Raw genomic sequence first — 57671 nt, 5'->3', positions numbered from 1 at the left:
TGAGGCACTGGAGAAGCTGCAGCTCAACGACGCTGCGCTCACCTGGGAACCGGAGACGTCGGTCGCCCTCGGCTTCGGGTTCCGATGCGGCTTCCTCGGACTGCTCCACATGGAGATCACCCGCGAGCGTCTGCAGCGCGAGTTCGGTCTCGACCTGATCTCCACCGCCCCCAACGTCGTCTACCGGCTCGTCGGCGAGGACGGACGCGAACAGATCGTCACCAACCCGTCGGACTGGCCGGACGGCAAGGCGCAGGCCATCTTCGAGCCCATCGTGAAGACGACGGTCATCGCGCCGAGCGAGTTCGTCGGCACCATCATGGAGCTGTGTCAGTCGCGCCGCGGGGAACTCGGCGGGATGGACTACCTGTCGGAGACGCGTGTCGAACTGCGCTACACGATGCCGATGGCCGAGATCATCTTCGACTTCTTCGACTCCTTGAAGTCGCGGACGCGCGGCTACGCCAGCCTCGACTACGAGGAGGCGGGCGAGCAGGAGGCCGCGCTGGTGAAGGTGGACATCCTGCTGCAGGGCGAGGCCGTGGACGCCTTCAGCGCGATCGTGCACAAGGACTCGGCGTTCGCCTACGGCAACAAGATGACCACCAAGCTCAAGGAACTCATCCCGCGCCAGCAGTTCGAGGTGCCGGTGCAGGCCGCTGTCGGATCGAAGATCATCGCGCGCGAGAACATCCGGGCCATCCGCAAGGACGTGCTCGCGAAGTGTTACGGCGGTGACATCAGCCGCAAGCGGAAGCTGCTGGAGAAGCAGAAGGAGGGCAAGAAGCGGATGAAGACGATCGGTCGCGTCGACGTCCCGCAGGAGGCGTTCGTCGCAGCGTTGTCTGCCGACGCGCCGGCGGACAAGGCGAAGGGCAAGTAGCCGTGGCGAACCCGGCGCTGACACCCACTGCGCTCCCGCACGGTCTGCCGGACTTCGCATCCGTGTCGGACTCGGACTTCCTGCCCGCCTTCACCGAGGCGATGGCGTCGCACCTGGCGGAGATCGAGTTCATCGCCAAGGATCCCGCGGCGCCGACGTTCGCCAACACCGTCGAGGCGGTGGAGCGATCGGGTCGGGACCTCGCCCGGGTGGCCGGCATCTTCTTCACCCTCGTCGGCGCCGACAGCACGCCCGAGCGCAACCGCATCGCCACCGAGCTCGCGCCGATGCTGTCCGACCACGGCACCACCATCGCCCTCGACCCGAGGCTCTTCGCCAAGATCGCGGAGCTGCATGCACGTCGCGACGAGCTCGGCCTCGACGAGCCGTCACTGCGACTGCTGGACACGAGGTTCCGTGAGTCGGTCCGCGCGGGCGCCGGACTCGACGAGGACGGGCAGCAACAGATGCGGGAGATCGCGTCACGCCTGTCCGTGCTGACGACCACCTTCTCCCAGTACGTGCTCGACGAGAGCAACGACGCCGCGGTGCATGTCGTCGACGAGGCCGCACTCGACGGCTTGTCCCCGGCGTCGATCGCCGCCGCCGCCGACGCGGCCCGCGAGGCCGGGCACGACGACGGCTATCTGCTGACGATCGAGCTCCCGACGAGCCAGTCGGCGCTCACGTCGTTGACCGACCCCGCCACGCGCGCCTCGGTGTTCTACGCCGCGACCACGCGCGGTGCGCGCGGCGGTGAGCACGACACCCGCGACCTCGTGACCGAGATCGCCACCCTGCGTGCGCGACGCGCCCGACTGCTCGGGTACCGCGACCACGCGGAGTTCGAGATCGCCGAACAGACCGCTCCGGACGCCGAGGCGGTCGAGGCCGTGTTGCGCGATCTCGTCTCCGCGGCGATGCGCGCGGGCGGACGGGAACTGACCCGTCTGCGGGCACTCGCCGGTGAGGAGGTGGGGCCGGCGGACCTGACGTTCTGGCTCTCCCAGGAGCGGCGTCGGACGTCCGCTGTGTCGCTGGACGACTTCTCCGACTTCTGTTCCCTCGACACGGTTCTCACCGATGGCGTGTTCTACGCGGCCGGTCAGCTCTACGGTCTGCGTTTCGTCGAGCGCGGTGACCTCGCGGGCTACCACCCCGACGTCCGGGTGTGGGAGGTGTTCGACGCCACGGGGTCGTCGATCGGCCTCTACCTCGGTGACTTCTTCGCCCGCCGCAGCAAACGCGGTGGCGCGTGGATGAACAACGTCGTCGACCAGTCCCAGCTGCTCGGTGACCAGCCGATCGTCGTGAACGTCTGCAACTTCACCAAGCCCCGGGCCGGCGAGCCGTGTCTGCTCGACTTCGACCAGTTGACGACGCTGTTCCACGAGTTCGGGCACGCGCTGCACGGGCTGCTGTCCGCCGTGCGATACCCGTCGCAGTCGGGGACAGCGGTGCCGCGCGACTTCGTCGAGTTCCCGTCGCAGGTCAACGAGATGTGGGCACTGCACCCGGATGTGTTGTCGCACTACGCGCGTCATCACCGCACCGGTGAGCCGATCCCGGCCGAACTCGCCGACGCGGCCCGCGCGGCCACCGCGACCGAGAGTGCCCACAGCACCATCGAGTACCTGGCCGCGGCAGTGCTCGACCTCGCGTGGCACCGCGTCACCGTCTCCGACGTCGAGGCCGGGGTCATCGACGACGTCGAGGCGTTCGAGGCCCGGGCACTCGCGCAGGCCGGCGTGGGATCGGAGCTCATCCCGCCGCGCTACCGCAGCACCTACTTCAACCACATCTTCGGCGGCGGCTACGCGGCCGGGTACTACAGCTACATCTGGTCGGAGATCCTCGACGCCGAGACCGAGCTCTGGTTCCTCGAGCGGGGCGGACTGAGCCGCGCCGCGGGACGGGCGTTCGCGGAGGCGACCCTGTCCCGGGGTGACAGCGTCGACCCGATCGCCGCGCACCAGGAGTTGCTCGGCCGACCGGCGCGCATCGAGCCACTGTTGACGCGTCGTGGCCTGGCGGACAGCGCTGCGTGAGACGCTGACGCGGTGACGTCCTCCACGCAGACCAGGGTCGACCTGTCGCGTTTCGCGCTGCTGAGCCTCGCAGTGTCTCTCGTCGTCATCTCGCTCAAGGTCGTCGCGTGGCAGGTCTCGGGGTCGGTGGGTCTCCTGTCCGATGCCGCCGAGTCCCTCGTGAACGTCGTCGCCGCGGTCGCGGCGTTCGTGGCGCTCCGTGTGGCGGCTCGCCCCGCCGACGACGATCACAACTTCGGACACACCAAGGCCGAGTACTTCTCGGCGGTGTTCGAGGGCGTGATGATCGTCGTCGCCGCGGGGCTCATCATCGTCGCCGCGGTCGACCGGTTGCTGTCGCCCGCCGAACTCGAGTCGGTCGGCCTCGGTCTCGTGATCTCCGTCGTCGCGACGGTGATCAACGGGGTGGCCGGTCTGTATCTGATCCGCGTGGGCCGCAGACACCGGTCGCTGTCGCTGGAGGCCGACGGCAAACATCTGCTGACCGATGTGTGGACCACCGCGGGTGTCGTCGTCGGCGTTCTGCTCGTCGCGCTCACCGGATGGCTGCCGCTCGACCCGCTGATCGCCATCGCGGTGGCGGTGAACATCCTCGTCGTCGGCGGCCGACTGGTCTGGCAGTCCGGTGCGGGGTTGATGGACACCGCCCTGCCCGACGAGGAACGCACCCAGCTCGACGCCGTCCTCGACCGGTGGCGCGCCGAGGACGTCGACTTCCACGACGTCCGCACCCGCGAGGCCGGACACGAGCGATTCCTGCAGCTGCACATGCTCGTTCCCGGCGAGTGGTCGGTCCAGCGGGGTCACGATCTCGTCGAACGGGTGGAACGTGAGCTCGCCGCGACCCTCGACCACCTGAACGTCACCATCCACCTCGAGCCGATCGGCGACCCCCGCGCCTACGAGTCCTGGCGCCTCGACTGACCCCACCCATCTGCTGGGCACCCGGAACCACTCGTTGGGCACCCGGAACCACTCGTTGGGCGGCGGGGACCGTTCGTTGGGCACCCGGAACCGTTCGTTGGGCGGCAGGGACGGGCGTCGTCGGGAGAGCTCGTCCGTCGTCGTGCGCGGTGGAACCGATCGCCGTGCGGCTGCGTCCCATCGACATGGGCTATCCCGAACTCTCACGACCCGACGTCCCCGACCACCTCGTCCGGACGGACCGCGGATCCCGCGAGCTCCGCCGCGACATGATCAGGCTCCATCGAGGGGTGTTCGCCGATCCAGGGGTGACGTTGAGCGCCACCGACCGCATTCGGGCCGCGTATCTCAGCGCCGGGCCGGGATCCGTGATCGCCGGACGCAGCGCGCAATTCCTTCACGGTGTCGCCTATCCCGACGTGGACGGCGACGTCGAGATCATCCGCGACCTTCGAGGGCAAGGCCGACGGCGTTCCGGCATCCACGTCATCCGGACAGACCAGCTGAGTCCCGACGACATCGTCGAGATCGACGGCATGCCCACCACGAGCCTGGTCCGCACCGCGTTCGACCTCGGTCGTCGCCGCCCGGACTGGTTGGCGCTGGGACATCTCGACGACATGGCTCGGACCACCGCGCTGGACACACGTGCACTGTGGGCCTACACGCGCGACCATGCCCACACCAGCGGGATCCGGCAGTTGCGCGAGCTCGTCGGTCTGATCGACGCGGGAGCCGAGTCTCCCGGTGAGAGCTGGACCCGCCTGATCATGCATCGCCATGAGTTGCCACGGCCGGAGACCCAGATCGAGGTGTTCGACGAGTTCGGTGTCCTCATCGGACGTTTTGATCTCGGCTACCGGCGGTACAAGGTCGGCATCGACTACGACGGTGTCGAGTTCCATTCCAGCGACGAGCAGCGCGCGCACGATGCTCACCGCGACGGCGGCGTTCGCCGACGAGGGTGGATCCCGTTACGAACGGGCGCCGCGGCGATCACGGAGAACCAGTTCGCCGAGCTCGCGAAGATCGAACGGGCTCTGGCGTCGCGCGGTTGGCGACGATGAGGTCGCCTGCTGCCCGACGAGCGGTTCCTGCCGCCCAACGAACGGTTCCGGCTGCCCAACGAACGGTTCCGGCCGCCCAACGAGTGGTCGGGGTGCCCGACAGAATGATCAGGTGTTGGCGGGGATGAAACCACCACCGTGCACGTGGGCCTCCTCGGCGCGGATGACGTGCATGACCGCGTTGATGAGCGCGAGGTGGGTGAACGCCTGCGGGAAGTTGCCCAGGTGCCGACCGGTTCGGTGGTCGATCTCCTCCGCGTACAGCTTCAGCGGGCTCGAGTAGTTCAGCAGCCGCTCGCACAGGTGCTTCGCCCGGGTGAGTTCCCCGATCTCGACGAGCGCGGACACGAGCCAGAACGAGCAGATCGTGAAGGTGCCCTCCTCACCGGACAACCCGTCGTCGGTCTCCTCGACGCGGTAGCGCAGCACGAGACCGTTCTCCGTCAGCTCGTCGGCGATCGCCAGCACGGTGTTGCGCACGCGTTCGTCGTCGGGCGGCAGGAACCGGAGCAGCGGCACCAACAACAGCGACGCGTCGAGGGCGTCGCTGCCGTAGCGCTGGGTGAAGATCCCGCGGTCGTTGACGCCGTGGGTGAGGATGTCGTCCTTGATCTCGTCGGCCTTCTCCGCCCACGTCTTCGCGTACGACTTCTCGCCGTGCATCGTCGCCAGCCGCGCACCGCGGTCGAGGGCGATCCAGCACATGACCTTCGACGAGGTGAAGTGCTGAGGCTCCCCGCGGACCTCCCAGATCCCGCGATCGGGCTTGTGCCAGTGCTTGATCGCCTCCTCCACCTGTGCCTTGAGAACCGGCCACAGCGTCTCCGAGATGGTGTCGGTCGACTTGGTGTTGAGGTACACCGAGTCGAGCATGGTGCCCCAGATGTCGTGCTGCGACTGGTTGTAGGCGCCGTTGCCGATCCGGACGGGCCGCGCGCCGTCGTAGCCGGAGAGGTGCAGCAACTCCTCCTCGACGAGTTCGCGCTCACCGCCGACGCCGTACATCACCTGCAGCGGATGGTGTTCGCCGTTGGTCACCCCGGACACGTCGGCGATGAACGAGAAGAAGTCGTCGGCTTCACGATCGAGTCCCAGGGTGTAGAGACCCCAGAGGGCGAAAGTCGAGTCCCGCACCCACGCATAGCGGTAGTCCCAGTTGCGTTCTCCGCCCGGCGTCTCGGGCAACGACGTGGTCGCGGCCGCGAGCAGGGCGCCGGTCGGGGAGTACGTCAGGCCCTTGAGGGTCAGCGCGCTGCGCTGCAGATGGCTGCGCCACGGGTGGTCGGGGAAGGCCCCGATGTTGATCCACTGACGCCACGACTCGGCGGTCGCCCACATCTTCTGGGCGGCCTCGTCCCACGTCTGCGGCGCCGGGTAGGACGACCAGCTGAGCGCGATGAAACGGTCGTCACCCTCGGTGAGGCGACTGCGGGCGCGGGCCTCGCGTCCCTCGAGGCCGAGCTTGAAGTTGGTGGTGAGCTTGAGAGTCGGCGCGGGATGCGTCGTGCCCGACGCCGTCGCGATCGCCTCCGAGTACGCCGGACCCGAGTACTCCCAGGTCGTCGTGCCGCGGTGGTAGTCGAACGCCGGCTCGCAGCTGACCGCGACCTCGACGGTGCCGCTGACGCACCGGACCGTACGCAGCAGGATGTGCTCGGCGTCCCAGTCGGTGGGGGTGCGCTTGTGGGTGCGAGAACGACGATCGTTGTCGTGCCAGGGGCCCATGACGAGCGCGTCCCGCACGATGATCCAGCCGGTGTCGGTCTGCCACGTCGTCTCCACCATGAGACTGCCCGGCAGGTAGCGGCGGTCGACGGGGACGTTGACGCCGTACGGGGCGAGCTTGAAATGCCCTGCGCTGCGGTCGAGTACGGCACCGAAGATGCTCGGCGAGTCCGGCCTCGGCACGCACATCCACTCGACCGAGCCGTTGCGGGCGATGAGGCAGTTGGTCTCGCAGTCGGAGAGGAACGCGTAGTCGTCGATGGGCGGGAAGACGTTGCGCGTCGCCGTCGCCGGGGTGAACGAGCTCGCGTCGGCCATGGCACCCGAGGCACCGTGCAGCGCGGCACTCTCCTCGGCCAACGCGACGGCGGGCGGGGAGGGGACGGGGATCCCGGCGGGGGTGTCCGGCGATCCGGCGTGACCGGAGGCGGTTGTCATCGGTCCATCATGGCGAGCGGTGTGGAGGTTCGCACGCGAACCGCCCGCCCCGGGCGGGTCGTGCGACGGCTTTACGCGCAGGGTGATTTTTAGTCCGCGCGCTAGGGTTGCCGGGTGAACGGGATCAGGACGTGGTGGGACGGCGTGGAGGCCTGGTTGACCGGGTTGTCCTTCCTCCCGCAGCTGCTCGTCACGCTCGCCGTCCTCATCCCGGCGGCCATCGCCGCGGCTCTGGTGATCAACCTGCTGGTCAGCGTCGTCCTCGGTCTCGTCGGCCGTGGTAGCGACGTCGTCGACCCCACCGGCGGGGAGCGCTGAGGTGGTCCGCTCCCGGGTCACGATCGCGTTGATCGCCCTCATCGTGCTGGTCGTCGTGGCCTGGCTGATCACCCTGTGACACCTGCCGCGGCCGTCGTCGCGGCTGTTCAGGGCGACGATCGCTGCTGATAACCTCCGCGTTGTGACCGTTTCGGTGTGTCCGCGCAGTTCGCTGGCCCTCGCGCTCTTCGCGGTGGATCAGCACTGCGTCTCCGACGTGCACTGTCGCTGACCCCCTGGCCGCCGCGATCTGCCCGCGCGCACGCCGCCACCTGGTCCGTCCGTTCGTCTCGCCCGAGAGGTCCTGCGTGTCCCCGTCCCGTCGTCTCTCCGCGCCGCCCCGCCCGCGTGGCGTCGCGGCGATCATGGTCGCCGTGGTCGTCGCACTGGTGACGGCGGCGTGTGGTGGCGGGTCGACCGACGTCCCCGGCGGACGGGACATCTCGAGCGGTTCGCATCATCTGAACCTGGTCGCCTACGCCACCCCCAAGCCCGGTTTCGACGCGATCATCCCCGCCTTCCGCGACACACCCGTGGGCGGTGACATCGGCTTCTCGCAGTCCTACGGCGCCTCCGGCGACCAGTCGCGCAAGGTCGCCCGTCGTGTGCCCGCCGACGTCGTGAACTTCTCCGTCGAGCCCGACATCACCCGGCTCGTCACCGCCGGGGTGGTGGACAAGGACTGGAAGACGCAGTACCCGAACAACAGCACGCCGTTCGGGTCGGTCGTGGCGCTCGTGGTGCGGCAGGGCAACCCGAAGAAGATCCGCGACTGGGACGACCTGCTACGTCCGGGCATCGAGGTCGTCACACCCAACCCGGGCAGTTCCGGGTCGGCGAAATGGAACCTGTTGGCGCCGTTCGCGGCGAAGAGCAACGGCGGGGTCGACGAGAAGGCCGGCCTGGACTATGTCCGACAGCTCGTCTCGGGCCACATCCGTGTGAACCCGAAGTCCGGTCGTGAGGCGACGACGAGCTTCGAGCAGGGGCAGGGTGACGTCCTGATCAGCTACGAGAACGAGGCGATCATGTTGGGGCGCAAGAACGCCAGCCTGCCGCCCTCACAGCGCACCGACTATGTCATCCCTCCTCAGACGTTCAAGATCGAGAACCCGGTCGCGATCGTGTCGACCAGCACGGAGAAGGACTCGGCACGTGCGTTCCTCGACTTCCTGTTCAGCGACGAGGGTCAGCGGATCTGGGCCCGCCAGGGATTCCGACCGGTGACGCCCTCGGTGATCGCGGCGACGGCGGGTGACTTCCCCGGGCGCATCGACAGGCTCTGGACGATCTCCGATCTGGGGAAGGTCCTCGGGCCGCGCGTCGCGGAGAGGAAGGGCGGCAAGGCACCCACGGGGTGGAAGGCCGTCGACTCGGAGCTCTTCGGCACCTCCGGTGCCATCAGCAAGATCTACGACGCGGGAGGCAAGTCGTGACCGCGATCGAGGTGGACGCACCTGCGGGACCCACCCGCCGCGCCCGCCGACGCATCGGCGCCACCCCGCTGGGCGTCGGCGTGGCCGGACTGTGGCTCAGCGTCATCGTCCTGCTGCCGCTCGCGGCGATCACGGCGAAGTCGTTCGACGACGGGTGGAGCGGTTTCGTCGACGCCATCACGGCGGAGGCGGCGGTCGGCGCGATCCGCGTGACCGTGCTCGTCTCGATCGTCGTGGCGATCGTCAACGTCGTCATGGGCACCGTCATCGCCTGGGTGCTCGTCCGGGACGAATTCCCCGGCAAGGGGATCGTCAACGCACTGATCGATCTGCCCTTCGCGCTGCCGACCATCGTCGCGAGCCTGGTGTTGCTGTCGCTGTACGGGCCGAACAGCCCGATCGACATCCAGATCAACGCGACGAAGCCTGCGCTCGTCGTGGCTCTCGCGTTCGTGACCCTGCCGTTCGTCGTGCGCCAGGTGCAGCCCGTGCTCATCGAGGTCGACCGCGAGGTCGAGGAGGCCGCGGCCTCGCTCGGCGCGTCCAACTGGACCATCTGGTGGCGGATCATCGTGCCGTCGCTCGCGCCCGCGATCCTCACCGGCGCCGGACTCGCCTTCACCCGCGCGATCGGGGAGTTCGGCTCGGTCGTGCTCATCGGCGGCAACGTGCCGAACGACACCCAGGTCGCCTCGCAGTACATCCAGCAGCAACTGGAGGTCGACGCCCCGGTCGACGCCTCCGCGGTGTCGGTGGTGCTGCTGCTCATCGCGTTCGTCGTGCTGCTGGTGCTGCGCGTCGTCGGCCGTCGCGCCGCCCGTCGTGAGGGGGACGACTCGTGAAGACCTCCCCGGCAGCGCGATACGGACTGCGTACCGTCGCGCTGCTGTACCTGTTCGTCCTGTTGGTCGTGCCCGTTGCGCTGATCTTCTGGCGCTCCTTCGAGCACGGCATCGTCCAGTTCTGGGACTGGGTCACCACCCCCGCAGCGATCTCCGCATTGCAGCTGAGCCTGCTCATCGTGGTGATCGTGGTGCCGCTCAACGTGATCTTCGGGATCGCGACCGCGATCGCGCTGGTGCGCGGGCGGTTCCCCGGGCGCGGCATCGTCCAGGCGATCATCGATCTGCCGTTCGCGGTCTCGCCGGTCGTCGTGGGTGTGTCCCTTGTGCTGCTGTGGGGCTACGGCGGGTGGTTCGGCGGCATCGAGTCGCTCGGCTTCCGCGTCATCTTCGGCCTGCCCGGGATGGTGCTGGCGACGGTGTTCGTCACACTGCCGTTCGTCGTCCGCGAGGTGGAACCGGTCCTGCGCGAGATCGGCACCGAGCAGGAGGAGGCGGCGGCCACGCTCGGTGCCGGCGGGTGGGCGACGTTCCGCCGCATCACCCTGCCCGCGATCCGCTGGGGTCTCACCTACGGCATCGTGCTCACCGTCGCGCGCAGCCTCGGCGAGTACGGCGCGGTGATCATCGTGTCGTCGGGCTACCCCGGCATCTCCCAGACGCTGACGTTGCTGGTGTCCTCGCGCTACACCGACGACTACAACGAGTACGGCGCGTACGCCGCGGCCACCCTGCTGATGCTGATCGCGATCGTCGTCCTCGTCGCGATGACCCTCGTCGAACGGCGCGGTGCCACGGGCCGTCTCGCCCGGGCCTCGCGCCGGACCTCGACCGACGAACCGGCCGCCGACGCCGGTACCCCACCCCTGCCCGATCCGGCCGGCCGATCCCTCGGCGACAAGGAGTACGCACGATGACCATCTCTGTGGCCCACGCACACAAGCGTTACGGCGACTTCGCCGCGCTCGACGACGTCTCGCTCGACATCCCCAGGGGTTCGCTCACCGCGCTGCTCGGACCGTCGGGGTCGGGCAAGTCGACTCTGCTGCGCGCGATCGCCGGACTCGACGCACTCGACTCGGGCACCGTGATCATCAACGGCGAGGACGTGACCCGGCTGTCGCCGCAGCGCCGCGACATCGGCTTCGTGTTCCAGCACTACGCCGCGTTCAAGCACATGACGGTCCGCGAGAACGTCGCGTTCGGACTCAAGATCCGCAAGCGGCCCAAGGCCGAGGTGGCGGCGAAGGTGGACGAACTGCTCGATGTCGTCGGCCTCGCCGGATTCCAGACGCGGTATCCCGCGCAGCTCTCTGGCGGGCAGCGACAGCGCATGGCGCTGGCGCGGGCGCTCGCCGTCGACCCGGAGGTGCTGCTGCTCGACGAGCCGTTCGGTGCCCTCGACGCCAAGGTCCGCGAGGACCTGCGCCGGTGGCTGCGTCGTCTCCACGACGAGGTGCACGTCACGACGGTGCTCGTCACCCACGACCAGCAGGAGGCGCTCGACGTCGCCGACCGCATCGCGGTGCTGAACAAGGGGCGGATCGAGCAGGTCGGTAGCCCCGACGACCTCTACGACCGCCCTTCCAACGCGTTCGTGATGTCGTTCCTCGGGTCGGTCGCCCGGCTGAACGGGAACCTGGTGCGCCCGCACGACATCCGGCTCGGCCGGACGCCGGACCTCGCGCTGCACGGCGCCGAGTCCGCCGGGGACGACCACGGCGTGTTCAAGGCCAGGGTGGTCCGGGTGGTGCATCTCGGTTTCGAGGTGCGGGTGGAGCTGACGAACGCCGCGACCGGCGACGAGTTCCACGCACAGATCACACGCGGCGACGCCGCCGCCCTCGCACTGTCGGAGGGTGACGACGTCTTCGTCCGTGCGACGAGAATTCCGGCGATCGCGGGCTGAGAGCCTGCTCAGCCGAAGGGGAGTCCGCCGAAGGGGGAGTCCCCTCCGAAGGGGGTTCCGCCGCCGAACGGGGACTGCTGCTCCTGCTGTTGCTGCTGCTCTCGGGCGGGGACCGTCGTGCGGGCGGTGTCCTTCGCCGTGCCGAGCGCGACGGTGACGGTCTTGCTGCTGCCGCCGGACTGAACTGTGAGCGGGATGGACTGTCCCGGCTGCTGCTTGAGGATCTGCGCCATCAGGTCGGCGTAGTTGCCGATGGGGACGCCGTTCACCTTGGTGATGACATCGCCGCGGACGATGCCGGCCTTGGCCGCAGCGCCGCCCTCGGTGACACCGGTGACCTGGGCCCCGGTGACCGTCGACGAGCTGTCGGAACCGGAGAGCGAGCCCGAGACGCCGAGGATCGGCTTGGTTGCCGACCCGTCCTGCATGAGCTGGTCGGCGACACGACGGGCGGTGTCGACGGGGATGGCGAAGCCGAGGCCGAACGCCTGCACCCCACCCTGGGACGCCTGGCCGGTGTCGACGGCGGAGTTGACCCCGACGACCTGCCCCTGCAGGTTCACCAGCGGGCCACCGGAGTTGCCCGGGTTGATCGGGGTGTCGGTCTGCAGGCCGTTGTAGACGGCCACCGACTGCCCGCTGTCGTCGGAGGCGGTGACGGTGCGGCTGAGGTTCGACACGATGCCGGATGTCACGGTGTTGGAGAGGTTCTCGGGGCTGCCGACGGCGACGACCTGCTGGCCGACCTGCACGGCGGAGGACTGTCCGAGCACCGCCGGGGTCAGGTTCGACACACCGTCGACCTTGACCACGGCCAGATCGTAGGACGGGGCGACGCCGCGGACGGTCGCCGCGTGGGTCGACCCGTCGGGCAGCGTCACCTGGATGCGTCCGCCGTCGCCGGCGCCGGACACGACGTGGTTGTTGGTGAGGACGTATCCGTCGCGGGTCAGGATGATCCCGCTGCCGACCGCCTCGCCGGACTGTCCGGTCACGGTGAGATCTGCCGTCGACTTCGACGCGACCTGCGCGGCATAGGGGATCGACCCGGGCGACGCCGAGGTGACGGTCGCCGACGCGGGCTGAGCTGTCAGCGCCGTCGGCGACGACGAGGAGTCGTGGTCGAGGAGGGCGACTCCGCCCGCGCCGAGTCCGCCACCGAGCAGGCCGGCCGCGACGACGGCCACCACGATCGGCGCGGTCCGCCGACGCAGCGGCGCGGGCGCCGCGCTCTGGCCGGGGTAGGGGGTGTACCCCGCGTCATGACCGTACGGCGGTGCCGCGTGATGACTGCCGTAGTGTCCCAGCGGCTCGTGGGAGCCGTGTCCCGCGTCGCGGTACGCACCGAAACCTGTGGTGGGTGCGGTGTCCCGATCTCGCGCAACGGAGGGGTCGTCGTTCTGTCCATGCGGTGTCTGGTCCATGAGGCCACCTTCGGCCGCGGACCTGAGAAGTCGCGGAGAATCTCCCCCCGATCCGCTGAGGCTTATCGGTGAGTTGACCCCGAGTCGGACATCACGCCGGCCGTCGCCGCGGCGATGCGGGCGCGGACCACGTCGACGACGGCCGGGTGGGCACCGAGGGGGCCCGCCATCCGCCAGGGGCGGCCGGTGCCGTCGAGGAGTCGCTCCACGCGGTCGGTGAGCGTGCCGGCGGAGAGGAACCAGGGTGCGACGAGGACCCGCGTCGCCCCGGCCGCACGCAGCCGGCCGTCCGCTGCGAGGACCGAGTCGGATCGGGTCGCGAACGCGACGTCCACGGCGACGTCGAGACCGCGCCGGGCCAGGGTGTCGGCGAGGTCTGCGCCGCGACGGACCGTCGCGGAATCGGCCGCGGCGTCGCTCGAGCCGACCGCGCACATCAGCACACCGTCACCCGTCTCGAGACCGGCGTCGAGCGCTCGGTCGGCGAGGGCGTCGGTGAGTCGGGGGTCGGCGAGGACCGGCGCATGCGCCGTGCGCAGCCCCGGTCGTGCCGATTCCGCGAGCAGCGCAGGCAGATCCACCCGGTTGTGGAACGCGTCGCCCAACAGCAGTGGTACGACGGCGACGTCGCCGTCGAGCCGGGCGAGGGCGTCGGGTACCGACGGCTCGTCGAGATCGAGGTAGGCCACCTCGACGCGGATCGCCGGGTCGTCCCGCTCGACCGCGTCCCGCACCTGCCGCGCCGTCGCGGCGAACCGCGGGTCGCGGCTGCCGTGGGCGACGAGGAGCGCGGTGGCGGACATCGACGGTGTCAGACCAGGGCGGACCGGCGCAGGCGGGCCAGCGCGTCACCGACGAGTCCCGCGGCCAGGGTGTTGCCGCCCTGTGGGTCGATGAGCAGGAAGCTGCCCGTCTCCCGGTTCACCTGGTAGTCGTCCGCGGCGACGGGCTCGGCGGTCTGCACCGACACCCGACCGATCTGGTTCAGCGCCAGCGACTCCGGCGCGTCCTGCACGCGGAGGTCCTGCTCGTCGAAGACCGCGTCGATCCCGCCGACGATGGCCGGCGTGGTGCGGGTCCCGTGCTTGAGGAGCAGGCGCGCACCCGGGTGCAGGGGCTTGTCGCCGAGCCAGCAGAGGGTCGCGGTGAACGTCGAGATCGGCTCCGGCGCGTCCGCGACGGCGGCGACGAGGTCACCGCGCGAGACGTCGAGATCGTCGGCGAGCAGCACGGTCACGCTGCGCCCCGTGTGCGCGGACTGCAGTGCGCCGTCGGCGGTGTCGATGCCGGCGACCGTGGTACGCAGGCCCGACGGCAGGACGACCACCTCGTCGCCGACATGGAGCTCACCGGCGGCGACCTGTCCGGCGTACCCGCGGTAGTCGGGGTGCTCGGGGGTGCGGGGACGGATCACGTACTGCACGGGGAAACGCGCACCGACCGGCGCGCGGTCGGGTTCGTTCGGCACGGACTCGAGGTGCTCGATGAGCGTCGGGCCGTCGTAGAACGCCGTCAGCGACGACCGCTCGGCGATGTTGTCGCCGCGCAGCGCCGAGACCGGGATGGCCTGGATGTGCTCGTCGTCCCAGCCGAGGGCGTGGGACAGCTCGGAGAACTCCGCGCGGATCCGCGCGAACGTCGCCTCGGCGTCATCGACGAGGTCGATCTTGTTGACCGCCAACACGAGTCGGCCCACACCCAGCAGAGCCATCACCGCGGCGTGCCGACGGGTCTGGGTGACGATGCCGTTGCGCGCGTCGACGAGCAGGATGACCAGCTGCGCGGTGGACGCGCCCGACACGGTGTTCCGCGTGTACTGCACGTGCCCCGGGGTGTCGGCGAGGACGAAGCTGCGCCGCGGGGTCGCGAAGTAGCGGTAGGCGACGTCGATGGTGATGCCCTGTTCGCGCTCGGCGCGCAGGCCATCGACGAGCAGCGACAGGTCCGGCGTGTCGAGACCGCGATCGACCGAGGCGCGGGTCACCGCGTCGATCTGGTCGGCGAGAACGGATTTCGTGTCGTACAGCAGCCGACCGACGAGCGTGGACTTCCCGTCGTCGACGCTGCCGGCGGTGGCTATGCGCAGCAGGTCGCTCATCAGAAGTAGCCCTCTCGCTTGCGGTCCTCCATGGCGGCCTCGGACACGCGGTCGTCGCCGCGGGTGGCCCCGCGCTCGGTCAGTCGCGACGCTGCCACCTCGGCCAGGACCGCTTCGTTGTCGGCGGCGTCGGACAGCACCGCGCCGGTGGTCGAGCCGTCGCCGACGGTGCGGTAGCGCACCGACAGTCGCTGCAGTTCCTCGCCGTCGCGGGGTCCGCCCCACGGTCCCGGGGTCATCCACATGCCGTCGCGCTGGAAGACCTCGCGCTCGTGGGCGTAGTAGATCGGCGGCAACAGCACCTGCTCGCGGGCGATGTAGCGCCAGACGTCGAGCTCGGTCCAGTTCGACAGCGGGAAGACGCGTACGTGTTCACCGGGTGCGTGGCGCCCGTTGTAGAGGTTCCACAGCTCAGGTCGTTGACGCTTGGGGTCCCACTGGCCGAAGGCGTTGCGCAGCGAGAAGATCCGCTCCTTGGCACGACTGCGCTCCTCGTCGCGTCGACCGCCGCCGAACACCGCGTCGAAGCGGTTCTCGGTGATGGCGTCGAGCAGCGGCACGGTCTGCAGCGGGTTGCGGACGCCGTCGGGGCGCTCGGTCAGGCGACCGTCGGCGAGGTAGTCCTCGACCTTGGCGACGTGCAGTCGCAGATTGTGCCGCGCGACCACCTCGTCGCGGAACGCGAGCACCTCGGGCAGGTTGTGACCGGTGTCGACGTGCAGCAACGCGAACGGGACCGGTGCGGGCCAGAACGCCTTGATGGCGAGGTGCAGCAGGACCGTCGAGTCCTTGCCGCCGGAGAACAGGATCACCGGGCGGTCGAACTCCCCGGCGACCTCACGGATGATGTGGATGCCCTCGCTCTCGAGGGCGTCCAGCGTGTCGTACCGGGTCTGGTCGCGATGTGTCGACGGCAGCGTGCTCACCTCGGTGTCGGGAACGGTCATGCGTGCAGCCCACATTCGGTCTTGGCGCGGCCGGCCCAGCGGCCACTGCGCGGATCGGAGCCCGGCTCGGGCTTCGCGGTGCAGGGCTCGCACCCGATGGAGGGGTAGCCCTCCTCGACGAGCGGGTTCACCAGCACGCCCCGGCTCTCGATGTAGTCCTGCATCTGCTCGTCGGTCCACGCCGCGATCGGGTTGATCTTGACGAGCCCGAAGGTCTCGTCGAACGAGATCAGCGGCGCGTTCGCCCGGGTGGGCGACTCGACACGGCGGATGCCGGTGACCCAGGCGCGGTATCCGGCGAGCGTGTTCTGCAGCGGGACCACCTTGCGCAGGCGGCAGCACTCGGCCGGATCGGACGCGAAGAGGTTGCGCCCCACCAACTCGTCCTGCTGGGCCACCGAGTGCTCCGGGGTGACGTTCACGATGTCGACGGCATAGACCTGCTCGACGGCGTCGCGGGTGCCGAGGGTCTCGGCGAAGTGGTAGCCGGTGTCGAGGAAGAGGACCTTCAGCTTCTCGCCGCCGAGGGCCTCGGGGGCGATCGAGTCGACGGCGAGGTCGACGAGCGCAGCGTCCTGCATGTTCGACGCGACGACGAAGTCGGACCCGAAGGTCTCCGCCGTCCACCGCAACAGGTCGCGGGGATCAGCGTCGGGACCGAGGTCGGCTGCCCCCTCGGCGGCCAGATCCCGCAGGGCCGCCTCGGCGCGGACTGCAGTGCTCATCGGAGATCCTCCTCGTCGGCACGGACGGCCCACTGTGCGAACCGCTCGCCGTCTTCGCGATACTTGACAAAGTTTCGCACCACGCGATCGATGTAGTCACCCAGTTCGTCGGTTGTGACCTTGTGCTGGCGGAGTTTGCGTCCGAACCCGGCGTCCTGGCCCAGACTCCCGCCGAGGTGCACCTGGAAGCCCTCGACGTGGTCGCCGTTCTCGTCCTCGACCAGCTGACCCTTGAAGCCGATGTCGGCGATCTGGGCGCGAGCGCACGAGTTGGGGCAGCCGTTGATGTTGACGGTGATGGGGACGTCCAGTTGCGCGTCGATGTCGGCCAGACGTTCCTCGAGCTCGGGCACGAGTGCCTGACTGCGCTTGCGCGTCTCGGTGAACGACAGCTTGCAGAACTCGATGCCCGAGCACGCGATCAGGTTCCGGCGCCAGCGCGACGGGCGTCCGTCGAGCCCGTGGGGCCGCAGGTCGTCGATCAGGGTGTCGACGGCGTCGTCGTGCACGTCGAGGACGACGAGCTTCTGGTACGGCGTGAACCGGATGCGGTCGGATCCGGCGCGGGCGGCGGCGTCGGCGACGGCCTGCAGGGTGCTGCCGGAGACGCGACCGGCGATGGCCGCGAAGCCGACGGCGTTGCGCCCGTTCTTGAGTCGCTGCACGCCGACGTGGTCGCGCGGCGCGGCGAGCGGCTCGGGCGCGGGGCCGTCCACCAGCTTCCGGCCGAGGTATTCGTCCTCGAGGACCTGGCGGAACTTCTCGACACCCCAGTCCTTGAGCAGGAACTTGAGGCGGGCCTTGGCGCGGAGGCGGCGGTAGCCGTAGTCGCGGAACAGGCTGACCACGCCTTCCCAGACGTCGGGGACCTCGTCGAGCGGGATCCATGCGCCGACGCGCTGCGCGAGCATCGGATTGGTCGACAGCCCGCCACCGACCCAGAGGTCGAGGCCCGGTCCGTGTTCGGGATGCACGACGCCGATGAACGCCACGTCGTTCACCTCGTGGGCGACGTCCTGCAGGCCGGAGATCGCCGTCTTGAACTTTCGGGGGAGGTTGGAGTAGGTCGGGTCGCCGACGTAGCGACGCACGATCTCGTCGATCGCGGGGGTCGGGTCGAGGACCTCGTCGACGGCCTCCCCGGCGAGCGGTGACCCGAGGACGACCCGGGGGGTGTCGCCGCAGGCCTCGGTGGTCTTGAGGCCGACGGCCTCGAGGCGCTGCCAGATGGTCGGCACGTCCTCGATGCGGATCCAGTGGTACTGCACGTTCTCGCGGTCGGAGAGGTCGGCGGTGTCGCGGGCGAACTCGGTGGAGATCTCACCGATGGTGCGCAGCTGCTCGGCGGACAGCGCGCCCGCGTCGCAGCGGACCCGCATCATGAAGTGGCTGTCCTCGAGGATGTCGATGTTCTCGTCGCCGGTCCACGTGCCGTCGTAGCCCTGGGCGCGCTGGGTGTAGAGGCCCCACCAGCGCAGCCGGCCCCGCAGGTCCTGCTTGTCGATGGAGTCGAACCCGCGGTGGGCGTAGATGTTCTCGACGCGGGCACGGACGTTGAGCGGGTTGTCGTCCTTCTTGACCTGCTCGTTGGGGTTCAACGGCTCGCGGTAGCCGAGCTTCCACTGGCCCTCGGCGCGACGCTTGGTCGGGCGGGGGCGTCGGGCGCGGGGGGCGGCGTTGTCGGCGTCGGTGGACGACGTCATGATCGATGCTCCTGGGGCTGTCGGCGCGGGCAGAGGGCACGCGGCCGGGGGTAGGGCGATACCGGGTGATGCGGTCGTCGGTCGGCCCGGAGGGCGACGTCGCCGGGTGCGCGACGGGACGGACGATCGGTCAGGATCGACAGAATGCGCTGCAGACGCGCTTGAGGTCTATGTGGCGACGTTCGGCCAGCCACACCCCGGGTGAGATCACGGTGCCCATGGTGCCACGGGCCTCCTCGACGGGTCTACTTGGGCTGATTTGGGATCAGCGTGATCGCAATCACGCCGTCGACGCAGCGCAACGCCGCGGCCACGGCCGACATTCCCCGCCGAGGACGACCGCGGGGACGAGGTCGATGATGGGCAGATGACCACAGTCGTCCCGTCGGCGCCCGACGCCCCGGCGCTGCACCTCGGTCGGGTCGACCCCGCGACACCGCTGGGCCTCTACGTGCACGTCCCGTTCTGCGCGACCCGCTGCGGGTACTGCGATTTCAACACCTACACACCGGGTGAACTCGGGTCGTCGTCGTCCCCGTCCTCGTGGCTCGCGGCGGTCCGCACCGAGCTGCGCCTCGCGGCAGCCGCGATGCAGCCCACCCGGCCGGTGTCGACGGTCTTCGTGGGTGGGGGCACGCCGTCGCTGCTGGGGGCCGACGGGCTGGCGGAGGTGATGGACGCGATCCGCGCGTCGTTCACCCTCGCCGACGATGCCGAGGTCACGACCGAGTCCAACCCGGAGAGCACCTCCCCGGCGTTCTTCGACGGTCTGCTCGTCGCCGGGTTCACGCGGGTGTCGCTGGGCATGCAGTCCGCGGCGCCTCATGTGCTCGCGACCCTCGACCGTGTCCACAGCCCGGGCCGAGCGGTGCAGGCCGCCCGCGAGGCCCGGGCGGCGGGGTTCGCGCACGTCAACCTCGACGTCATCTACGGGACGCCCGGTGAGCGCGCCTCGGACATGGACGCCACGCTGGACGCGGTGCTGTCGGCCGGTGTGGACCACGTCTCGGCGTACGCGCTGATCGTCGAGGACGGCACGGCCCTGGCGCGTCGGGTGCGACGCGGCGAGATCCCCGCGCCCGACGACGACGTCCTCGCCGACCGGTACGAGGCGATCGACGCGCGGCTGTCCGCGGCCGGGCTCGAGTGGTACGAGGTGTCGAACTGGGCTCGCGCCGGCGACGCCTCGGCGCGATGCCGCCACAACGTCGGCTACTGGGACTCGGCGGACTGGTGGGGCGTCGGACCGGGGTCGCACTCGCACGTCGCGGGGGTGCGGTTCGCCACGGTGAAGCACCCGGCCCGGCATGCCGCGGCCCTCGCCGACGGCACCCTCCCGCTGGCGACGGTCGAGACGCTCACCGCCGAGGAGCGCCACACCGAGCGGGTCATGCTCGCCGTGCGGAGACGGGAGGGGATCGCCCACGGCGACCTTCGGCCCGCAGAGGTCGCCGTCGCCGACCGGTTGACCGCCGACGGTCTCACCGAGTGGCGCGACGATCGGGTGGTTCTGTCCAGCCGTGGACGTCTGCTCGCGGACGCGGTGGTGCGGGAGCTGCTGGTCGCGGGGTGATGGGGGCGGTGTCCTCGGTGTCGCCGCCTGGCTCGGGCGCCTCCGGGTGCAGCGCGTCGAGGTCGAGCAGACGCGCGTGGATGATGTGCCGGTTCCGCAGGGCCGACCGGACCGCGCGGTGCAGGCCGTCCTCGAGGTACATCTCCCCGTGCCACCGCACGACGTGGGCGAACAGGTCGCCGTAGAACGTCGAGTCCTCCGACAGCAGTTTGTCCAAGGCGAGTGCCGTCGTCACGGTGGTGAGCTGGTCGAGCCGGAACTGTCGGGGCGGGATCTTCGCCCAGTCGCGGGTGGTCAGACCGTGGTCACGGTAGGGCTTGCCGTTGCGCACACCCTTGAAGATCACGAACCAGTCCTCCCGTGGCTGTCGGTGTCGCGTCGGACCGGGTTCACGGTAGGTGATCACCGGGCGCGGTGGGCGAGAGTGACCTGCGCCTCCACGTAAACTCGACGGATCGGACCCTGTCGTGCACGACGGGGTCGGCGCCGGACGCGGACGGAGGTGTGTGCCCATGTCGAGTACGGACGAACGACGGTTCGAGGTGTTGCGCGCGATCGTCACCGATTACGTCGCGACGCAGGAGCCGATCGGGTCGAAGGCCCTGGTGGACCGTCACCACCTGGGTGTGTCGAGCGCGACCATCCGCAACGACATGGCCGTGCTGGAGGCGGAGGGGTACATCGCCCAGCCGCACACCAGCTCCGGCCGCGTTCCGACCGACAAGGGCTACCGCCTGTTCGTCGACCGGATCTCCGAGATCAAGCCGCTGTCCGGTGTCGAACGCCGCGCGATCCTGAGCTTCCTGGACTCCGGCGTCGACCTCGACGACGTCCTGCGCCGGTCGGTGCGGCTCCTCGCGCAGCTGACCCGCCAGGTCGCGATCATCCAGTACCCGGTGCTCTCGTCGGCGACGGTGCGCCACCTCGAGGTCGTCGCGCTGAGCCCGTCGCGCCTGCTGCTGGTCGTCATCACCGACACCGGCCGCGTCGAACAGCGGATGGTCGATCTGGGCGAGGCACGCGACGACACCGACATCGCGCGGTTGCGCGACATGTTCTCCGCGGCGCTGCACGGCAAGCGGCTCGAGGTCGCCTCGAACGCCGTCGCCGAGCTGGCGACCGACGCCCCCGACGACATCCGTCCCGCGGTCATCCGCATCGCGACGGTCCTCGTCGACACCCTCGTCGAACGCAGCGACGACCGTCTCGTCCTCGGCGGCACCTCGAACCTGGCGCGGGCGGCTGCCGACTTCACGCCGGTCCAGGGCTCGATGGACTCGGTCCTCGAGGCCCTCGAGGAGCAGGTCGTGGTGCTCAAACTGCTCGCCGCGGCGGGCATGCCCGGGCAGGTCACCGTGCAGATCGGCGAGGAGACGAACACCGAGAACCTGCGCGGCGCCTCCGTCGTGTCCACCGGGTACGGTGCCCCGGGCACCGTGTTCGGCGGCCTGGGGGTCCTGGGGCCCACGCGGATGGACTACCCGGGGACGATCGCGTCGGTCGCCGCTGTTGCCCGATACGTCGGTGAGGTGCTGGCCGAGCGCTGAGCGCGCCGCACACCACCGACCCCTCCGAACCACCCAGTGCGAACTACCGAGTGAAGGACATGGCTTCCACCGTGGCACGTGACTACTACGGCACCCTGGGCATCGCGCCCGGTGCATCCGACGCGGAGATCAAGCGGGCCTACCGCAAGCTCGCCCGTGAGCTCCACCCCGACGTCAACCCCGACGGGGAGGCGCAGCAGCGCTTCGCCGAGGTGTCGACGGCGTACGAGGTCCTCTCCGATCCCGAGAAGCGTCGCATCGTCGACGCCGGAGGTGACCCGCTGGCGACCGCCGGGTCGGGCGGTGGCTTCGGCGGGTTCGGCGGCGGCGGACTCGGCGACGTCTTCGAGGCGTTCTTCGGCGCGGGCGCCGGCGGCGGCGGTCGGGCACCGCGCGGTCGCGTGCAACCTGGTTCCGACGCCCTCCTGCGGATGCAGCTCGACCTCGACGAGTGCGCCAAGGGTGTCTCCAAGGAGGTCACCGTCGACACCGCGGTGCTGTGCGACGTGTGCCACGGCCAGGGCGGCAACGAGGGCAGCAGGCCCGTCACCTGCGACATCTGCAAGGGCGCCGGCGAGATCCAGTCCGTACAACGTTCGTTCCTCGGGCAGGTCATGACGTCGCGGCCGTGCAACACCTGCAACGGCACCGGCCAGGTCATCCCCGACCCCTGCCGCAAGTGCGCCGGCGACGGTCGCGTGCGGTCGCGGCGGACCCTGACCGTCAAGATCCCCGCCGGCGTCGGCGAGGGAATGCGGGTCCGGCTGCAGGGACAGGGCGAGGTCGGCCCGGGCGGCGGCCCGGCCGGTGACCTCTACGTCGAGGTCATCCAGAAGCCGCACGAGGTGTTCATGCGCGACGGCGACGACCTGCACTGCACCGTGCGCGTGCCCATGGTCGACGCCGCCCTCGGCGCGTCTCTGGAGATCGACACCGTCCTCGACGGCCGTGCGACGGTCACCGTCGACGCCGGCACCCAGCCCGGACAGGTCGTGACCATCAAGGGCCAGGGGATGCCTCACCTGCACACCGGTGTCCGCGGGACGCTGCACGTCCACCTCGACGTCGTCGTCCCCACACGCCTCGACCACAAGCAGACCGACCGGCTCAAGGCGTACAAGGCCGTGGCCACCGGCGAGCGCCTCGAACTGGTGGACTCGCAGTCGGCGACCACCGGCGGACTGTTCTCGCGGCTGCGCAACGCGTTCGCCGGACGCTGACCTGACCGACGTCGTGACGCCGCCGCTGTTCTGGGTCGACGAGGTCCCCGGCGTGGGCGCCCTCGCCGACCTCGCGGGCGCCGAGGGGCATCACGCCGTGACGGTCACCCGCATCGTCGCCGGTGACCGGATCACCGTGTCCGACGGGGCCGGGACAATCGGTGACGCCGACGTCGAGGCGACACTCGCCAAGGATCGGCTGCGGTATCGCGTGGTCGGGCGACGCGTCGTCCCCTCACCCCGACCGCCGGTGACCCTGGTGCAGGCGCTGCCCAAGTCGGATCGCTCCGAGCTCACCGTCGAGCTGGCGACCGAGGCGGGCATCGACCGCATCGTGGCGTGGCAGAGCGCGCGATGCGTCACCCGCTGGGTGGGGTCGCGGGCGGAGAAGGGCATCCGCAAGTGGATGTCGACCGCCGCGACCGCCGCGAAGCAGAGCCGCCGTCCCCGCATCCCCACGGTCGACGGACCGGTCGGCACGCCCGGCGTCCGGGAGATCGTCTCGGAGGCGGTCGGAGCCGGCGGTGTGGCCGTCGTCCTGCACGAATCCGCGACGGAGGCGCTCGCGGAGGTGGCGCTGGACACGGCGACGTCGGTCGTGATCGTCGTCGGCCCCGAGGGTGGCATCGACCCCGGCGAACTCGAGGACCTGCGGGCGCTGGGAGCGCACGCGGTCCGGCTCGGCCCGGAGGTGCTGCGGACATCGACCGCCGCCGCGGTCGCCCTCGGCGCGATCGGTGTCCGCACCGACCGCTGGTCGGGTCGCTGAGATCGCAACGACGACATAGGCTCCCGGCGATGAGCGGATCACAGCGGTGACCACGCGGGTGAAGGTGCCCTACGGGCCCGGCGAGTCCCAGTTCGGGCATCTCTACATCCCGACCCCGCCCGAACCCGACGTCGACGGGATCCTGCCGCCCGTGCGGGTGGTGGTGGTGGTGCACGGCGGGTACTGGTCGACCGAGTTCGGGTTGATGGTCCAGACCCCGGTGGCCAAGGATCTGGCCGACCGCGGCGTCATCGTCTGGAACGTCGAGTACCGGCGGGCGGGGGAGCCCGGCGGCGGGTGGCCGCAGTCGGGGTACGACGTGACGAACGCCCTCCTCGCGCTCGACGGGCCCGTCCGCGACGCGGTGCCCCGCGAGATGCTCGCCGTCGTCGACCGCGACGTCGCGGTCGTCGCCCATTCGGCGGGCGGGCAGCTCGCGCTGTGGTCGGTGGCGCGGATCGGGGCACGGACCCGGTTCCTCACCATCTCGACGGTGATCGCGCAGGCACCGGCCTCGGACCTGGTACTCGTCGGACAGCGGGGGCACGAACGTCTCGCGACCTTCATGGGGGCGGACTACGCGGCCACACCACACCGCTACCGTGACGCCTCGCCCGCGCATCTCGAGCCGTTCCCCGCCCATGTCGTGGTGATCAGCGGGGACGAGGACGTGGCCGTGCCACCCGCGTTCAGCGCCGCTTACGTCGACGCCGTGAGTGCGCGGGGCCAGTCCGCCGAGCTGGTCCGCGTCCGCGGGGAGGGGCACGAGGCGTTCCTCGACCCGACGAGCCGGGTCCACCGGGAGACCCTCCGCCGACTCGGCGTCTGACCGGCGCCCGTCACCTCGCGCCCGACCTGCGACGACGGTGCGGAAACACGGTCGATCCCGACGCGCGCGCACGGGTAGACTCGACGGGTGCGCACTCGTCGACCCCGCCGGGTGTGGGAGATCTGACGAGGAGCGACTGCCTTAGTGACCGACGCCATCACCGCTGGCCGTGACCAGCGTGCGGAATCCAGCATGGAGGTGTCGCCGGACGTCGTCGTGGGCCTGCTCGGTACCGGCGACCGCAATCTGCGGGCCCTCGAGGGGCTGCTCGACGCCGATGTCCACGTGCGCGGCAACAGGGTCACCCTGACCGGTGCGCCGGCCGACGTCGCACTCGCCGAACGTGTTCTGGCCGAGCTGATCTCGATCGTCCGGCACGGCACCACCCTCACCCCGGACCTCGTGCGCCACAGCGTGACGATGATGTCCGACGGCTCCGGGGCGTCGCCCGCCGACGTGCTGAGCCTCGACATCATCTCGCGGCGCGGCAAGACGATCCGCCCCAAGACGCTCAACCAGAAGCGGTACGTCGACGCCATCGACACGAACACGATCGTCTTCGGCATGGGTCCCGCCGGTACCGGCAAGACCTACCTCGCCATGGCCAAGGCGGTCCAGGCGCTGCAGTCGAAGTCGGTCAGCCGCATCATCCTGACCCGACCGGCGGTCGAGGCGGGGGAGCGGCTGGGGTTCCTGCCCGGCACCCTCAACGACAAGATCGACCCGTATCTGCGGCCCCTGCACGACGCGCTGCACGACATGATGGACCCCGACGCGATCCCGAAGCTGATGGCGGCGGGCGTGATCGAGGTCGCGCCGCTGGCCTACATGCGTGGACGGACGCTCAACGACGCGTTCATCATCCTCGACGAGGCGCAGAACACGACCGGCGAGCAGATGAAGATGTTCCTCACCCGCCTGGGCTTCGGGTCGAAGGTCGTCGTCACCGGTGACGTCACCCAGGTCGACCTGCCCGGCGGCGCCGAGAGCGGCCTGCGGACGGCCGCCCGGATCCTCGACGGGATCGACGACATCCACTTCGCCACGCTGACCAGCTCGGACGTGGTGCGACACCGGCTCGTCGCCGACATCGTCGACGCGTACGGCCGGTTCGAGGAGTCGCAGGACATCGCGCGCGGCGGCAACCGTGCCGCGCGCCGAGCCGGTCCCGTCGGCCGTCGTTCGTGATCGGTGGCCCCGTCGTGATCGGATGGACGCCATGAGCATCGAGATCTCCAACGAGTCGGGCGTCGACGTCGACGAGGCGATGCTGGTCGCGGTGGCCGGGTTCGCGCTCGGGGCGATGGACGTGCACCCCGGCGCCGAGCTCTCGATGGTCCTCGTCGACGACGAGACCATGGCCGAGTTGCACGTGCGCTGGATGGACCTGCCCGGCCCGACCGACGTCATGAGCTTCCCGATGGACGAGTTGACCCCCGGCGGGCGCCCCGACGCACCCGACCCCGGCCCGGCGATGCTCGGCGACATCGTCCTGTGCCCGTCGTTCGCCGCCGCGCAGGCCGCGACGGCGCAGCACTCCGTCGACCACGAACTGGTGGTGCTCACCGTGCACGGGGTGCTCCACCTGCTCGGCTACGACCACGCGGAGCCGGACGAGGAGGCGGAGATGTTCGGCCTGCAGGGTCGGATCGTCGACGACTGGTACGTCGCGCGGCGCGAGGACGAGCGCCGACGTCGCCAGGAGGCCCGCGACTCGAGCCTGCTCGACCGCATCGGGTTCACCGCCGGCGACGCCCGCCGGGAGCGCTGACACCGTGGTCGTCACCGACATCTGGCTGATCGTCGTCGCGATCGCCCTCGTCCCGCTCGGCGGGTTGTTCGCCGCCATGGACACCGCGCTGCTCACCGTCTCGGTCGCCCGCGTGGACGACATGATCCGCGAGGACCGTCCGGGGTCGACCCGGTTGCGGCGGGTGCTGGTCGACCGCGCGACCTACGTCGGGCTCACGACCCTGCTGCGCATCGTCTGCGAGATCGCGTCGACCGCCATCGTCGCCGTCGTGCTGTTCGACGCCCTCTCGCCCGCCTACACCGTCCTCGTGACCGTCGCCGTGATGGCGATCGTCAGTTACGTCGTCGTCGGGGTGGGGCCGCGGACCCTGGGTCGGCAGCACGCCTACTCGATCGGTCTCGCGTCGGCGGCGGTGCTGCAGGCGCTCGGTTTCCTCATCCGACCGGTCACCAGGCTGCTCATCCTCCTCGGCAACGCGATCACCCCGGGCAAGGGATTCCGCAACGGCCCCTTCGCGACCGAGGTGGAACTGCGCGAACTCGTCGACATGGCCGAGGCGCGCGGTGTCGTCGACGCCGAGGAACGTCGGATGATCCAGTCCGTCTTCGACCTCGGCGACACCTCGGCACGCGAGGTGATGGTCCCGCGGCCGGAGATGATCTGGATCGAGTCGGACAAGACCCCGGCGCAGGCGATGAGCCTCGCCGTGCGGTCGGGCCACTCCCGTATCCCCGTCATCGGCGAGAACCCCGACGACGTGGTGGGGATCGTCTACCTCAAGGACCTCGCCGAACACGTCGTGTCCTCGAAGTGGTCCGGTGGGGGAGTGCGTGTGGCCGACGTCATGCGTCCCGCGGAGTTCATCCCCGACTCCAAACCGCTCGACAAGGTGCTGTCGGACATGCAGCGGCTGCGCAACCACATGGCGATGCTGGTCGACGAGTACGGCGGCATCGCCGGGCTGGTCACCATCGAGGACGTCCTCGAGGAGATCGTCGGCGAGATCAACGACGAGTACGACACCGACGAGGTGCCGCCGGTCGACGATCTCGGTGACGACCGCATCCGCGTCTCGACACGACTGCCCGTCGAGGACCTCGGAGAGCTGTTCGGGGTCGAGATCGACGACGACGAGGTCGACACCGTCGGCGGTCTCATCGCCCTCGAACTCGGCCGTGTGCCGTTGCCCGGGGCGCGGATCGAGACCCACGGGCTCGAGCTCGTCGCCGAGGGTGGACCGAATCGCCAGGGCCGCCTGCGGATCACCTCGGCCGTCGTGCGCCGCGTCGCGGCACCCGACGACGAGAGCGCCGACGCGCAGTCGTCCGACGATCACGCCGACGCCGCGGGTCGCGCATGAGCGACGAGTCCCGCCCGGGCGACACCGGATCGGGCGAGTTCCGTTCGGGTTTCGTGTGTTTCGTCGGGCGACCCAACACCGGCAAGTCGACGCTGACCAACGCCCTGGTCGGCGAGAAGATCGCCATCACGTCCAATCGTCCGCAGACCACACGGCACACCATCCGCGGCATCGTGAACCGACCGGACGCCCAGCTGGTGCTCGTCGACACCCCCGGTCTGCACCGGCCGCGGACCCTGCTCGGCCAACGCCTGAACGACCTGGTGCGCGACACCTACTCCGAGGTCGACGTCGTCGGGGTGTGCATCCCCGCCGACGAACCGATCGGCCCCGGTGACCGGTGGATCGTCGACCAGGTGACGCGGATGGCTCCGCGCACACCGCTTCTCGGCGTCGTGACCAAGATCGACCGTGTCACCCCGGATCGCGTCGCCAAGCAACTGCTGGTGCTGTCGGCGCTGCTCGGTCCCGAGCGTGAGGTGGTCCCCGTCTCCGCGAAGGCGGGCAAGCAGCTCGACGTCCTGTCCGACCTCCTCGTGTCGATGATGGAGCCGGGGCCGGCCTTCTACCCCGACGGCGAGCTCACCGACGAGCCCGAGCAGGTGCTCATGGCGGAGTTCATCCGGGAGGCGGCCCTCGAGGGCGTCCGTGACGAGCTCCCGCACTCGTTGGCGGTGGTGATCGAGGAGGTCATCGACCGAGAGGACCGTCCCGAGGACGCGCCACCGATGGTGGACGTCCACGCCATCCTCTACGTCGAGCGGTCGAGCCAGAAGGGGATCGTCATCGGGCACAAGGGTGCCCGTCTCAAGGAGGTCGGCACCGCGGCGCGCACGCAGATCGAGAAACTGCTGGGCACCAAGGTCTATCTCGACCTGCACGTGAAGGTGGCCAAGGACTGGCAGCGTGACCCGCGCCAGCTCCGCCGCATGGGGTTCTGAGTGGGTCGGCACGAGTCCGGTGAGGACGACGGCACCTCGCGGGACGCGGTCCTGCACCTGATCTCGACGCCGCGGTTCTGGATCGCCCCGATCGCCGCCGTCCTCGCCGTCATGTCGCTGCTGGCGGCCATGTACATGGGCGCGATCGTCGACACCGAGAAGAACCTGCACGGGTTCTCGATCGACCTGGTGAACGACGACGCCGGTGCATCCCAGGGCGACGACGCACCTCGCGCGGAGTTCGGGAAACAGGTCGCCGAGGGGATCGTGGCGGGGACGAAGGGCACCGGCATCGACATCCGTGTCACCGACCGCGCAGACGCCGTCGACCGGCTCGGGTCGGCGCAGTCCTACGGCGCGATCGTCATCCCGGCCGACTTCTCCCAGCAGGCCATCGACCTCGCCGGCTCGGTGATCGGGCGCGACACCCCGACCCCGCCGACGATCCAGGTGCTCACCAACCGACGGTCGGGGACGTTCGCGTCGTCGATCACGACCACCGCCGTCGATCGCATCGAGGCCCAGGTCAACGAGCAGTTCGGCAAGCAGCTGACGCAGACCGTGCGGGAACGGTTGGCGCAGAACCGGATCTCGTTCCCCGGCCTCGCCGCCTACGCGTTCGCGGCGCCCGTGGTGTTCGACGTCGTCGACGCCGACCCGCTGCCCGGCGGGGCCGCGAACGGGCTGTCCGCCTTCTACTTCACCATCCTGCTGGTGCTCGCCGGGTTCACCGGCGCCCTGATCGTGCACTCCCTCGTCGACGGGATGCTGGGGTTCATCCCCATCGAGATCGGGCCGCGCTTCCGGCTGCGCCCCCGTCTGCCGATCTCGCGTCGCGGCACCCTGGTCGCCAAGTGGTGGATCATGTTCGTCATCGCGATGCTGCAGTCCGCGTTGTATGTCGGGGTGTGCGCCGCCGTCGGGATGGACAACCCTGCGCCGTTCACGCTGTGGATGTACTCGACGCTCGCGATCACCACGGTCGGCGTCACGGCGTCGTCCGTGATGGCCCTGTTCGGGACGCCCGGGATGATCGTCAACCTCATCTTCTTCGTCATACTCGGACTGCCGTCGTCGGGTGGGGCGGTGCCGCTGGAGGCCAGCCCGCGGGTGTTCGGCTGGCTGGCCGAGGTCGAACCGATGCGCCAGATCTACCTCGGCGTCCGCTCGATCCTCTACTTCGGCGGCGACTTCCGCGCCGGTCTCGGCCACTCGCTGGTGGCCACGGGCATCGGCCTCGCCATCGGACTGCTCCTCGGTTCGATCGCCACCCGCCTCTACGACGGGAAGGGCTGGCGCCGCGAGCCCGAGTCCCCGACCCCGGCCGTGTCTCGGCGAGATGCCGAGACGGCGGTGGCAGACTGACCCGGTGAGGGTCTATCGGGACGAGGCGGTGGTGGTCCGGCAGCACAAGCTGGGCGAGGCCGACCGCATCGTGACCCTGCTGACCAAGCACAACGGTCTGGTCCGTGCGGTCGCCAAGGGGGTCCGCCGCACCCGGTCGAAGTTCGGGGCCCGGCTCGAGCCGTTCGCCCACGTCGACGTCATGCTGCACCCCGGCCGCAACCTCGACATCGTCACGCAGGTCCACAGCCTCGACGCGTTCGCCGCGCCCATCGTCGCCGACTACGGCCGCTACACCAGCGCCTGCGCGATCCTCGAGACCGCGGAACGGCTCGCCGGGGAGGAACGGGCGCCCGTCGACCGACTGCACTCGCTCACCGTCGGTGCCCTGCGGGCCATCGCCGACGGACGACGTCCCCGTGACTACGTGCTCGACGCGTTCCTGCTGCGCGCGATGGACTTCGCGGGCTGGATGCCGGCGCTCGACCGCTGCGCGCGCTGCGACGTGCCGGGACCGCACCGCGCGTTCCACGTCGCCGCCGGGGGAGCGGTGTGCCTGCACTGCCGCCCCCAGGGATCGGCGACACCGGCGCCCGGCGTCCTGGAACTGATGGAGGACCTGCACCGAGGTCGGTGGGAGCACACCGAGGGCGTCGCGGCCACGGTCCGTCGACAGACCAGCGGCCTGACCGCCGCGCACCTGCAGTGGCACCTCGAACGCCAGCTGCGCACCCTGCCGTTGATCGAACGCGAGGCGCCGCATCGCGCCGGGAAGGACGACAGCGATGGCGGTCCGACGCCGATCCGCGAAGCAGTCGGCTGACCCGACCCCCCGGGTCGTCCGGCCGCCGAGTCCACACCCGTCGGGTGCGCGACCGCCGGCGTTGCCGCCCGAGCTCGTCCCGCGGCACGTCGCGCTCGTGATGGACGGCAACGGCCGCTGGGCCACCGACCGGGGTCTGCCCCGCACCGAGGGCCACAAGCGCGGCGAGGCCGTGCTCATGGACACCGTCGAGGGCTGCATCGAACTCGGTGTCACGTGGCTCTCGGCGTACGCGTTCTCCACCGAGAACTGGTCACGCAGCCCGGAGGAGGTGCGCTTCCTCATGGGGTTCAACCGCGACGTGATCCGGCGGCGTCGCGATCAGATGCACGAGCTGGGCGTGCGGGTGCGCTGGGCCGGTCGCCGACCGCGCCTGTGGCGCAGCGTCATCAAGGAACTGGAGACGGCGGAGGAGATGACGAGGGACAACACCGTCATGAACCTCACCATGTGTGTGAACTACGGCGGCCGCGCCGAGATCGCCGACGCGGTGCGCGACATCGCGCGGCGGGTCGCCGCCGGCGACCTCGACCCCGAGCGCATCACCGAGGAGACCGTGGCCCGCCACCTCGACGAACCCGACATGCCCGACGTCGACCTGTTCCTGCGCCCGTCGGGGGAGCAGCGGACCTCGAATTTCCTGCTGTGGCAGTCGGCCTACGCGGAGATGGTCTACCAGGAGAAGCTCTTCCCCGACTTCGACCGTCGCGACCTGTGGGCCGCGTGCGTCGAATACGCCTCGCGCGACCGCCGATTCGGCGGCGTCGACCTGTCTCGGCCGGCGACGTGAGCGGGTCGAGCGCGGAGGCGCTGCTCGACCGCGTCGCGACCCTCCTCGCGTCCTCGTCGGAGGTGCTGCGCGGCGACGACGGCGTGTCGGCGACGGTGTCGTTCGACGGCACCCGCGCTGCGCTGCAGGCGATGTCGTTGGCCGACGGCCTCGACGTGGTGTCGGTGACGCAGGTCCTCGCGTGGGACCTGCCGAACACCGAGGCGCTGCGCGACGACATCGACCGTCTCGCCGGGGAGACCAGCTTCGGCAGCCTCAAGCGGGCGTCCGTCGACGGGGTGACGACCGACGTGCTGCAGAACTACACGTTCCCGGCAGGTGGTCTCGACGACTCCGCCCTGATCACCATGGTCACCCTGGTGCTGTCCATCGGTGCCGACCTGGCTCGGCGCCTCACCGACTGAGCCCCGTCCGGGCGGGTCAGGCGCGGGTGCAGGCGGCGCAGGTGCCGAACACCTCGACGGTGTGGCTGATGTCCCGGAAACCGAACCGGTCGGCGACGTCACGCGCCCAGTCCTCCACCGCGTCGGCCTGCACCTCGACCGCGGTGCCGCAGTCGCGGCACACGAGATGGTGATGGTGGTCGGTGGAGCACCGCCGGAACCGGGCCTCGCCGGAATCGGTGCGCAGCACGTCCACCTCGCCGGCGTCGGCGAGGGCCTGCAGGTTCCGGTACACCGTGGTCAGTCCGATGGACTGGCCGTCGGCGCGCAGCGCGTCGTGCAGCTCCTGTGCGGAGCGGAACTCGTCGACGGTGCCGAGGAGCTCGGCGATCGCATGGCGCTGTCGTGTCGACCGGACGCCGGGTGTGGCCGGGGCGGCGTCGCGGGTCACGGGCGGATCCGGTTCTCGCGGGCGTGGGCGACGGCGTCGGTGACGATGTGCGCGAGGTGGTCGTCGACGAGCCGGTAGAGGATCTCGCGCCCCGTCCGCTGCCCGACGACGACGCCGGCGGACTTGAGCACGCGCAGGTGCTGGCTGACGAGCGGCTGGGTGACGCCGAGCGTGCCGACGAGCTCGTGCACGCACTGCTCGCGGTCGAGCAGGGCGAGGACGATGGCGATCCTTACCGGTGCGGCGAGGGCCCGCAGCAACTCGCCCGCGCCCTCGAGGGCGGCCGCGTCGGGGCGGTCCGCGGCCCCGCCGGTCGTCGCGGGTCGGGTCGGTTCGTGCTCGACCCCGATGGTGGGTTCAGCCATGCGTTCCACGCTCCTTATCGGAAACGATTCTCATATGCGTGGTGGGGCATGTCAAGCGGCCGCGATCGTCGTGGGCGGCGTCGTGGACGCCGGTGCCCCGCGACTACGCTGGTCGGGTCCCTCACCCCTCGATCCCATGGAGTGCTGTCCACCGTGGCCGGACCAAGCAATCGCGTCGACGCCGTCGTCAACCTCTGCAAGCGGAGGGGACTGGTGTACCCGTGCGGCGAGATCTACGGCGGCACGAAGTCGGCATGGGACTACGGCCCGCTCGGTGTCGAGCTCAAGGACAACATCAAGCGCCAGTGGTGGCGCAGCATGGTCACCAGCCGCGACGACGTCGTCGGCCTCGACTCGTCGGTGATCCTGCCGCGACAGGTGTGGGAGGCGTCCGGCCACGTCGAGGTCTTCTCCGACCCGCTGGTCGAGTCGCTGCACACCCACAAGCGCTACCGGGCCGACCACCTCATCGAGGCCTACGAGATCAAGCACGGTCACCCGCCGGAGAACGGTCTCGCCGACATCAACGACCCGGAGACCGGCCAGCCCGGCAGCTGGACCGAGCCGCGCGCGTTCAGCGGCCTGATGAAGACCTACCTCGGTCCCGTGGACGACGAGGAGGGCCTGCACTACCTCCGCCCGGAGACCGCGCAGGGCATCTTCGTCAACTTCAAGAACGTGATGACCACCGCGCGCAAGAAGCCGCCGTTCGGCATCGCGCAGATCGGCAAGAGCTTCCGCAACGAGATCACGCCGGGCAACTTCATCTTCCGCACCCGGGAGTTCGAGCAGATGGAGATGGAGTTCTTCGTCAAGCCCGGCGAGGACGAGACCTGGCATCAGTACTGGATCGATCATCGCCTCGCCTGGTACGTCGACCTCGGCGTGGACCCGGACAACCTGCGTCTCTACGAGCACGCGCAGGAGAAGCTGTCGCACTACTCCAAGCGCACGGTCGACGTGGAGTACAAGTTCGGTTTCTCGGGCAACCCGTGGGGTGAACTCGAGGGCGTCGCCAACCGCACCGACTTCGACCTCTCGACGCACAGCAAACACTCCGGCGAGGACCTCTCCTTCTTCGACCAGGCCTCCGGTGAGCGGTACACGCCGTACGTCATCGAGCCCGCCGCCGGCCTGACACGGTCGCTGATGGCGTTCCTCGTCGACGCGCTGACCGAGGAGGAGGTGCCGAACGCCAAGGGCGGCACCGACACCCGCACCGTGCTGAAGCTGGACCGGCGCCTCGCCCCGGTGAAGGTCGCGGTGCTCCCGCTGTCGCGCAACGAGCAGCTGTCGCCGAAGGCCCGCGACCTCGCCGCCGAGCTGCGCAAGCACTGGAACGTCGACTTCGACGACGCGCAGGGCATCGGCAAGCGCTACCGCCGCCAGGACGAGATCGGCACGCCGTTCTGCGTCACCGTCGACTTCGACACCCTCGACGACCAGGCCGTCACGATCCGCGAGCGGGACACGATGAGCCAGCAGCGCATCGCGCTCGACCAGGTGGTGGGCCACCTCGCGGGTCAGCTGCTCGGCGCCTGAGGCGCACCGAGCGGTTTCCGCGCATCGCGGACGTCTGGGATAGTCGAGACCTGCAGACGAGTCGTGTGAGTGTGGAGAGTGGTGAGCGTGGTGAGTGGTGACGGGCCCGTGTCGGGCACGGTGGTGCATTACGACCCGAATCGTGGATTCGGCTTCCTGGCCCCGGAATCCGGTGGCGCGGACGTGTTCGTGCACATCAACGATCTGGACGTCGACGAGTCGGCGCTGAAGCCGGGCGCCCGCGTCGAGTTCGAGGTCGAGGACACCGACCGTGGGTCGAAGGCGGTCAACGTCTCCGTCACCGGCGCCGCACCGGCATCGTCGCCGACCGGCGGTCGGGACCGCCGCGACGACCACCGCGACCGTCCGCAGCGCGACCGCAACGAGCATCGTGGCGACCACCGCGACCGGGACCGTCGGCCGCGCCCCGCGCGCGGTGGTGACGGACCGAGCGACGCGGCGGGCCTCAGCGACGAGCTGACCGAACTCCTCCTCGACGCCTCGGGGACCCTGACCGCGTCCCAGATCATCGCGATCCGTCGCCGTGTCATCGACTTCGCCGTGGCGCGGGGATGGGTGACCGACTGATCTCGGACGCGGGAGTCGCGCCGGTCGTCTACGACGGGCACGCCCGCGCGCGGATGGTCGAGGAGGCGCCCAAGTCGTCGATCCTCTCCGGCACCCACAGCGACGACCGCGGAGACTTCTCGCGGGACCGCGCGCGGGTGTTGCACTGCGCGGCGCTGCGTCGCCTCGCCGACAAGACCCAGGTCGTCGGTCCGCGCGAGGGCGACACCCCGCGGACGCGTCTCACGCACTCCCTGGAGGTCGGGCAGATCGGCCGAGGGATCGCGTCGGGTCTGGGATGCGATCCCGACCTCGTCGAACTCGCCGGGTTGGCGCACGACATCGGGCACCCGCCCTACGGGCACAACGGCGAGCGGGCGCTCGACGAGGTCGCGTCGGGCATCGGCGGGTTCGAGGGCAACGCCCAGAACCTGCGGATCCTCACGCGCCTGGAACCGAAGGTGCTCTCCGACGACGGCCGCAGCGTGGGGTTGAACCTGACCCGCGCCTCCCTCGACGCGACCCTGAAGTACCCGTGGACACGTCCTGCGGCGGGCCGGAAGTTCGGTGCCTACGCCGACGACGAGGCCGTGCTCGCCTGGGTCCGGGACGGGGTGGGCGGCACCGCACGGTGCCTCGAGGCGCAGGTCATGGACTGGTCCGACGACGTGGCCTACTCGGTGCACGACGTCGAGGACGGCGTGATCTCGGGCCGGATCGACCTGCGGACCCTCGCCGACCCGTCGGATCAGGCCGCGCTGGCCGAGATCGGGGTGCGGGAGTTCGCCGGACTCGACGCCGGCGCGCTCGTCGAGGCTGCGGGGCGGCTCGCCGCGCTCGACGTGGTGCAGGACGCGGTGGGCTACGACGGCACCCTGCAGGGATCGGTCGCGCTGAAGCGACTCACCAGCGAACTCGTCGGGCGGTTCGCGTCGGCCGCCATCGCGCAGACGCGTCGGACATGGGGTGACGACCCGGTGGACCGTCGCAGCGCGTCGCTCTCGATCCCACCGCTGGTGGCGGCCGAGGTCGCCGTCCTCAAGACCGTCGCCCTGCAGTTCATCTTCTCCGACCTGCGGCACCGCGCCCACCAGGAACGGCAGCGTGACCGCATCCACCGCGTCGCGGACTGGCTCGGGCACGCCGCGCCCGGCGGCCTCGACCCGCTGCTCGTCCCCGAATGGGAGAACGCCCCCGACGACGCCGCGCGGCAGCGCGTCGTCGTCGACCAGATCGCGTCGATGACCGAGGGCCGCCTCGAGCGCACCGACCGTCAGAACTCCGGGGCGCAGGCGCACCTTGGCTGAGGCACGGGTGGACCTGGGAGACCGGGCCGCTCCCAGCCGGGTACTCCGGGCCGACCCCGGCCCGGTGTGGCGTGCGGGTGCCGTCGCGGTCGCCGCCGTCGTCGTCTTCGGGGTGAGCCTGCGACTGATGTTCGGGAGCGCGTCGTCGCTGATCGAGGAGATCCGCGACGGCTACCACCTCGACCCCGTCGAGGTCGCGCTCCTCACGACGGGCCCGGTCGTCTGCCTCGGCCTCGGCGCGAGCGTCGCACCGCGACTGGCGCGGCGGTTCTCGGTGCTGTCGGTGGCGACGGTGTCGATGGCCGTCCTGGCCGTCGGGACCGCGCTGCGTGCGGTCCCGGGATGGCCGGTCCTGCTCGTCGGCACGCTGCTCGGCGGTCTCGGGATCGCGGTCGCCAACGTCCTCGGGCCGGTCCTGATCCGGCTGTTGTTCCCGCACCGCATCGGGGCCATGACCGGACTGCTGACCGCCTTGATCTGCGTCAGTGCGGGTATCGCGTCCGGCGTCACCCCACCCCTGGTCCGGGCCGTCGGCGACAGCTGGCGGGTGGGTCTCGGGGTGTGGGCGATCCCCGCGCTCGTCGCCGCGCTGGCCATGGCCGTCCTGACCGTCGGTCGGGCTCGCGGGCTGCGTCGGGAGGCGCGCGGGACGACCGGGCCCGGCGCGGTGCCGCCGATGGCGCCGACGGTGGGCGTCGGCGCTCGGATGCGCTGGGCGATCACCGGTTTCATGGGGATCCAATCGCTGCTCGCCTACGCCACGGTGGCGTGGTTGCCGACGATCTACCGTGACCGCGGCGTCAGCGCCGACAGGGCCGGACTGATCTTCGCGGTGCTGAGCGTCAGCAGCATCGTCACGGCCCTGGGCGTGCCGGTCCTCGCGACGCGGATGCGGTCGCAGCGGCTCCTCGCCGTCTCCGTGGTCGTCCTCGCCGCGGCGGGGATCCTCGGGGTGCTGACCACGGGCACATCGGGCGCGTGGCCGTGCGCCGTGCTGATCGGACTGGGGCAGGGCGGCGCGCTGTCGCTCGCGCTGGTCCTGATGAACCTGCGCACCGCGTCGGCCGCCGAGGCGACGGCGCTGTCGGCGTCCGCCCAGACCGTCGGCTACCTGCTCGCGGCCACCGGGCCGATCGCGATGGGCGCGTTGCACTCCGTCACCGACGGGTGGTCGGTCCCGCTGATCGCCCTCGCGGCGACCATGGTGCCGCTGGCCGTGTGCGGTGTCGTCGCAGGTCATCCCGGATCACGCGATCGCACCGCGGCAGCGGCCCCGACACCGGTGCCCTGAGCTGCGCCGACCGGCACGGCCGGGCCGCGGAGGGCGGTGCAGCGAATACACTCGTCGCGTGCCCGGCCGAATCCCTGATCGCGACATCACGGAGATCCGTGAGCGCACCGCGATCGAGGACATCGTCGGCGACTACGTGGCCCTGCGTCGGGCCGGCGCCGACAGCCTGAAGGGTCTCTGCCCCTTCCACGACGAGAAGTCGCCGTCGTTCCACGTCCGACCCAACCACGGCCACTTCCACTGCTTCGGCTGCGGCGAGGGCGGCGACGTCTACACCTTCCTGCAGAAGCAGGAGCACATCTCGTTCGTCGAGGCCGTCGAGCAACTCGCCGACCGCATCGGCTACCGCATCTCCTACGAGGGAGGCGGGACCAGCGTCGCCCGCGACCGCGGCACCCGCGCGCGACTGGTCGCCGCGAACGCCGCGGCGCAGAAGTTCTACGCCGAGCAACTGCTCACCCCCGACGCCAAGCCCGCGCGCGACTACCTGCGTGAGCGCGACTTCGACGGTGCGGCCGCGACCACGTTCGGCTGCGGGTTCGCGCCGATGTCGTGGGACGCGATGACCAAGACCCTGCTGTCGCAGGGGTTCGAGTTCGCCGAACTGGAGGCGGCGGGGCTGTCGGTGCAGGGTCAGCGGGGACCGCGTGACCGGTTCCGGCGTCGGCTGCTGTGGCCCATCCGCAACCTCGGCGGCGACATCATCGGGTTCGGCGCCCGCAAGCTGTTCGACGACGACACCATGGGCAAGTACATGAACACGCCCGAGACGATGCTCTACAAGAAGTCGCAGGTGCTGTTCGGGCTCGACCACGCGAAGAAGAACATCGCCAAGGGCCACCAGGTGGTGATCGTCGAGGGTTACACCGACGTCATGGCGATGCACCTGTCCGGTGTCACCACCGCCGTCGCGTCCTGTGGCACGGCGTTCGGCGACGACCACCTCGCGCTGCTCCGCCGGCTGCTCATGGACGACTCGTACTTCCGCGGTGAGGTCATCTACACCTTCGACGGTGACGCGGCGGGACAGGCCGCGGCGCTCAAGGCGTTCGAGGGTGAGCAGAGCATCGCCGGGCAGACGTTCGTGGCGATCGCACCCGACGGCATGGACCCCTGCGAACTCCGCCAGAAGGAGGGGGACGCCGCGGTCCGCGACCTCGTCGCCCGTCGTGTCCCGATGTTCCAGTTCGCGATCAAGGCCGTCCTCGCCCAGCACGACCTGGAGACCGCCGAGGGCCGGGTGCACGCGCTGCGCGAGACCATCCCGGTCGTCGCGCGCATCAAGGACGTCGCGCTGCGGGACGAGTACGCCCGGCAGCTGGCGGGGTGGGTCGGCTGGGACGACGAACGTCAGGTCCTGCAGCGTGTCCGCGAGACGGCCGGTGCACCGGCGGCGGGCACCACCGGTGCGCTCGCCCGCACCCAGGCGCGTCAGCGGGGGGCGGTCCGCGGCGCCGGTCCGACGGCGGGCGTGGCCGGTGCGGCCCGTCCCGCGCCGGGGGACCCGCGGCTGTGGCCCCAGCGGGAGGCACTCAAGTCGGCGCTGCAGTACCCCGGCATCGCGGGCACGGTGTTCGACTCGCTGCCCGCCGACTGCTTCCCCGAACCGGCCTACGCACTGGTCCGCACGGCCATCGAGAACGTCGGCGGGACCGGCACGGGGATGGGTGGCGCGGAGTGGGTCGACGCGGTGAGCCGCGCGGTGCAGTCGTCGACACCCTCCGGTGACGACTCCACGGCCGGCGAGATGCTGACCTCGCTCGTCACCGAACTCGCCGTCGAACCGATGCCCGTCGACGACGACGGCATCCCGCGCTACATCGTCAGCGTGCTCGCGCGTCTGCAGGAGATCTGGGTGGGGGAGCAGGTTGCCGACATCAAGTCCCGCCTCAAGCGGATGTCGCCCCGCGACGACCCGGACGGCTACAACGCGGTGTTCGGCGACCTCGTCGCCCTCGAGGCGTACCGCCGCAGCCTGCAGGAGCAGGCCATGGACCCGACGGTGGGCCAGAGCGCCTGATCGGCGGTGGGTCAGAGCGCCTGATCGGCGGGGGGTCAGACCGCCTGATCGGCGGCGGCCAGACCGCCTGACGGGTCAGTCGCGCGGGTCGCGGCGGGCGTAGACGGTCGTGGTGTCGTCGATCTGGTGGACCTCGGTCAGCGGCTCGTCCGGGCTGATCGCCTGCGACAGCTTCTGACGTCCGACGTCGATCACCTTGCGGGTCGCGGGCGACTCGGTCACGGCCTGGTAGGCGCCGTGGATCTGGTCGTAGCGGCGACGACCCGCCTTCGCGCCCAGCACGTAGCCGACGCCGAGGAATGCCAACAGTCGGACCATGTGAAGAACTCCCAGTCGTCGCGGCGGATGTCGCGCCCTTCATCCTGCCGGACGGCGACGGGCACGCGGTACGGGCGGGGCTCGCGGAGTGGGGCGGGCGGGGCTCGAACCCGCGACCTACGGATTATGAGTCCGCGGCTCTGACCGACTGAGCTACCGCCCCGGGCTGCTGGCTCCCCCAACTGGACTCGAACCAGTAACCGTCCGATTAACAGTCGGATGCTCTGCCAATTGAGCTATGGGGGAAGGTCGTCCGGCGGCGGCGTGGACCGACGACGGCCGAGAACGGACTCTATCGGGTGGGCGCGGACTCTTCCAAACCGCGCGTGCGGTGGCGCCGGCTCCTTAGCGATGTGAAGATGGGCGGGAACACGCACGATCGGTGGCAGGTTCTGGCTGGGGGGCTGGAACCGGCACACGTGGTGACAATGATCACGAATTGCTCGCAAAGACTCCGCAATGTGGTCCGAACACGGGACACTGAGCGGGCTTCGTGGATTCACCACAAACGGCGTCGTGGGACCGTCAGTTTGTTCGACCTGAGCCACATGGGGGCAGCGAGATGAGTGTCACCGACACGGGGGGCCGTCGGCGAGTTCGCCGAGCGCGCGGTGCGCAACGACCTGGGCGGCCGCGCATCGCGATCGCGCACGACTACCTGACGCAACGCGGTGGCGCGGAGAAGGTGGTCCTGTCGATCGCCCGCGCGTTCCCGGACGCGGTCATCTACACCACACTCTTCGACCCGGAGAACACCTATCCGGAGTTCTCGGACATGGACATCCGTGTGTCCCCGATGAACCGTCTCGGCTTCCTGCGCCGCAACCACCGGGCGGCGCTGCCGTTGCTGCCCTTCGCCTCGTCGTGGGTCCGTCCCGACGCCGACATCGTCATCGCCAGCTCCAGCGGCTGGGCGCACGCCTTCCCGACCGACGGCCGCAAGGTCGTCTACTGCCACTCACCGGCGCGGTGGCTCTACCAGGAGCAGTCCTACCTGGGGGAGCAGGCCAGCTGGATGAAGAAGGTGGCGCTCGCCGTCATGTCCTCCAGCCTGAAGCGGTGGGACCGTCGGGCCGCCATGCGGTGCGACAGCTACTACGCCAACTCCAACGTCGTGCGTGAACGCATCGCGGCGGCGTACGGGATCACCGCACCGGTGCTGCCCGCCCCCGTGTCCCTCGACCTGCCCGACGAGTTCGAGCCGGTGCCCGAGGTGGAGGGCCTGGTCTCCGCGGGAGACGGCTACTACCTCTGCATCTCGCGCCTGCTCGCGTACAAGAACGTCGACGCGATCATCGACTCCTTCCGGGGCGCCGACCGCCGACTCGTGGTCGTCGGCCGCGGGCCCGAGCGCGAACGGCTGTTCGCGTCGAAGCCGGACAACGTCACGATGGTCTCCGACCTCACCGATCGCCAGATCGGCTGGCTGTACAAGCATTGCACCGCGGTGATGGCGGCCAGCTACGAGGACTACGGCCTGACGCCCCTCGAGGGCGCCGCGCACGGCAAACCGTCGATCCTGCTGCGGTTCGGCGGGTTCCTCGACACCGCGGAAGAGGACATCACCGCGGTCTACTTCGACGAGCCCGAGCCGCTGGCCATCCGTGCGGCGATCAGCCGGTTCGAGTCGATGACGTGGGACGCCGAGAAGATCGTCGACCACGTGTCGCGGTTCAGCGACGCCCACTTCGCCGCACAGCTGCACGACATCGTCGAGGGGTTCGACGGCTCGGCCGCCTGACACACCACGCCGGCGCACCCGCCTCTCGCGTCCCCGACGGTGACGTGGTGTGCTGACCCCGGCCACGAGCGACACGGTCCCCGCACGAACAGGAGCCCCGAGGCGTGACCACATCAGCCGACGACAAGTACACGCGCGCACTCCGCACCCCTCCGCCGCCGAAGATGTCCGAGACGGTCGTCGATGGCGAGGTCGTCAAGAAGTACAAGATGCAGGACATCTCCCTGCTGCAGAAGCTGTACAACCGCATCGGGCTGGTCGGCTACAACCTGCTGATCACCTACATCCCGAGCCACACCATCCGGCTCGCCTGGCTGCGACTGTTCGGCGCCAAGATCGGCAAGGGGTCGACGGTCCTGCGGGGGACGACGGTGTTCGACCTCCCGTACCTGACCATCGGCGAGAACAGCAACGTGAGCTTCCGCTGCGTCCTCGACGCGCGCGCGGGGATCATCATCGGCGACAACGTCGTGATCGCGAGCGACACCCACCTGCTGGGCGGCGGCCACGACATCAACAGCCCCGACTTCCTGCCGATGCCCAAGCCGATGATCATCGAGGACTACGCCTGGATCGGCACCCGCGCGCTGCTCCTGCCCTGCCGGGTGGGCCGCGGCGGTGTGGTGGCCGCGCAGTCGATGGTGAACAAGGACGTCGGCGAACTCGAGGTGGTCGGGGGCAACCCGGCGAAGCCGTTCGCCACCCGCAACCCGGACGCGCTGCAGTACTCGGGACGTTATCGTCCGCTGTTCTACTGATGGCCTCGGCGCTGAGCGGGGCGCGACTGGTCGTCGTCGCCCCGAAGGTCGGTGTGGGCGGCGTCGGTGACTACTCGCAGGACGTCATCGACGCGGTCCGCCCGCACGTGGGCGAGTTGCTCGAACACCGCACCGGGATGCCCGGTGACGACTCCGTGGCCGACCTGCGCCGCCAGAGCGCGGCGATCGGCGAGATGGTCGCCACGGCCCCCGGTCCCGTGCTCGTGCACACCGAGCTCAGCGGTGGCGCGGTGGCCGCGTTCTGGGGCACCGCCGGAATCTGCGACGACGTCCCGGTGAGCGCGACCATCCACGACCCGCCGCATTCGATCTGGTGGCCGGTGCGCACGCGGTTCCTCGCCGAGCACCGACTGCTCAACCACGCGGTGCACTTCCCGCTACGCCCGCTCTCGTACCGCGTGCAGCGTCGGTGGCTGCGGCCGACGACGGCCTTCGTGCTGACCCGCAGCGGTGCCGAGTCGATCCGACCGCTGTACCCGCACCTCGACGTGGTCCAGGTTCCGCACATCGTGGCGTGCCGACCCGACATCACCCCGCCGCAGGACCGTCCCCGCGCGATCGGCTTCTTCGGACTCGTCTACCGCGGCAAGGGGTTCGAGCAGCTCGAACGGCTCCGCGCCCGACTCGACGACGACATCGCCATCCGGGTGGCCGGTCGTGGGACCGAGGACCTGCCCCGCGTCGACGGCGTCGAGATCGTCGGCGGCGTCGACGGTCCGGACGAGGACGCGTTCTTCGCCTCCATCCGTGCACTGGTGATGCCCTACGGTCGACGCTCGCCGTACGGGATGGGATACCCCGCCTCCGGGGTGATGGCCCGGGCGATCGCGTACGGCACCCCGGTGATCTGCACCGATCACGGAGCGCTCGCCGACCACGGCGACGGTGACGGTGTCACCGTGATCCGCGACGCACCCGAGGACCCCGACGAGCTCGCCGTCGTCGTCGCCGACCGGGTCCGCGATCTCGTCGACGACCGCGACGCGCTCACCCTCGCCGGCCGCCAGGTGCAGGGCGAACGCCGCCGGGGTTCGCGCGAGGCGGTCGCCGCCCGGTTCTGCGCGACGTGGGATCGCATGCTGACGGACCGGCGGTGACCATCGGTCCGTCCCCCGAGGACGAACCGGTCGCCGAGAAGACGCGCGCGGTGGCGACGGCCGCCAAGAGCAACCTGCTCACCACGCTGGTCGCCATGCTGTGGCTCTACGGCGGTCGCGGCGTCGGCATGCTGTGGACCGTCGTGCTGCTCTCGCAGCTCGGCGTCTCCGACTACGGGCTCTACGGCATGGCGTTCGCGCTGTCGGCGGTCATCGGGCCGCCGCTGGACAACCCGTACGTCGTGCGGTCGATGCGCGAGAGCGAGGAACGGTTCGTCGCCGAACGCGCGAGCCGGTTCCTCGTCGGCCTGACCCTGGTCGCCGCGGGCACAGCCCTCGTCGGCGTCAGCTACATCGCCTGGTTCGGTCTCACGGTCGCCGGCGGCGAGATCGCCTACAAGTCCTATTCCAGTCGGTTCGCCCGCGACGGCAAGGCGGACCGCGTCTGGCGGCTGGACAGCATCCGGCAGGTCGTCAGCGTGGCGCTCGCCTGCGTCTACCTGTTCGGCGTCGACCACCCGACGCTGCTGGGTGCCAGCGCCCTCTACGTCGCGCCGTACTACGTCATCCTCGTGCTCGCCGGGCTCGCGGCGCGCGGACACCGGCCGCAGCTGCCCGGTCCGCCGCGTCTCACGCTCGCGCTCGTCGGCGAGATGCTGGGCACGGCACTGTATCTCCAGGGCGACGTGCTGCTGCTGGGCTTCCTCACCGACAGCCGGACCGCCGGCTACTACACCCTGTGCTGGACCGTCGCGGCGGCGCTCGCCGCGGTCGGGCAGTCGTTCGGGATGACCTACCACGAGCCGCTCCGCCTGTCGGGCGGGAAGTTGTCATCGGGACCGCCCCTGAAGTTGACGCTGGCGATCGGCGGTCTGTCGACGGCGGCGGTCGCGATCTTCGGAGTGGTGCTGCTGCTGACGCCCGCGCCCACCGAACTCGCCGTCGCGATGATCATCATCTCGCTGTTCACCGGTATGCGGACGATGATCTCGATCCTGCAGGTGATCCTGTACGCCCAGCGGCGCGACATCCTGCGTCTCGCCGCCAACATGGGTCTGGTCCCCGTGAAACTCGGTGCGGTCGCGGCGCTCGCGCCGATCGGTGCCGTGGGCGCCTCCATCGCCTCGGTCGGGGCCGACGCGATCCTGCTGACCATCTATGCGACGGCCATCTACCGGAGGCGACGGTGACGAGCCCGAGACCGACTGTCGCACTGATGCTCTCGAAGGACCCGGTCCTCGAACGCGGCGGTGACGTCGAACTGAGTCGTCTGCTGATGACGCTGGCGGCCGACACGTTCGCGGTCACCGCGATCTGTCTGTCCGAGCAGTCGGGGACCGTCGAGACCGACCTGGTGCCCGGTGGCCTCACCCTGCACCGCGTCCGCAAGCCCGAGATCGCGCCCGCGCAGCTCGCGGGCCGGTCACTGGCGGGACGGCGCAGCCTGGTGCACGTCCGCTTCGACAGTCCCGAGCTGCGGTCGGTGATCGAGTCCGTCCACGCCGACGTGTACCTCGCCGAGCACAGCTACATGGCGGAGTCGTTCCTCGCGTCGCGACGGGCCGGTGTCGACCGCCTCGCGGTGAACACCCATGTGTCGGAGTCGTTGGTGTGGCGGGCGACCCGGGGCCTGCTGGGCCGTCTGGAGGCGCCCCGCCTGGTGCGGGACGAACTGCGCGTCGCCCGAGCAGCGCACGCCGTCGCGACCTTCGACGCCGACGAGGCGCACGACTACCGCGACCGCGGAGTCGACAGCGCCCGCTGGCTGGACCTGACACTGCCGCCCGGCGATCCGGTCGACGTCGCGTCGACTCCACCACGGCTGGTGTTCCTCGGGACCCGTGACTGGCCGCCGAACCAGGAGGCGTTCGAGCGCGCCGTGGCACTGTGGCCCCGGATCGCCGACGGGATCGCCGGTGCGGAGCTCTGCGTCGTCGGAGGCCGCAGCGCCTCGGCGACACCGGTCGACCTGCCGCCGGGCGTGCGCGATCTCGGCTTCGTCGACGATCTGCACGGTTTCCTCGCGACGTGCCGCGGGATGGTCGCGCCGATCAGCACCGGCGGCGGGGTGCGGGTGAAGTTCCTCGACGCCGCGCGGATCGGTCTGCCGGTCGTCGGGACGAGAGCGGCGGTGGGATCACTCGACGAGGTCTACGGCCTCGACACATGCGCCGACGACGACGCGGTCGTCACCGCCGCACGACGACTGCTGGTCGACGTCGACGCCGCCGTCGCCGATGGACAGCGACTGCACGACATCACCGCACGGCGGTGGCGGGAGCGGCGTCCACACGAGGCGGTGGGGTCGCTGCTGGTCGACGCCATGGCCGCGAACCGCTGACCCGGTCGGCCGGCGGGTCCTCCAGACGTCGAAGCCGGTCGGCGTGTACCAGGAACGCCAGCAGCACCGAGAACGTCGTGGTGACCGGCAGGGTCGCCACCACCGGGTGGTCGAGTTGCAGACCCACCAGGCAGAAACCGATGAAGATGCCCCCGACGAGCGCGCGGGGGAGCGAGCGACCGGTGACGAGGCGCCACCCGACGATCGCGCCCGCGATCAGCACGGCGACGAAGGCCAGGCCGGCGAACACGCCGCCGCGGTAGACGGTGAGCAGCGGCGCGTTCGCCACGTAGTTCACCTGGAAGGCCAGGGCGCCGTCCTTGAACTCCGGTCGCGCCCACCCGAGCCCGAAGAACCAGTGGCCGGCGAGCTGGTGCGGGAAGTTGCTCAGCGCGTCCTGACGGGACGAGGAGCTGACGTCCTGTCCGACGAACGACTGCAACAGGCGGTTGCGGATCTGAGGTGTCGCGGCGCCCGCCACCACGGCGAGCGCGCCGATCGTGGCCGCGATCGCCCGCAGCCGGTCGGGCATGCGGTGGAAGAGCATGACGAGCAGGGCGCCGAGGACGACGCTGACGATGACGCCACGGCTCAGCGTCAGCACCAGCGCGAGGACGAACAGTGTCGCGAACGCCCAGCGACGCCATCCCTCGAGGACGACGAGCGCGACGCAGAGCGCGGTCAGCAGTCCGATGCCGGCGGCGTTGGGCTCCACCCACATCCCGCCGAGGCGGGTGGACTGTTCCACGCCCTCGGCGTTGTAGACGTAGCGGGTGGTGGCGTCGACGATGCCGTATCCGAAGGCGCTGAACGCCTTTCGCAGCGGCAGACCCGGTGACGCGAAGAGGGCGATGCCGATCAGCGCGTTGAACGCGGCCGCGACGACGAACACCACACCGACGCGGCGCATGTTGTCCGACGACAGCCGCAGCAGGCCGATCACGGCGAGGGTGACCAGGGCCCACTTCACGTAGTCGACGTAGTCCGAGATCGACACGGCGGAGAACACGACCGAGACGGCCGACACCGCCACCAGGACGAGCAGGGTGCGCTCGAGCGGATGCCAGTGCATCCCGGCCGACGGGTGCAGGGCGGCGGCGAGGACCACCGACCCGCCGAACACGAGATACAGCGGCAGCGGTGCGAGCGGGACGACACCGAACGGCAGGAAGCCCACCGTGACGCCGAGCCCGTAGTAGAGCCACATGGGGTGGCGCAGCCCGACGTAGGCGCCGACCACCAGGCCCGCCAGGCCGACCACACCGATCAACGCCAGTTTGCCGCCGAGCACGGCGGCGACCCCGGCGAGCGGGCCCACGACGAGCACGGCCACCACCCCGAGCGTCGCGAGCCGCTCTCGACCACCGTCCGTCACGGGTACATGGTGACACCCGCACGATCGAGCCGCATCGGGGGACATCGCCGCAGGCTGCGAACCGTGCGGGCGAACCGCGCGGTGGGGCGTCGGGAGTGTCACACCGGGGTCGTCGGAGATGTGTCGCGGGGATGCCCCGGCTAGGGTGGCACCGTCACTACGGACGTTGCCGACGACCAACAACGATGAAGGATCGGCAACCACACACGAAACGGAGTCGCCCCTTGGCGATCGGGGATTATCTGCGCGCCTTCCGGCGGTTCTGGTGGCTGATCGTGGTCGTCGCCGTGATCGGGGCCGCCGGCGGATACGTGTGGTCGCTGGTCGCGGCGCCGAAATACGCGTCGACCGCACAGCTGTTCGTCACCACGCAGAGCGGCACCTCCGTCGGTGACGCCTATCAGAACAACCTGTTCTCGCAGGAGCGCGTGAAGTCCTACGCGAGCCTGGCGACGAGCCGGCAGGTCGCGGCCCGCGCCGTCGAGCAGCTGAAGTCGACGATGTCGGCCGACGAACTGCAATCGAAGATCTCCGCGGCGCCCGTGCTGAACACGGTCCTGCTCGACGTGACCGCCACCGACGCCGACCCGGTCGCCGCGCAGACCTACGCCAACGCGGTCGCCGACCAGCTGGTGCAGCTGGTCAGCGAGCTCGAGACCTCACGGCGCGGCGGCACCCCCGCCGCCGGCGCGATCCTCGTCGACGACGCCGACTACCCGTCCTCGGCGTCCGGCCCGTCCCTGGTGACGCGCATCGGCCTCGGTGCGGTCGCAGGGCTCGCGCTCGGCGTCATCGCCGTGATCGTCCTGGCTCTGGTCGATACCCGCGTGCGTCGCCGCGAGCGTGTCGAGGACATCGCCGGATCCCTGGTCCTGGGCGAGATCGTCGCCGACCCGCACCGACCCGGCGTCCCCGCGATCGACCCGACCGCCGGCGGCGAACTGGTCGAGCGCGTCCGTCAGCTCGCCACCAACCTGCGCTTCGCGCGCACCGCCGACGGTGGGCGCCCGGTCGTGGTGGCCGTCACCAGCCCCGCCCACGGCGACGGCCGGTCGACCCTCGCCGTCGACCTCGCCGCGGTGCTCGCCGAATCGGGTCGCCGCGTGCTCCTCGTCGACGGAGACCTGTTGACCCCCACGCTCGCCGACCGCCTGCTGAGCAGCGACCCCGGCGGCCGCGGGCGCCCGACACGTGGCCTCTCGACGGTGCTCCTCGGCGACGACACCCTCGACGACGCGGTGATCACCCGGGTCGGTGGACGTCCGTTCGCCCTGCTGCCCGCGGGTCCGCTCCCGACCTCCCGTGGACAGTTGTGGGGCTCCGACCGTGCCCAGCAGGTGTTCGCCGACCTCGCCGTGCGTTTCGACCACGTCGTCGTCGACACCCCGCCGCTCGGGGTCTGCACCGACGGCGCGGTCGCCGCGGCGCTCGGCGACGGAGCCGTCGTCCTGGCCCGCCTCGGCCACACCCGCAGCGGGGCGCTGCGCCGCGGCCTCGAGTCGCTGGCCACCGCCCACGCGGAGTTCATCGGTGCCGTGGTGACCGACGCCGGTCGTGCCCACGGGTCGGAAACGCCCGCCGGCGGGGGCGACCAATCCGGAGGGTCCGGCCCCTCGAATCGAGGTGGGGGGAATCGGCGCCGTGGCAACCACCACCTCGCGGACGACCCGGACGACGACCACGGACCACAGGATCGGTAGGACCATGCACCGCAGTCTGCGTTCACCACGACGAGCGATCGCCGTCACGATCGTCGCGGCGGCCGTGACGGCGGTGTCGGCGTGCACGGCCGGGACACCCCCACCGCCACCGGGTGACTCACCTCAGGTGACGAGTTTCGCCCCGCCGTTCGTCGGATCCCCGACCGTCCCCCCGCCGGTGCTCGGTGGGTCGGCGCCGGGATCACTCGTGTCGGTGCGGCCGCTGGAGGGCAACGTACAACTCGAGGACGTCGACGCCCGTGTCGAACGTGTCGTCTACCGCTCGACGTCGGGGATCGACGGCTCGCGCACCGAGGTCTCCGGCGTGGTCGCTATCCCGCCGGGCACGCCCCCGAAGGGCGGGTGGCCCGTGATCGCGTTCGGCCACGGCACCACCGGTGTGCTCGACAAGTGCGCCCCGTCGTTGTACGACACGCTGGTCGGCAACAGCTCGATGATGGCCAGCATGATCCAGAGCGGGTTCGCGGTGACGCTGCCCGATTTCCAGGGACTCGGCGTCAAGGGATACCTGAACCCCTTCCTGGACGGTGCGACCTACGGCAACAACATGATCGACTCCGTGCGCGCGGCCCGTGCCCTCGACCCGACCGCGGTGAGCACGAACTGGGTCGCCTTCGGGCACTCGCTCGGCGGACTGGCCGCCTGGGGCGCCGCCGACCGCGACGCCTCCTACGGCGGCGGGATGTCGTTGAAGGGGACGATGGCGATGGCGCCGCCGGCGGACATGTCCGGTCTCGCCGACGCGGCGCAGGCGGGCACCCTCACCGGCGACCAGCGCGTCGCGCTGATCTTCGCCCTGCAGTCGCTCTCGTGGACGAACCCGACGCTGGACCTCAACCGCTACCGCTCGCCGTCGCTGGCGCAGAAATGGCCCCTGCTGCTGGACTGCACCGCGAACCTGGACGTGGTCCTCAAGACCCGCGAGTCCGTGACCAACGCCGACCTGAAGCCCGACACCCAGGCCGACACCGACCGTCTCCGCGCACTCCTCGAGCAGTGGGCCCTGCCGAAGAACCCGCTGGACGCGCCGATGCTGCTGATGTTCGGGACCAAGGACGAGCTGGTCGACTGGCAGTGGACCCAGGCGGCCGCGGACAAGGCCTGCCGGATCGGCGGCGCCATCGAGATCGACAAGCGGATGGGCGAGGGCCACGGCGACCTCCAGAGCGACCGCGGCCTGCCCTGGCTGAAGGACCGGATCGCCGGACAGGCGGCGAACAACACCTGTCCGCCGCGCACGTGAGACCGCCCCACCCGGTCCCGTCGCCGGCCGACTACGTCCGGCTGGCCCTGCGTGGGTGGATCCTGATCGTCGCCGTCACCCTGCTCTCCGGTGTGGCGGGGTTCGCGGTCTGGGCCACCGCGGACACCACGTACTCCTCGCGGTTCGACCTCTTCGCCGTCATCGACGGCCCGACGAACCCCCGCGCCGCCGCCCAGAACGATCTCGGCGGACGCGTTCGGATCCCCACCTACGCCGACCTCGCGACCTCCCCGGAGATCGCCGCGAAGGCGAACGAGTTGCTCGGTGGGTCCGCGCCGGACCTCGCGGCGCACGTCACCGCCACCCAACGCATCGACTCCGTGCTGCTGACGGTGGCCGTCGACGCCGACAACCGGGCCGACGCGGAACGGCGGGTGACCGCGGTCGCGGGCGCACTCGTCGCGGTGTCACGCCAGTTGGAGAACAACGACGAGCTGGGCCCGCAGGCGCAGTTGGTGCCGGTCGGCAGCGCCTACCCGGCGGTCGCCGTGCACTCCTCGCTGGTGCGCGACGTCGGACTCGCCGCGGCCGTCGGATTCGTGTGGGGTGTCATCGGTGTGATCGCGCTCGGGTTGCTCGGCGACCGTGTCCTGCACCGTCGTCAGGTCGACACCGTCGTCGCGCAGGTCCGGGCCGGTGTCGCGGGGCGGGTGTCGTGAGACCCGGCCTCCGGACCGGTCGGGACGCCGCGCTGGTGCTCGTCCTGCTGGCCGCGCTGAGCTCGCTGGTCGCGTGTACGCAGAGCAGCCCGCCCCCACCGCCGGCGTCGACGTCCGGGGTCCCGATCAGTGGCGACTTCTCGGGCTCCGGGCCGGGGACGCTGAGGTCGGCGGACAGCCTGCCGACCGTGGACCGCAGGCTCACCCGTCTGACCTCGACCGCCGCGCGGATCACCTACGAGTCGACCTCCGGTGTCGACGGGTCGACCGAGCTGGTGTCCGGGACCGTGTTCGCGCCGGTCGGGCCGGCACCGGCCGGTGGCTGGCCCATCGTGGCCTACGGGCACGGCACCACCGGTGTCCAGCACGAATGTGCGCCGTCGCTGTCGCCGTCGCTGCTCGGCAACGCCGACGCCGTCGGGATCCTCGTCAACCGCGGCTACGTGGTGGTCATGCCCGACTATCAGGGCCTCGGGCTCGACGACACCTACCACCCGTATCTCGACGCAGAGACCGTCGGGCACAACATGATCGACGGCGTCCGGGCGGCCCGCAAGCTCGTGCCCGGTACCTCGACGCGCTGGGTGGCCATCGGGTCGTCGCAGGGTGGCCAGGCCGCCTGGGCCGCGAATGAGCTCTCGGCGCGCGACGCGGCCGGTCTCGACCTCCTGGGCACGGCGAGCCTGGCCCCCGTGAGCGACATCAGCGGGTTCGCCGACAAGGCCGCCGCGGGGACGCTGACGCAGCAGCAACTCGCCATCTTCCCCTGGATCCTGTGGGCGCAACAGAAGATGCACCCCGAGATGGATCTCGACGACTACCGGCGCGGGGTCGCCGAACGTCGCTGGGACGTGTTGACCGCGTGCCAGGGCGAGCTCGCCGAGCAGCGCACCGCCGTCGTGAAGCAGCTCACCGCCGACGACCTGCGCCCGGCCACCCCGGCGGCGACCGCAGCACTGCGCGCCGATCTGCAGAAGATGGCCCTGCCGTTCGGCAGGGCCGCCGCGCCGATGCTCGTCGTCCACGGAGCCAAGGACCAGCTGGTGGACTCGGCGTGGACCGTCGACGCTGTCGATGACGCGTGCCGCCGTGGCGACACCGTCGAGAACTACACGCTGCCCGAGGCGGGCCACGACGACATCGACGGCTCGGTCGCTGTGGCCTGGATCCAGGCCCGCTTCCAGGGCACCCCGGCGCTGAACACCTGCGGCCGCGACGTCCCGCCGCCGGTCGAGCAGCTGCCGGGCGCATCCTCGCCCGATCAGCGGTGAGGATCGGTCACCGACGGCGGACGGTGATCGTTGCGCTGGTCGCGGCGGCCACCGTGTTCGTCGCGGCGACGGTCGTGGGGCTTCTCGTCACCCGGGATGACGGGTCGAGACGGGCGCCCGTGCCGTACCCCTTCGCCCGCATCGGCGGTGACGCACCGGGATCGTTGGTGTCCGTCGAGCCGATGCCGGACTTCACCCGGTCCCTGACGGGGTCGTCGATGCGGTCGGCCCGGGTGACCTATCGGTCGTCGTCGGGCGACACAGGCGCCCCGACGGTGGTGTCCGGCGCGGTGTTCACCCCGCGCACGGCGGCGCCCGTCGGTGGGTGGCCGGTCATCGCCTTCGCCCACGGCACGACGGGCATCGACACGGCCTGCGCGCCGTCGTCGTCGCCGACGCTGTCCGAGCAGGTCGACGCGGTCGACGGGTTCGTTCGCCTCGGTTTCGCGGTCGCCGTCCCCGATTACCAGGGCCTCGGATCGTCCGGCGTGCACCCGTATCTCGACGCGCGGACCGCCGGACTCAACACGATCGACGCGGTGCGGGCCCTGCGTTCGACCTTCCCCGACATCTCGACGCGCTGGGCTGCCTACGGCGGGTCGCAGGGCGGCGGAGCGACCTGGGCCACGGCGACCCTCGCGTCGTCACGGGCCCCGGATCTGTCGCTGGTCGGGGCGGTGGCGATCGCACCGGCGGCCGACGTCGCCGGCCTCGTCGACAAGGCGCTCGCCGGAGACCTGACCGCCGATCAGAGACCGACGTTCCAGGCCGTCCTCGAGTCGCTCGCGCGACTGCACCCCGACATCGACCGGGACGACTATCGCCGTGGCGCGGCCGCGACCGGGTGGGATGCGCTCACCGCCTGCTCAGGGCCCTTGCTGGAGAAGCGGGAGGCGGTGGTCAGGTCGCTGCGTCCCGGCGACCTGGCCCCGGCGACCCCCGCCGCCGCCGACCGCGTGCGGTCACGGCTGCGCGCGTGGGCCCTGCCGCAGGGCGCGCTGACGGCGCCGCTCTACGTCGAGCACGGAGGACAGGACACGTTCATCGACGCACCCTGGACCAGGTCGGCCGTCGCACGCCAATGCGCCGAGGGCGGCAGTGTGACGTATCGCATCGACCCCGACCGCGGTCACGGTGACGTCCCGACGGAGGCGGCTTTGCGCTGGTTGGGGGAGCGATTCACCGACACCCCGCCCGTGAACTCGTGCTCCACGTTCGCGGATTCGCGATGACTCGACGCCTGTTCGCTGTTCTTCGCATCGCGAAGGGCCACACGCGCTGTTAGGGTCGCGCCCATGCGCACGCAGTTCGGGACCTATGCCCGTCGAGGTCGTCGTCGGGTCCGGGGGTGGGTCCAGCCCGAGGTGTTCGAGCTGATCAAGGTGCTCGACGCGACCCAGCGGACGCTGGGGATCCGCGGCGGCGCCGCCGAGATCGGCGTCCACCACGGCCAGCTGCTGATCGGCCTCGACCTGCTGCTGCGCGACGACGAGAAGTCCGTCGCCATCGATCTCTTCGAGGACCAGGAGCTCAACGTCGACCGGTCCGGACGCGGTGATCGCGCACGGTTCGAGGCCAACGTCGCCCGCTTCACCGACCCGTCCAGGGTCGCGGTGCACTCCGGCGACTCGACCCTCGTCTCCGCCGACGACGTGCGACAGATGGTCGACGGCGAGGTCCGACTGTTCAGCGTCGACGGCGGTCACACCGACGACGTCGTGTACTCGGACATGCTGCTGGCCGAGGGATCGCTCACCAAGGGCGGCGTGGTGATCGCCGACGACGTGTTCAACTTCGCGTGGCCCGAGGTCGTGACCGGGACGCTGCGCTACCTCGAGCGTCCAGATGCCCTGCGGCCGTTCGCCGTCGGCTACAACAAGGTGTTCTTCGCCGACGCGGAGTTCGCCGATCGATACGCCGCGGCGATCGCCCAGCGCTACGACAACCGGACGCTGTACCACTTCCGGCGGTCGACCTTCGGCGGGTCGCCCGTCGTCCTCGTCGCCGATGTCGCCCGGACGCCCCGGGAGATCCTCGCCCGCAGCCCGTTGGCCACCGCGGTGTACCGGCGCCTGCGCAGCTGATCCCAATCGGCTCGGGCGTCGGGTCAGGACATCGCCCGGATCGCCCCGCGATCCGGTGACCAGGTGATCGACCCTCGTTGGAAGTCGACCCGCACGGCACCCCCGCCGACCGGGGTCTCGTCGGTCAGCGCGGCGCCCAGCGACCGTGACCACGCGTCCATCACCCCGCTGCCGATCACGTGCACGCCGCCGTCGTCGGACTCGAAGACGGTCGTGCCGTCCGCGAGATCCTGGTGGTCGTCGGCGTACAACCCGGTCGGGTAGCTGTCGGCGGTGATCGCCGCCAGTGCGATCGGCGGTGTGGTCGTGACGAAACCAGTCGGCGTGAGATAGACGACCTCGTCGCGTTGGAACCTCGCCAACACCCCCGACCGCGTCGCGCGGAAGACCGGGCTGACGATCTCCCCGCCGGCGGCGTCGAGGGGGGCGTCGGCGAACCGCGGCGCATCCGCCCCGGGCGTCACACCCGACCGGGCGTAGTCGGCGACGACCCGGGCGGCCGGCTTCGGCGACCGGTCGGTGCGGATGAGGCCGAAGTTGTCCTCGTCGTCGGGGACGCCGGTCGCCCTGTCGCGCAACGTGTACCAGAACACCGGCCCGCCGAAGGGCAACTGCCGCCAGTCGCGACCGAACTCCGCGATCATGCTCGCCTGACGGTCGAGGCCGACCGCCGAGCTCGGCAGGCCGTACTCGGTCGCCCACAGTTGCTTGCCGCCATCACCGTTGTCGCCCATGAGACGTCGCATCTCGGCGATCTGGCGACCCGGCGAGTCGGGCACCGTCCACGCCTCGGCGAGACCGAGGTCGTACTTGTAGGGATGCACCGACAGGGCGTCGAACGAGCCGGCCGCACCGTCGGCGTACATCTCCCGCAGGAAGTCGACGGGATCGCTCGTGGTGGCCGTGTCGATCACCGTGCCGAGTGCCCCGGCCACCACCGTCGCGCCCGGATCGACACCGACGATCGCGTCGTGCGCGGCACGCAGCAGGCGGGTGTAGAGCGCGGGATCGACACGGGGAGCGAAGAACACGGAGCTGTTGGGTTCGTTCCACACCTCGTACGTCGAGACCCGACCCTTGTAGCGTTGCGCGACCGTGCGGACGAACGTCGCCCACTGTCCGACGTCGCGCGGGGCCGCGTACGGCCCGCCGTTCGCCTCGGGATCACCCGCCCAGGGCGGGCTGCCGCCGACGGTCGCCATCACCTGCAGGCCCCGTGCGCGGGCGCCGTCGACGATGTGGTCGACGACGGACCAGAGAGAGAAGGTCGGGCCGACGGGTTGGATCGCCGACCAGAACACCGGCAGACGGATCGACCCGAGTCCGGCCGCGGCGATCGCGTCGAGGTCGGCGTCCGTGGCGGCCGTGCCCTGCCAGTAGACCTCCGCGCCCAGGGCGATGCCGAAACCGTGGCCGCGGTCACCCACACCGGCCTTCGCCGGCGTCGCCGGGGCGGGGGCGGGACGCGAGGAACCGCAGGCCGTCAGGCCGATCGTCAGCAGCATCGCCGTCATCACCGCGAGCAGGCGGCGGCGGGACGGGCGGAGCATGGATCCGGACCTTTCGCGAACGGGGAGGACGGTCGATGTGCCCCCGCAGCGAGAAGTGAACCACACTCACGACCGCCGTCGGTGGCGGTGAATCGTCGTCGTGGTGCCGAGCGGCCCGACGCCCCCTATGATCCCAGGTGCACACATCAGGGGCGGGCGCGTCGGGGGACGTCGGACTCTGCCGACGGCGATCTCAGGGAGCACAGTCGATGACGGACCAGCGGATCGGGGGCGTCGCCTCCGGTGCCCCCGTCGAGGGGGAGCCGTCACCGGCGTTGCCGACGCCGGCGGCGCGGCGCCACAAGCGCATCCGCGGGCTCGACGGTCCGCGCGGCATCGCCTGCGTCTGCATCCTCGTGGTGCACGTCGCGGGCCACTACTCCGTGCACACCGCGGAATCGGGCAAGCTGCAGATCCTCGGTCAGGCGCTGATCTTCTTCTTCGCGCTGTCGGGGTTCCTGCTCTACCTGCCGATCCTGCGGGCGCTCTTCGCCGATCGGGACCGCCAACCGGACGTGCGTAGCTTCGTCGTCCACCGCGTGCTGCGGATCATGCCCTGCTACCTCGTCGTGTTCCTCATCGCGAACTTCGTCCTGCAGGCGGTGTTCGTCCGCAACGCCCAACAGGCCCTGGTCGTCGGCAGCGAGGCCGGGACCGGGATGATCACCGACCCGATCACCCTCGTGGCCAACCTCTTCCTGGTCCAGACGTACGTCCCGGGTCTCATCCAGACCGGTATCAACCCGTCGTGGTCGCTGACGCTGGAATACGCCTTCTACATCAGCCTGCCGCTGGTGGGCTGGGGCCTGTTCGCGCTGCGCCGCCGCCGCGGTACGTCGCCGATGGTGCTCGCGCTGATCGCGCCGGTGGCGTTCGGTGTGCTCGGTGTCGCCGGCACCGTCGTCGCCGACGCGATCGCCCGCGCCCAGGGCATCGACGACGTCGTCGCCGCCAACTTCGGTCCGAACTGGTCGGCGGTGATCCTGCGCAGCTTCCTCGGCGGTGCGCAGACCTTCACGTTCGGCATGATCGCCGCGGTGCTGTTCGTCGCCGTCGAGTCCGGCGCCCTGTCCGCGCGGTTCGCCGTCTGGGCGCGCCGGGTGAGCGCGATCCTCCTGCTCCCCGCGCTGCTGGTGATGCTCGTGCTGCTCGTCGGCGGCAGCAACCAGCAGGTCGTGGCGACTTCGTTCGCCAGCGGGCTCATCATCGCGATCATCGTCCTGCCGCTGGCGCACGACGCGCGGTCCCGCATCGCCGAGGTCGTCGACTGGCGCCCGTTCGAGTACCTGGGTCGGATCTCGTTGAGCATGTATCTCTGGCATTTCCCGCTGCTGATGCTCCTCGGCCGGTGGGGTGTGCTCGGCGGGGACACATGGACGGGACTGGGCCGCAACCTCGTGATCGTCTTCGTGGCGACCTTCGTGTGCGCATCCATCACGTACCGCCTCGTGGAGAAGCCGGCCATCGATCTGGCCAAGCGCGTCAAGACCCGCTGACACCCTGCGCGACACGGGACTTCATACCCGCGCATATGTCATTCGCGTGGGTAAATCCTCGACTAGTGTCTTCTCATCGACGATCGGAGATCTGCAGCGCCCGGTGGCCGACGGTCACCGCGATCGTCGCTGTCCGGTCCCCGGCGAGGCCGCCTCGCGGCGGTGCTGACGGCGTCGGTCCTCGTCCTGGCCGCCGCGCTCGGCGGGTGCGCGTCACATCCCCGGCCCGACGACACCCTGCCCACCAGCTCGACACCGCTCGCCGCGCCCACACCGCTGGCCCGCGTCGGCGTGAGCGGCGGTACCAATCTCATCGGCTCCGCCCCCGCCGTCGTCGATCGCTCGATGCGGGCGATGAACACCCTGGGCGTCTCGCTGCTGCGGATGGACATCGCGTGGCCGGCCGTCGAACCCGCCGACGGTGTCTGGAACTGGGCGGCGACCGACGCCGTCGTCGACTCCGCGCGCCGCCACGGCATCGAGATCCTCGGGATCCTCGACTACACACCCGCGTGGGCGGCTAGCTGTACTGACCTGAGAGGTTGTTGACGGCGTGCCGTCTTGAAATGGGGAGGACCTCCTGACGGAGTGGATGTGTCTGGCATCAACCCGT

Annotated in this window: 53 protein-coding genes and 2 tRNA genes (1 of these 55 running past the window's edge); 40 read left to right on the top strand and 15 right to left on the bottom strand. The window is 70.5% G+C overall.

Going from position 1 to position 57671, the window contains the following annotated elements:
- From lepA to Q1A98_RS05555, 4 genes are all read left to right on the top strand, one after another.
- Positions 1-883, top strand: partial view of a translation elongation factor 4 gene (gene lepA, locus Q1A98_RS05570; protein ID WP_299570694.1) — the final stretch only. The gene continues 983 nt to the left of window position 1, outside the view; the window shows 883 of its 1866 coding nt (coding positions 984-1866); its start codon lies off the left edge, out of view; its stop codon occupies positions 881-883.
- Between the two features lie 2 nt (positions 884-885).
- Positions 886-2931, top strand: coding sequence for a M3 family metallopeptidase (locus tag Q1A98_RS05565; protein WP_299570693.1), 2046 nt, complete (start codon positions 886-888; stop codon positions 2929-2931).
- Positions 2932-2943: 12 nt separating this feature from the next.
- Positions 2944-3855, top strand: a complete 912-nt coding sequence (locus Q1A98_RS05560) for a cation diffusion facilitator family transporter (protein WP_299570692.1) — start codon at positions 2944-2946, stop codon at positions 3853-3855.
- 149 nt (positions 3856-4004) lie between these two features.
- Positions 4005-4922: a hypothetical protein gene (locus Q1A98_RS05555; RefSeq protein ID WP_299570690.1), complete on the top strand. Its 918-nt coding sequence runs from the start codon at positions 4005-4007 to the stop codon at positions 4920-4922.
- Between the two features lie 108 nt (positions 4923-5030).
- On the opposite strand, the gene Q1A98_RS05550 is transcribed toward Q1A98_RS05555, so the two are convergent.
- A complete protein-coding gene (locus Q1A98_RS05550) occupies positions 5031-6965 on the bottom strand; it encodes a glycoside hydrolase family 15 protein (RefSeq protein ID WP_299571814.1) in 1935 nt (644 codons plus the stop codon).
- A gap of 234 nt (positions 6966-7199) precedes the next feature.
- Between Q1A98_RS05550 and Q1A98_RS05545 the strand changes: the two genes are divergently transcribed.
- From Q1A98_RS05545 to Q1A98_RS05525, 5 genes are all read left to right on the top strand, one after another.
- Positions 7200-7403 carry a hypothetical protein gene (locus Q1A98_RS05545; protein ID WP_299570689.1) on the top strand — a complete coding sequence of 68 codons (204 nt, stop codon included), beginning with the start codon at positions 7200-7202 and terminating at the stop codon, positions 7401-7403.
- 365 nt (positions 7404-7768) lie between these two features.
- The gene (locus Q1A98_RS05540) at positions 7769-8839 is read left to right on the top strand and encodes a sulfate ABC transporter substrate-binding protein (RefSeq protein ID WP_299571812.1); all 1071 of its coding nucleotides are present in this window, start codon (positions 7769-7771) and stop codon (positions 8837-8839) included.
- A gap of 5 nt (positions 8840-8844) precedes the next feature.
- A complete protein-coding gene (gene cysT, locus Q1A98_RS05535) occupies positions 8845-9681 on the top strand; it encodes a sulfate ABC transporter permease subunit CysT (protein ID WP_299571810.1) in 837 nt (278 codons plus the stop codon).
- Positions 9678-10598, top strand: coding sequence for a sulfate ABC transporter permease subunit CysW (cysW, locus tag Q1A98_RS05530; RefSeq protein WP_299570688.1), 921 nt, complete (start codon positions 9678-9680; stop codon positions 10596-10598). The genes cysT and cysW overlap by 4 nt, the downstream gene beginning before the upstream one ends.
- Entirely contained in the window at positions 10595-11590 is a 996-nt protein-coding gene (locus Q1A98_RS05525; protein WP_299570685.1) for a sulfate/molybdate ABC transporter ATP-binding protein, read from the top strand. Before cysW ends, Q1A98_RS05525 begins: the two co-directional genes overlap by 4 nt.
- 8 nt (positions 11591-11598) lie before the next feature.
- On the opposite strand, the gene Q1A98_RS05520 is transcribed toward Q1A98_RS05525, so the two are convergent.
- The 6 genes from Q1A98_RS05520 to Q1A98_RS05495 form a co-directional block, all read right to left on the bottom strand.
- Positions 11599-13014 (bottom strand): trypsin-like peptidase domain-containing protein, encoded by a 1416-nt coding sequence (locus tag Q1A98_RS05520; RefSeq protein WP_299570683.1) that lies wholly within the window; start codon positions 13012-13014, stop codon positions 11599-11601.
- A gap of 62 nt (positions 13015-13076) precedes the next feature.
- Entirely contained in the window at positions 13077-13817 is a 741-nt protein-coding gene (locus tag Q1A98_RS05515; RefSeq protein ID WP_299570680.1) for a sirohydrochlorin chelatase, read from the bottom strand.
- Positions 13818-13825: 8 nt separating this feature from the next.
- Positions 13826-15112, bottom strand: coding sequence for a GTP-binding protein (locus tag Q1A98_RS05510; protein WP_299570678.1), 1287 nt, complete (start codon positions 15110-15112; stop codon positions 13826-13828).
- Complete coding sequence (cysD, locus tag Q1A98_RS05505; RefSeq protein WP_299570676.1) at positions 15112-16059, bottom strand: sulfate adenylyltransferase subunit CysD; 948 nt, start codon at positions 16057-16059, stop codon at positions 15112-15114. The genes Q1A98_RS05510 and cysD overlap by 1 nt, the downstream gene beginning before the upstream one ends.
- Positions 16056-16784 (bottom strand): phosphoadenylyl-sulfate reductase, encoded by a 729-nt coding sequence (locus Q1A98_RS05500; RefSeq protein WP_299570675.1) that lies wholly within the window; start codon positions 16782-16784, stop codon positions 16056-16058. The genes cysD and Q1A98_RS05500 overlap by 4 nt, the downstream gene beginning before the upstream one ends.
- Complete coding sequence (locus Q1A98_RS05495; RefSeq protein WP_299570673.1) at positions 16781-18487, bottom strand: nitrite/sulfite reductase; 1707 nt, start codon at positions 18485-18487, stop codon at positions 16781-16783. Before Q1A98_RS05495 ends, Q1A98_RS05500 begins: the two co-directional genes overlap by 4 nt.
- 367 nt (positions 18488-18854) lie before the next feature.
- Between Q1A98_RS05495 and hemW the strand changes: the two genes are divergently transcribed.
- On the top strand, positions 18855-20060 hold the full coding sequence (gene hemW, locus Q1A98_RS05490; protein WP_299570671.1) for a radical SAM family heme chaperone HemW: 1206 nt from the start codon (positions 18855-18857) through the stop codon (positions 20058-20060).
- Here hemW and Q1A98_RS05485 read toward each other — a convergent pair.
- Positions 19969-20406: a type II toxin-antitoxin system VapB family antitoxin gene (locus Q1A98_RS05485; RefSeq protein ID WP_299570669.1), complete on the bottom strand. Its 438-nt coding sequence runs from the start codon at positions 20404-20406 to the stop codon at positions 19969-19971. The two genes, hemW and Q1A98_RS05485, sit on opposite strands and share 92 nt — an antisense overlap.
- A 166-nt stretch (positions 20407-20572) precedes the next feature.
- Here Q1A98_RS05485 and hrcA point away from each other — a divergent pair, with 166 nt between their 5' ends.
- The 12 genes from hrcA to Q1A98_RS05425 all read left to right on the top strand — a co-directional run bounded on the left by hrcA (position 20573) and on the right by Q1A98_RS05425 (position 31840).
- Complete coding sequence (hrcA, locus tag Q1A98_RS05480) at positions 20573-21607, top strand: heat-inducible transcriptional repressor HrcA (RefSeq protein ID WP_299570668.1); 1035 nt, start codon at positions 20573-20575, stop codon at positions 21605-21607.
- Positions 21608-21678: 71 nt separating this feature from the next.
- On the top strand, positions 21679-22827 hold the full coding sequence (dnaJ, locus tag Q1A98_RS05475) for a molecular chaperone DnaJ (protein WP_299571808.1): 1149 nt from the start codon (positions 21679-21681) through the stop codon (positions 22825-22827).
- Positions 22828-22840: 13 nt separating this feature from the next.
- Positions 22841-23596, top strand: a complete 756-nt coding sequence (locus Q1A98_RS05470) for a 16S rRNA (uracil(1498)-N(3))-methyltransferase (RefSeq protein ID WP_299570666.1) — start codon at positions 22841-22843, stop codon at positions 23594-23596.
- 46 nt (positions 23597-23642) lie between these two features.
- Positions 23643-24425, top strand: a complete 783-nt coding sequence (locus Q1A98_RS05465; protein WP_299570664.1) for an alpha/beta fold hydrolase — start codon at positions 23643-23645, stop codon at positions 24423-24425.
- A gap of 192 nt (positions 24426-24617) precedes the next feature.
- The gene (locus Q1A98_RS05460; protein WP_299571805.1) at positions 24618-25613 is read left to right on the top strand and encodes a PhoH family protein; all 996 of its coding nucleotides are present in this window, start codon (positions 24618-24620) and stop codon (positions 25611-25613) included.
- A gap of 31 nt (positions 25614-25644) precedes the next feature.
- On the top strand, positions 25645-26196 hold the full coding sequence (ybeY, locus tag Q1A98_RS05455) for an rRNA maturation RNase YbeY (protein WP_299570662.1): 552 nt from the start codon (positions 25645-25647) through the stop codon (positions 26194-26196).
- A gap of 4 nt (positions 26197-26200) precedes the next feature.
- A complete protein-coding gene (locus Q1A98_RS05450; protein ID WP_299570660.1) occupies positions 26201-27538 on the top strand; it encodes a hemolysin family protein in 1338 nt (445 codons plus the stop codon).
- On the top strand, positions 27535-28479 hold the full coding sequence (gene era / locus Q1A98_RS05445) for a GTPase Era (protein ID WP_299570658.1): 945 nt from the start codon (positions 27535-27537) through the stop codon (positions 28477-28479). Before Q1A98_RS05450 ends, era begins: the two co-directional genes overlap by 4 nt.
- Positions 28480-29844: a DUF3533 domain-containing protein gene (locus Q1A98_RS05440; RefSeq protein WP_299570656.1), complete on the top strand. Its 1365-nt coding sequence runs from the start codon at positions 28480-28482 to the stop codon at positions 29842-29844.
- Between the two features lie 4 nt (positions 29845-29848).
- On the top strand, positions 29849-30646 hold the full coding sequence (recO, locus tag Q1A98_RS05435; RefSeq protein ID WP_299570654.1) for a DNA repair protein RecO: 798 nt from the start codon (positions 29849-29851) through the stop codon (positions 30644-30646).
- Positions 30609-31436, top strand: coding sequence for an isoprenyl transferase (locus Q1A98_RS05430; RefSeq protein WP_299570652.1), 828 nt, complete (start codon positions 30609-30611; stop codon positions 31434-31436). The genes recO and Q1A98_RS05430 overlap by 38 nt, the downstream gene beginning before the upstream one ends.
- Complete coding sequence (locus Q1A98_RS05425) at positions 31433-31840, top strand: hypothetical protein (protein WP_299570650.1); 408 nt, start codon at positions 31433-31435, stop codon at positions 31838-31840. The genes Q1A98_RS05430 and Q1A98_RS05425 overlap by 4 nt, the downstream gene beginning before the upstream one ends.
- A gap of 16 nt (positions 31841-31856) precedes the next feature.
- On the opposite strand, the gene Q1A98_RS05420 is transcribed toward Q1A98_RS05425, so the two are convergent.
- Together Q1A98_RS05420 and Q1A98_RS05415 are read right to left on the bottom strand one after the other, a co-directional pair.
- Positions 31857-32270, bottom strand: coding sequence for a Fur family transcriptional regulator (locus Q1A98_RS05420; protein ID WP_299570648.1), 414 nt, complete (start codon positions 32268-32270; stop codon positions 31857-31859).
- The gene (locus Q1A98_RS05415) at positions 32267-32635 is read right to left on the bottom strand and encodes a metalloregulator ArsR/SmtB family transcription factor (RefSeq protein WP_299570646.1); all 369 of its coding nucleotides are present in this window, start codon (positions 32633-32635) and stop codon (positions 32267-32269) included. Before Q1A98_RS05415 ends, Q1A98_RS05420 begins: the two co-directional genes overlap by 4 nt.
- A gap of 153 nt (positions 32636-32788) precedes the next feature.
- Here Q1A98_RS05415 and Q1A98_RS05410 point away from each other — a divergent pair, with 153 nt between their 5' ends.
- The 5 genes from Q1A98_RS05410 (at position 32789) to dnaG (ending at position 39362) form a co-directional block, all read left to right on the top strand.
- Positions 32789-34177 carry a glycine--tRNA ligase gene (locus tag Q1A98_RS05410; protein ID WP_299570644.1) on the top strand — a complete coding sequence of 463 codons (1389 nt, stop codon included), beginning with the start codon at positions 32789-32791 and terminating at the stop codon, positions 34175-34177.
- A 90-nt stretch (positions 34178-34267) separates the two neighbouring features.
- Entirely contained in the window at positions 34268-34765 is a 498-nt protein-coding gene (locus tag Q1A98_RS05405) for a cold-shock protein (protein ID WP_299571803.1), read from the top strand.
- Complete coding sequence (locus Q1A98_RS05400) at positions 34750-36051, top strand: deoxyguanosinetriphosphate triphosphohydrolase (RefSeq protein WP_299570642.1); 1302 nt, start codon at positions 34750-34752, stop codon at positions 36049-36051. The genes Q1A98_RS05405 and Q1A98_RS05400 overlap by 16 nt, the downstream gene beginning before the upstream one ends.
- Before the next feature lie 7 nt (positions 36052-36058).
- Positions 36059-37342 (top strand): MFS transporter, encoded by a 1284-nt coding sequence (locus Q1A98_RS05395; protein WP_299570640.1) that lies wholly within the window; start codon positions 36059-36061, stop codon positions 37340-37342.
- 58 nt (positions 37343-37400) lie between these two features.
- Complete coding sequence (gene dnaG / locus Q1A98_RS05390) at positions 37401-39362, top strand: DNA primase (RefSeq protein ID WP_299570638.1); 1962 nt, start codon at positions 37401-37403, stop codon at positions 39360-39362.
- A 75-nt stretch (positions 39363-39437) separates the two neighbouring features.
- On the opposite strand, the gene Q1A98_RS05385 is transcribed toward dnaG, so the two are convergent.
- From Q1A98_RS05385 to Q1A98_RS05375, 3 genes are all read right to left on the bottom strand, one after another.
- Positions 39438-39680, bottom strand: a complete 243-nt coding sequence (locus Q1A98_RS05385; RefSeq protein ID WP_299570636.1) for a hypothetical protein — start codon at positions 39678-39680, stop codon at positions 39438-39440.
- Positions 39681-39769: 89 nt separating this feature from the next.
- Positions 39770-39843: transfer RNA gene (locus Q1A98_RS05380), tRNA-Ile, on the bottom strand.
- 7 nt (positions 39844-39850) lie between these two features.
- Positions 39851-39926, bottom strand: a tRNA-Asn gene (locus Q1A98_RS05375).
- Positions 39927-40242: 316 nt separating this feature from the next.
- Here Q1A98_RS05375 and Q1A98_RS05370 point away from each other — a divergent pair.
- From Q1A98_RS05370 to Q1A98_RS05350, 5 genes are all read left to right on the top strand, one after another.
- Positions 40243-41421, top strand: a complete 1179-nt coding sequence (locus Q1A98_RS05370; RefSeq protein ID WP_299570634.1) for a glycosyltransferase — start codon at positions 40243-40245, stop codon at positions 41419-41421.
- 104 nt (positions 41422-41525) lie between these two features.
- Positions 41526-42179, top strand: a complete 654-nt coding sequence (locus tag Q1A98_RS05365) for a DapH/DapD/GlmU-related protein (RefSeq protein ID WP_299570633.1) — start codon at positions 41526-41528, stop codon at positions 42177-42179.
- Positions 42179-43297, top strand: a complete 1119-nt coding sequence (locus tag Q1A98_RS05360) for a glycosyltransferase (protein WP_299570631.1) — start codon at positions 42179-42181, stop codon at positions 43295-43297. The genes Q1A98_RS05365 and Q1A98_RS05360 overlap by 1 nt, the downstream gene beginning before the upstream one ends.
- Positions 43294-44487, top strand: coding sequence for a hypothetical protein (locus tag Q1A98_RS05355; RefSeq protein ID WP_299570629.1), 1194 nt, complete (start codon positions 43294-43296; stop codon positions 44485-44487). Before Q1A98_RS05360 ends, Q1A98_RS05355 begins: the two co-directional genes overlap by 4 nt.
- Before the next feature lie 26 nt (positions 44488-44513).
- On the top strand, positions 44514-45638 hold the full coding sequence (locus tag Q1A98_RS05350; RefSeq protein WP_299570627.1) for a glycosyltransferase family 4 protein: 1125 nt from the start codon (positions 44514-44516) through the stop codon (positions 45636-45638).
- On the opposite strand, the gene Q1A98_RS05345 is transcribed toward Q1A98_RS05350, so the two are convergent.
- On the bottom strand, positions 45556-47013 hold the full coding sequence (locus Q1A98_RS05345) for an O-antigen ligase family protein (protein ID WP_299570625.1): 1458 nt from the start codon (positions 47011-47013) through the stop codon (positions 45556-45558). The two genes, Q1A98_RS05350 and Q1A98_RS05345, sit on opposite strands and share 83 nt — an antisense overlap.
- Before the next feature lie 224 nt (positions 47014-47237).
- Here Q1A98_RS05345 and Q1A98_RS05340 point away from each other — a divergent pair, with 224 nt between their 5' ends.
- The 6 genes from Q1A98_RS05340 to Q1A98_RS05315 all read left to right on the top strand — a co-directional run bounded on the left by Q1A98_RS05340 (position 47238) and on the right by Q1A98_RS05315 (position 54012).
- Positions 47238-48713 (top strand): polysaccharide biosynthesis tyrosine autokinase, encoded by a 1476-nt coding sequence (locus tag Q1A98_RS05340; protein WP_299570623.1) that lies wholly within the window; start codon positions 47238-47240, stop codon positions 48711-48713.
- Positions 48714-48840: 127 nt separating this feature from the next.
- Entirely contained in the window at positions 48841-49977 is a 1137-nt protein-coding gene (locus Q1A98_RS05335) for an alpha/beta fold hydrolase (RefSeq protein ID WP_299570622.1), read from the top strand.
- Entirely contained in the window at positions 49974-50657 is a 684-nt protein-coding gene (locus tag Q1A98_RS05330; protein ID WP_299570621.1) for a hypothetical protein, read from the top strand. The genes Q1A98_RS05335 and Q1A98_RS05330 overlap by 4 nt, the downstream gene beginning before the upstream one ends.
- On the top strand, positions 50654-51928 hold the full coding sequence (locus Q1A98_RS05325; RefSeq protein WP_299570619.1) for a lipase family protein: 1275 nt from the start codon (positions 50654-50656) through the stop codon (positions 51926-51928). The genes Q1A98_RS05330 and Q1A98_RS05325 overlap by 4 nt, the downstream gene beginning before the upstream one ends.
- A gap of 23 nt (positions 51929-51951) precedes the next feature.
- Positions 51952-53160, top strand: a complete 1209-nt coding sequence (locus Q1A98_RS05320) for a lipase family protein (protein ID WP_299570616.1) — start codon at positions 51952-51954, stop codon at positions 53158-53160.
- Positions 53161-53223: 63 nt separating this feature from the next.
- Positions 53224-54012 carry a class I SAM-dependent methyltransferase gene (locus tag Q1A98_RS05315; RefSeq protein ID WP_299570613.1) on the top strand — a complete coding sequence of 263 codons (789 nt, stop codon included), beginning with the start codon at positions 53224-53226 and terminating at the stop codon, positions 54010-54012.
- 23 nt (positions 54013-54035) lie between these two features.
- On the opposite strand, the gene Q1A98_RS05310 is transcribed toward Q1A98_RS05315, so the two are convergent.
- Positions 54036-55562, bottom strand: a complete 1527-nt coding sequence (locus Q1A98_RS05310) for a cellulase family glycosylhydrolase (protein ID WP_299570611.1) — start codon at positions 55560-55562, stop codon at positions 54036-54038.
- A gap of 209 nt (positions 55563-55771) precedes the next feature.
- Here Q1A98_RS05310 and Q1A98_RS05305 point away from each other — a divergent pair, with 209 nt between their 5' ends.
- Both Q1A98_RS05305 and Q1A98_RS05300 read left to right on the top strand, forming a co-directional pair.
- On the top strand, positions 55772-57058 hold the full coding sequence (locus Q1A98_RS05305; protein ID WP_299570608.1) for an acyltransferase: 1287 nt from the start codon (positions 55772-55774) through the stop codon (positions 57056-57058).
- 162 nt (positions 57059-57220) lie between these two features.
- Positions 57221-57607: a beta-galactosidase gene (locus tag Q1A98_RS05300; RefSeq protein ID WP_299570605.1), complete on the top strand. Its 387-nt coding sequence runs from the start codon at positions 57221-57223 to the stop codon at positions 57605-57607.
- The last annotated feature ends 64 nt before the right edge of the window (positions 57608-57671 follow it).

Source organism: uncultured Williamsia sp. (genome assembly GCF_947494875.1).
Lineage (GTDB): Bacteria > Actinomycetota > Actinomycetes > Mycobacteriales > Mycobacteriaceae > Williamsia_A.
The sequence above is the reverse complement of the archived record's forward strand: the minus strand, read 5'-3'. Positions and strand labels throughout refer to the sequence as shown.

Bases quoted from the DNA above. Each gene is read 5' to 3' on its own strand.
- Q1A98_RS05550 (WP_299571814.1), bottom strand. From the start codon at position 6,965: ATGGCCGACGCGAGCTCGTTCACCCCGGCGACGGCGACGCGCAACGTC.
- Q1A98_RS05540 (WP_299571812.1), top strand. From the start codon at position 7,769: ATGGTCGCCGTGGTCGTCGCACTGGTGACGGCGGCGTGTGGTGGCGGG.
- Q1A98_RS05525 (WP_299570685.1), top strand. From the start codon at position 10,595: ATGACCATCTCTGTGGCCCACGCACACAAGCGTTACGGCGACTTCGCC.
- Q1A98_RS05520 (WP_299570683.1), bottom strand. From the start codon at position 13,014: ATGGACCAGACACCGCATGGACAGAACGACGACCCCTCCGTTGCGCGA.
- Q1A98_RS05515 (WP_299570680.1), bottom strand. From the start codon at position 13,817: ATGTCCGCCACCGCGCTCCTCGTCGCCCACGGCAGCCGCGACCCGCGG.
- Q1A98_RS05510 (WP_299570678.1), bottom strand. From the start codon at position 15,112: ATGAGCGACCTGCTGCGCATAGCCACCGCCGGCAGCGTCGACGACGGG.
- cysD (WP_299570676.1), bottom strand. From the start codon at position 16,059: ATGACCGTTCCCGACACCGAGGTGAGCACGCTGCCGTCGACACATCGC.
- Q1A98_RS05500 (WP_299570675.1), bottom strand. From the start codon at position 16,784: ATGAGCACTGCAGTCCGCGCCGAGGCGGCCCTGCGGGATCTGGCCGCC.
- Q1A98_RS05495 (WP_299570673.1), bottom strand. From the start codon at position 18,487: ATGACGTCGTCCACCGACGCCGACAACGCCGCCCCCCGCGCCCGACGC.
- hemW (WP_299570671.1), top strand. From the start codon at position 18,855: ATGACCACAGTCGTCCCGTCGGCGCCCGACGCCCCGGCGCTGCACCTC.
- hrcA (WP_299570668.1), top strand. From the start codon at position 20,573: ATGTCGAGTACGGACGAACGACGGTTCGAGGTGTTGCGCGCGATCGTC.
- Q1A98_RS05460 (WP_299571805.1), top strand. From the start codon at position 24,618: ATGGAGGTGTCGCCGGACGTCGTCGTGGGCCTGCTCGGTACCGGCGAC.
- ybeY (WP_299570662.1), top strand. From the start codon at position 25,645: ATGAGCATCGAGATCTCCAACGAGTCGGGCGTCGACGTCGACGAGGCG.
- era (WP_299570658.1), top strand. From the start codon at position 27,535: ATGAGCGACGAGTCCCGCCCGGGCGACACCGGATCGGGCGAGTTCCGT.
- Q1A98_RS05430 (WP_299570652.1), top strand. From the start codon at position 30,609: ATGGCGGTCCGACGCCGATCCGCGAAGCAGTCGGCTGACCCGACCCCC.
- Q1A98_RS05415 (WP_299570646.1), bottom strand. From the start codon at position 32,635: ATGGCTGAACCCACCATCGGGGTCGAGCACGAACCGACCCGACCCGCG.
- Q1A98_RS05400 (WP_299570642.1), top strand. From the start codon at position 34,750: ATGGGTGACCGACTGATCTCGGACGCGGGAGTCGCGCCGGTCGTCTAC.
- Q1A98_RS05385 (WP_299570636.1), bottom strand. From the start codon at position 39,680: ATGGTCCGACTGTTGGCATTCCTCGGCGTCGGCTACGTGCTGGGCGCG.
- Q1A98_RS05370 (WP_299570634.1), top strand. From the start codon at position 40,243: ATGAGTGTCACCGACACGGGGGGCCGTCGGCGAGTTCGCCGAGCGCGC.
- Q1A98_RS05360 (WP_299570631.1), top strand. From the start codon at position 42,179: ATGGCCTCGGCGCTGAGCGGGGCGCGACTGGTCGTCGTCGCCCCGAAG.
- Q1A98_RS05350 (WP_299570627.1), top strand. From the start codon at position 44,514: ATGCTCTCGAAGGACCCGGTCCTCGAACGCGGCGGTGACGTCGAACTG.
- Q1A98_RS05315 (WP_299570613.1), top strand. From the start codon at position 53,224: ATGCGCACGCAGTTCGGGACCTATGCCCGTCGAGGTCGTCGTCGGGTC.
- Q1A98_RS05310 (WP_299570611.1), bottom strand. From the start codon at position 55,562: ATGCTCCGCCCGTCCCGCCGCCGCCTGCTCGCGGTGATGACGGCGATG.
- Q1A98_RS05305 (WP_299570608.1), top strand. From the start codon at position 55,772: ATGACGGACCAGCGGATCGGGGGCGTCGCCTCCGGTGCCCCCGTCGAG.